The sequence below is a fragment of the Kribbella sp. NPDC000426 genome (genome assembly GCF_040300265.1).
Lineage (GTDB): Bacteria > Actinomycetota > Actinomycetes > Propionibacteriales > Kribbellaceae > Kribbella.
In genome coordinates this window covers 609,479-664,524 of the sequence record NZ_JBEPDK010000004.1, presented here as the reverse complement: position 1 = coordinate 664,524, position 55,046 = coordinate 609,479, and the positions used below count along the sequence as shown (strand labels likewise).

At 69.2% G+C, this 55,046-nt stretch carries 57 protein-coding genes and 1 pseudogene (2 of these 58 running past the window's edge); 26 read left to right on the top strand and 32 right to left on the bottom strand.

The window, feature by feature from the left end; translation table 11 throughout:
• Together ABT313_RS22445 and ABT313_RS22440 are read right to left on the bottom strand one after the other, a co-directional pair.
• On the bottom strand, positions 1-1,558 hold the 5' portion of the coding sequence (locus tag ABT313_RS22445) for a purine-cytosine permease family protein (protein WP_350856944.1). The gene continues 80 nt to the left of window position 1, outside the view; the window shows 1,558 of its 1,638 coding nt (coding positions 1-1,558); the start codon lies at positions 1,556-1,558; the stop codon falls past the left edge of the window.
• 101 nt (positions 1,559-1,659) lie between these two features.
• A complete protein-coding gene (locus tag ABT313_RS22440) occupies positions 1,660-2,055 on the bottom strand; it encodes a MarR family winged helix-turn-helix transcriptional regulator (protein ID WP_350856941.1) in 396 nt (131 codons plus the stop codon).
• A 105-nt stretch (positions 2,056-2,160) separates the two neighbouring features.
• Here ABT313_RS22440 and ABT313_RS22435 point away from each other — a divergent pair, with 105 nt between their 5' ends.
• From ABT313_RS22435 to ABT313_RS22425, 3 genes are all read left to right on the top strand, one after another.
• Complete coding sequence (locus tag ABT313_RS22435; protein ID WP_350856938.1) at positions 2,161-3,207, top strand: substrate-binding domain-containing protein; 1,047 nt, start codon at positions 2,161-2,163, stop codon at positions 3,205-3,207.
• 64 nt (positions 3,208-3,271) lie between these two features.
• The gene (lhgD, locus tag ABT313_RS22430; protein ID WP_350856935.1) at positions 3,272-4,468 is read left to right on the top strand and encodes an L-2-hydroxyglutarate dehydrogenase; all 1,197 of its coding nucleotides are present in this window, start codon (positions 3,272-3,274) and stop codon (positions 4,466-4,468) included.
• Between the two features lie 56 nt (positions 4,469-4,524).
• Positions 4,525-5,346 carry an amino acid-binding protein gene (locus ABT313_RS22425; protein ID WP_350856932.1) on the top strand — a complete coding sequence of 274 codons (822 nt, stop codon included), beginning with the start codon at positions 4,525-4,527 and terminating at the stop codon, positions 5,344-5,346.
• A 12-nt stretch (positions 5,347-5,358) separates the two neighbouring features.
• Here the strand turns inward: ABT313_RS22425 and ABT313_RS22420 are convergent, their stop codons facing one another.
• The 3 genes from ABT313_RS22420 to ABT313_RS22410 are packed head-to-tail and all read right to left on the bottom strand — an operon-like array spanning position 5,359 to position 9,236.
• Entirely contained in the window at positions 5,359-6,546 is a 1,188-nt protein-coding gene (locus ABT313_RS22420; protein ID WP_350856929.1) for an acetate kinase, read from the bottom strand.
• Positions 6,543-8,618 (bottom strand): phosphate acetyltransferase, encoded by a 2,076-nt coding sequence (gene pta / locus ABT313_RS22415; protein WP_350856926.1) that lies wholly within the window; start codon positions 8,616-8,618, stop codon positions 6,543-6,545. Before pta ends, ABT313_RS22420 begins: the two co-directional genes overlap by 4 nt.
• A 12-nt stretch (positions 8,619-8,630) precedes the next feature.
• The gene (locus ABT313_RS22410; protein ID WP_350856923.1) at positions 8,631-9,236 is read right to left on the bottom strand and encodes a TetR/AcrR family transcriptional regulator; all 606 of its coding nucleotides are present in this window, start codon (positions 9,234-9,236) and stop codon (positions 8,631-8,633) included.
• 90 nt (positions 9,237-9,326) lie between these two features.
• Here ABT313_RS22410 and ABT313_RS22405 point away from each other — a divergent pair, with 90 nt between their 5' ends.
• Complete coding sequence (locus ABT313_RS22405; protein WP_350856920.1) at positions 9,327-10,076, top strand: SDR family NAD(P)-dependent oxidoreductase; 750 nt, start codon at positions 9,327-9,329, stop codon at positions 10,074-10,076.
• Between the two features lie 70 nt (positions 10,077-10,146).
• Here the strand turns inward: ABT313_RS22405 and ABT313_RS22400 are convergent, their stop codons facing one another.
• The 3 genes from ABT313_RS22400 to ABT313_RS22390 all read right to left on the bottom strand — a co-directional run bounded on the left by ABT313_RS22400 (position 10,147) and on the right by ABT313_RS22390 (position 12,001).
• Positions 10,147-10,536 carry a VOC family protein gene (locus tag ABT313_RS22400; protein ID WP_350856918.1) on the bottom strand — a complete coding sequence of 130 codons (390 nt, stop codon included), beginning with the start codon at positions 10,534-10,536 and terminating at the stop codon, positions 10,147-10,149.
• 65 nt (positions 10,537-10,601) lie between these two features.
• Complete coding sequence (locus tag ABT313_RS22395; protein ID WP_350856915.1) at positions 10,602-11,336, bottom strand: helix-turn-helix transcriptional regulator; 735 nt, start codon at positions 11,334-11,336, stop codon at positions 10,602-10,604.
• Between the two features lie 38 nt (positions 11,337-11,374).
• Positions 11,375-12,001, bottom strand: coding sequence for a VOC family protein (locus tag ABT313_RS22390; protein ID WP_350856912.1), 627 nt, complete (start codon positions 11,999-12,001; stop codon positions 11,375-11,377).
• A 127-nt stretch (positions 12,002-12,128) separates the two neighbouring features.
• Between ABT313_RS22390 and ABT313_RS22385 the strand changes: the two genes are divergently transcribed.
• Positions 12,129-13,841, top strand: a complete 1,713-nt coding sequence (locus ABT313_RS22385) for a cation:proton antiporter (RefSeq protein ID WP_350856909.1) — start codon at positions 12,129-12,131, stop codon at positions 13,839-13,841.
• Here ABT313_RS22385 and ABT313_RS22380 read toward each other — a convergent pair.
• Both ABT313_RS22380 and ABT313_RS22375 read right to left on the bottom strand, forming a co-directional pair.
• The gene (locus ABT313_RS22380; RefSeq protein WP_350856906.1) at positions 13,838-14,578 is read right to left on the bottom strand and encodes a dienelactone hydrolase family protein; all 741 of its coding nucleotides are present in this window, start codon (positions 14,576-14,578) and stop codon (positions 13,838-13,840) included. The genes ABT313_RS22385 and ABT313_RS22380 overlap by 4 nt on opposite strands.
• Before the next feature lie 180 nt (positions 14,579-14,758).
• Entirely contained in the window at positions 14,759-16,150 is a 1,392-nt protein-coding gene (locus ABT313_RS22375) for a sulfatase family protein (RefSeq protein ID WP_350856904.1), read from the bottom strand.
• Between the two features lie 65 nt (positions 16,151-16,215).
• Between ABT313_RS22375 and ABT313_RS22370 the strand changes: the two genes are divergently transcribed.
• The 3 genes from ABT313_RS22370 to ABT313_RS22360 are packed head-to-tail and all read left to right on the top strand — an operon-like array spanning position 16,216 to position 20,395.
• Positions 16,216-17,370 (top strand): ROK family transcriptional regulator, encoded by a 1,155-nt coding sequence (locus ABT313_RS22370; protein ID WP_350856901.1) that lies wholly within the window; start codon positions 16,216-16,218, stop codon positions 17,368-17,370.
• Positions 17,346-18,815 (top strand): sulfatase family protein, encoded by a 1,470-nt coding sequence (locus ABT313_RS22365; protein ID WP_350856898.1) that lies wholly within the window; start codon positions 17,346-17,348, stop codon positions 18,813-18,815. Before ABT313_RS22370 ends, ABT313_RS22365 begins: the two co-directional genes overlap by 25 nt.
• A complete protein-coding gene (locus ABT313_RS22360; RefSeq protein ID WP_350856895.1) occupies positions 18,812-20,395 on the top strand; it encodes an alpha-L-arabinofuranosidase family protein in 1,584 nt (527 codons plus the stop codon). Before ABT313_RS22365 ends, ABT313_RS22360 begins: the two co-directional genes overlap by 4 nt.
• On the opposite strand, the gene ABT313_RS22355 is transcribed toward ABT313_RS22360, so the two are convergent.
• From ABT313_RS22355 to ABT313_RS22330, 6 genes are all read right to left on the bottom strand, one after another.
• Positions 20,385-20,954, bottom strand: coding sequence for a GNAT family N-acetyltransferase (locus ABT313_RS22355; protein WP_350856892.1), 570 nt, complete (start codon positions 20,952-20,954; stop codon positions 20,385-20,387). The genes ABT313_RS22360 and ABT313_RS22355 overlap by 11 nt on opposite strands.
• Positions 20,951-22,549 carry a RecQ family ATP-dependent DNA helicase gene (locus ABT313_RS22350; protein WP_350856889.1) on the bottom strand — a complete coding sequence of 533 codons (1,599 nt, stop codon included), beginning with the start codon at positions 22,547-22,549 and terminating at the stop codon, positions 20,951-20,953. The genes ABT313_RS22355 and ABT313_RS22350 overlap by 4 nt, the downstream gene beginning before the upstream one ends.
• 7 nt (positions 22,550-22,556) lie before the next feature.
• Positions 22,557-23,219, bottom strand: coding sequence for a DNA-3-methyladenine glycosylase family protein (locus ABT313_RS22345; RefSeq protein ID WP_350856886.1), 663 nt, complete (start codon positions 23,217-23,219; stop codon positions 22,557-22,559).
• Positions 23,209-24,318: a DUF6042 family protein gene (locus tag ABT313_RS22340; protein WP_350856884.1), complete on the bottom strand. Its 1,110-nt coding sequence runs from the start codon at positions 24,316-24,318 to the stop codon at positions 23,209-23,211. Before ABT313_RS22340 ends, ABT313_RS22345 begins: the two co-directional genes overlap by 11 nt.
• 174 nt (positions 24,319-24,492) lie before the next feature.
• On the bottom strand, positions 24,493-25,068 hold the full coding sequence (locus tag ABT313_RS22335; RefSeq protein ID WP_350856881.1) for a dihydrofolate reductase family protein: 576 nt from the start codon (positions 25,066-25,068) through the stop codon (positions 24,493-24,495).
• 80 nt (positions 25,069-25,148) lie between these two features.
• Positions 25,149-25,868, bottom strand: coding sequence for a class I SAM-dependent methyltransferase (locus ABT313_RS22330; RefSeq protein WP_350856878.1), 720 nt, complete (start codon positions 25,866-25,868; stop codon positions 25,149-25,151).
• Positions 25,869-25,918: 50 nt separating this feature from the next.
• On the opposite strand from ABT313_RS22330, the gene ABT313_RS22325 reads away from it, so the two are divergent.
• Positions 25,919-26,458 (top strand): HD domain-containing protein, encoded by a 540-nt coding sequence (locus ABT313_RS22325; RefSeq protein WP_350856875.1) that lies wholly within the window; start codon positions 25,919-25,921, stop codon positions 26,456-26,458.
• Here ABT313_RS22325 and ABT313_RS22320 read toward each other — a convergent pair.
• The gene (locus tag ABT313_RS22320) at positions 26,455-27,102 is read right to left on the bottom strand and encodes a VOC family protein (RefSeq protein ID WP_350856872.1); all 648 of its coding nucleotides are present in this window, start codon (positions 27,100-27,102) and stop codon (positions 26,455-26,457) included. The genes ABT313_RS22325 and ABT313_RS22320 overlap by 4 nt on opposite strands.
• Before the next feature lie 176 nt (positions 27,103-27,278).
• On the opposite strand from ABT313_RS22320, the gene ABT313_RS22315 reads away from it, so the two are divergent.
• Together ABT313_RS22315 and ABT313_RS22310 are read left to right on the top strand one after the other, a co-directional pair.
• A complete protein-coding gene (locus ABT313_RS22315; RefSeq protein WP_350856869.1) occupies positions 27,279-28,667 on the top strand; it encodes an alkaline phosphatase in 1,389 nt (462 codons plus the stop codon).
• 83 nt (positions 28,668-28,750) lie between these two features.
• Positions 28,751-29,686 carry a helix-turn-helix domain-containing protein gene (locus ABT313_RS22310; protein ID WP_350856866.1) on the top strand — a complete coding sequence of 312 codons (936 nt, stop codon included), beginning with the start codon at positions 28,751-28,753 and terminating at the stop codon, positions 29,684-29,686.
• Here the strand turns inward: ABT313_RS22310 and ABT313_RS22305 are convergent.
• On the bottom strand, positions 29,683-30,372 hold the full coding sequence (locus ABT313_RS22305) for a GAF and ANTAR domain-containing protein (RefSeq protein WP_350856863.1): 690 nt from the start codon (positions 30,370-30,372) through the stop codon (positions 29,683-29,685). The two genes, ABT313_RS22310 and ABT313_RS22305, sit on opposite strands and share 4 nt — an antisense overlap.
• A 170-nt stretch (positions 30,373-30,542) precedes the next feature.
• Here ABT313_RS22305 and ABT313_RS22300 point away from each other — a divergent pair, with 170 nt between their 5' ends.
• Both ABT313_RS22300 and ABT313_RS22295 read left to right on the top strand, forming a co-directional pair.
• A complete protein-coding gene (locus ABT313_RS22300) occupies positions 30,543-31,199 on the top strand; it encodes a transglycosylase SLT domain-containing protein (RefSeq protein ID WP_350856860.1) in 657 nt (218 codons plus the stop codon).
• Positions 31,200-31,210: 11 nt separating this feature from the next.
• Positions 31,211-31,825, top strand: coding sequence for a DUF1684 domain-containing protein (locus ABT313_RS22295; RefSeq protein WP_350856858.1), 615 nt, complete (start codon positions 31,211-31,213; stop codon positions 31,823-31,825).
• Between the two features lie 364 nt (positions 31,826-32,189).
• Here the strand turns inward: ABT313_RS22295 and ABT313_RS22290 are convergent, their stop codons facing one another.
• Entirely contained in the window at positions 32,190-34,340 is a 2,151-nt protein-coding gene (locus tag ABT313_RS22290; protein WP_350856855.1) for a DEAD/DEAH box helicase, read from the bottom strand.
• A 238-nt stretch (positions 34,341-34,578) separates the two neighbouring features.
• A complete protein-coding gene (locus ABT313_RS22285; protein WP_350856852.1) occupies positions 34,579-35,070 on the bottom strand; it encodes a DUF6328 family protein in 492 nt (163 codons plus the stop codon).
• Between the two features lie 105 nt (positions 35,071-35,175).
• On the opposite strand from ABT313_RS22285, the gene ABT313_RS22280 reads away from it, so the two are divergent.
• The 3 genes and pseudogenes from ABT313_RS22280 (at position 35,176) to ABT313_RS22270 (ending at position 36,923) form a co-directional block, all read left to right on the top strand.
• Positions 35,176-35,610, top strand: a complete 435-nt coding sequence (locus ABT313_RS22280) for an SRPBCC family protein (protein ID WP_350856849.1) — start codon at positions 35,176-35,178, stop codon at positions 35,608-35,610.
• A gap of 57 nt (positions 35,611-35,667) precedes the next feature.
• Positions 35,668-36,690: pseudogene (locus ABT313_RS22275) on the top strand (Ppx/GppA family phosphatase).
• Between the two features lie 35 nt (positions 36,691-36,725).
• Positions 36,726-36,923 (top strand): ANTAR domain-containing protein, encoded by a 198-nt coding sequence (locus ABT313_RS22270; protein ID WP_350856846.1) that lies wholly within the window; start codon positions 36,726-36,728, stop codon positions 36,921-36,923.
• Positions 36,924-36,932: 9 nt separating this feature from the next.
• Here ABT313_RS22270 and ABT313_RS22265 read toward each other — a convergent pair whose 3' ends face one another.
• A complete protein-coding gene (locus tag ABT313_RS22265; RefSeq protein ID WP_502884009.1) occupies positions 36,933-37,628 on the bottom strand; it encodes a GAF and ANTAR domain-containing protein in 696 nt (231 codons plus the stop codon).
• Between the two features lie 49 nt (positions 37,629-37,677).
• Between ABT313_RS22265 and ABT313_RS22260 the strand changes: the two genes are divergently transcribed.
• A complete protein-coding gene (locus ABT313_RS22260; protein WP_350856841.1) occupies positions 37,678-38,109 on the top strand; it encodes a hypothetical protein in 432 nt (143 codons plus the stop codon).
• 260 nt (positions 38,110-38,369) lie between these two features.
• Here the strand turns inward: ABT313_RS22260 and ABT313_RS22255 are convergent, their stop codons facing one another.
• The 4 genes from ABT313_RS22255 to ABT313_RS22240 form a co-directional block, all read right to left on the bottom strand.
• A complete protein-coding gene (locus ABT313_RS22255; protein ID WP_350856839.1) occupies positions 38,370-38,564 on the bottom strand; it encodes a hypothetical protein in 195 nt (64 codons plus the stop codon).
• 70 nt (positions 38,565-38,634) lie between these two features.
• On the bottom strand, positions 38,635-39,510 hold the full coding sequence (locus tag ABT313_RS22250) for an NAD(P)-dependent oxidoreductase (protein WP_350856835.1): 876 nt from the start codon (positions 39,508-39,510) through the stop codon (positions 38,635-38,637).
• Between the two features lie 10 nt (positions 39,511-39,520).
• The gene (locus tag ABT313_RS22245; RefSeq protein ID WP_350856832.1) at positions 39,521-39,898 is read right to left on the bottom strand and encodes a VOC family protein; all 378 of its coding nucleotides are present in this window, start codon (positions 39,896-39,898) and stop codon (positions 39,521-39,523) included.
• The gene (locus ABT313_RS22240) at positions 39,895-40,056 is read right to left on the bottom strand and encodes an ANTAR domain-containing protein (protein WP_350857822.1); all 162 of its coding nucleotides are present in this window, start codon (positions 40,054-40,056) and stop codon (positions 39,895-39,897) included. The genes ABT313_RS22245 and ABT313_RS22240 overlap by 4 nt, the downstream gene beginning before the upstream one ends.
• Between ABT313_RS22240 and ABT313_RS22235 the strand changes: the two genes are divergently transcribed.
• From ABT313_RS22235 to ABT313_RS22225, 3 genes are all read left to right on the top strand, one after another.
• A complete protein-coding gene (locus ABT313_RS22235; RefSeq protein ID WP_350857849.1) occupies positions 40,003-40,275 on the top strand; it encodes a hypothetical protein in 273 nt (90 codons plus the stop codon). The two genes, ABT313_RS22240 and ABT313_RS22235, sit on opposite strands and share 54 nt — an antisense overlap.
• A 196-nt stretch (positions 40,276-40,471) precedes the next feature.
• Complete coding sequence (locus ABT313_RS22230) at positions 40,472-40,795, top strand: plasmid stabilization protein (protein WP_350856829.1); 324 nt, start codon at positions 40,472-40,474, stop codon at positions 40,793-40,795.
• 15 nt (positions 40,796-40,810) lie between these two features.
• Positions 40,811-43,189 carry a phosphoketolase family protein gene (locus ABT313_RS22225; protein WP_350856826.1) on the top strand — a complete coding sequence of 793 codons (2,379 nt, stop codon included), beginning with the start codon at positions 40,811-40,813 and terminating at the stop codon, positions 43,187-43,189.
• Here the strand turns inward: ABT313_RS22225 and ABT313_RS22220 are convergent.
• Genes ABT313_RS22220 through ABT313_RS22210 form a run of 3 tightly spaced genes read right to left on the bottom strand, consistent with a single transcriptional unit; the run spans position 43,186 to position 45,207 of the window.
• Positions 43,186-43,800 (bottom strand): UdgX family uracil-DNA binding protein, encoded by a 615-nt coding sequence (locus tag ABT313_RS22220; protein ID WP_350856824.1) that lies wholly within the window; start codon positions 43,798-43,800, stop codon positions 43,186-43,188. The two genes, ABT313_RS22225 and ABT313_RS22220, sit on opposite strands and share 4 nt — an antisense overlap.
• Positions 43,801-43,828: 28 nt before the next feature.
• Positions 43,829-44,299 carry a vitamin K epoxide reductase family protein gene (locus tag ABT313_RS22215; protein ID WP_350856821.1) on the bottom strand — a complete coding sequence of 157 codons (471 nt, stop codon included), beginning with the start codon at positions 44,297-44,299 and terminating at the stop codon, positions 43,829-43,831.
• 2 nt (positions 44,300-44,301) lie between these two features.
• Entirely contained in the window at positions 44,302-45,207 is a 906-nt protein-coding gene (locus ABT313_RS22210; protein ID WP_350856818.1) for a DUF929 family protein, read from the bottom strand.
• 237 nt (positions 45,208-45,444) lie between these two features.
• Between ABT313_RS22210 and ABT313_RS22205 the strand changes: the two genes are divergently transcribed.
• Positions 45,445-46,071 carry an SAM-dependent methyltransferase gene (locus tag ABT313_RS22205; protein ID WP_350856815.1) on the top strand — a complete coding sequence of 209 codons (627 nt, stop codon included), beginning with the start codon at positions 45,445-45,447 and terminating at the stop codon, positions 46,069-46,071.
• Here the strand turns inward: ABT313_RS22205 and ABT313_RS22200 are convergent.
• On the bottom strand, positions 46,046-47,170 hold the full coding sequence (locus ABT313_RS22200) for an MFS transporter (protein WP_350857819.1): 1,125 nt from the start codon (positions 47,168-47,170) through the stop codon (positions 46,046-46,048). The genes ABT313_RS22205 and ABT313_RS22200 overlap by 26 nt on opposite strands.
• Before the next feature lie 112 nt (positions 47,171-47,282).
• Between ABT313_RS22200 and ABT313_RS22195 the strand changes: the two genes are divergently transcribed.
• Both ABT313_RS22195 and ABT313_RS22190 read left to right on the top strand, forming a co-directional pair.
• A complete protein-coding gene (locus tag ABT313_RS22195; protein WP_350856812.1) occupies positions 47,283-48,149 on the top strand; it encodes an AurF N-oxygenase family protein in 867 nt (288 codons plus the stop codon).
• A gap of 10 nt (positions 48,150-48,159) precedes the next feature.
• Entirely contained in the window at positions 48,160-49,461 is a 1,302-nt protein-coding gene (locus ABT313_RS22190; protein WP_350856809.1) for an FAD-dependent oxidoreductase, read from the top strand.
• Here the strand turns inward: ABT313_RS22190 and sigJ are convergent.
• Positions 49,424-50,317 carry an RNA polymerase sigma factor SigJ gene (sigJ, locus tag ABT313_RS22185; RefSeq protein ID WP_350856806.1) on the bottom strand — a complete coding sequence of 298 codons (894 nt, stop codon included), beginning with the start codon at positions 50,315-50,317 and terminating at the stop codon, positions 49,424-49,426. The genes ABT313_RS22190 and sigJ overlap by 38 nt on opposite strands.
• 113 nt (positions 50,318-50,430) lie before the next feature.
• Between sigJ and ABT313_RS22180 the strand changes: the two genes are divergently transcribed.
• Complete coding sequence (locus ABT313_RS22180) at positions 50,431-50,871, top strand: YybH family protein (protein ID WP_350856803.1); 441 nt, start codon at positions 50,431-50,433, stop codon at positions 50,869-50,871.
• Here ABT313_RS22180 and ABT313_RS22175 read toward each other — a convergent pair.
• Both ABT313_RS22175 and ABT313_RS22170 read right to left on the bottom strand, forming a co-directional pair.
• Complete coding sequence (locus tag ABT313_RS22175; RefSeq protein WP_350856800.1) at positions 50,861-51,625, bottom strand: serine/threonine-protein kinase; 765 nt, start codon at positions 51,623-51,625, stop codon at positions 50,861-50,863. The genes ABT313_RS22180 and ABT313_RS22175 overlap by 11 nt on opposite strands.
• A 162-nt stretch (positions 51,626-51,787) precedes the next feature.
• The gene (locus tag ABT313_RS22170) at positions 51,788-53,557 is read right to left on the bottom strand and encodes an ABC transporter ATP-binding protein (RefSeq protein WP_350856798.1); all 1,770 of its coding nucleotides are present in this window, start codon (positions 53,555-53,557) and stop codon (positions 51,788-51,790) included.
• Positions 53,558-53,662: 105 nt separating this feature from the next.
• Here ABT313_RS22170 and ABT313_RS22165 point away from each other — a divergent pair, with 105 nt between their 5' ends.
• Together ABT313_RS22165 and ABT313_RS22160 are read left to right on the top strand one after the other, a co-directional pair.
• Positions 53,663-54,982 (top strand): sensor histidine kinase, encoded by a 1,320-nt coding sequence (locus ABT313_RS22165; RefSeq protein ID WP_350856795.1) that lies wholly within the window; start codon positions 53,663-53,665, stop codon positions 54,980-54,982.
• Positions 54,979-55,046, top strand: partial view of a response regulator gene (locus ABT313_RS22160; protein ID WP_350856791.1) — the beginning only. It continues 565 nt past the right edge of the window; only the first 68 of its 633 coding nucleotides appear in the window; its start codon is at positions 54,979-54,981; the stop codon falls past the right edge of the window. The genes ABT313_RS22165 and ABT313_RS22160 overlap by 4 nt, the downstream gene beginning before the upstream one ends.

Here is a 55,046-nt window from a genome sequence, read left to right as displayed (position 1 = left end):
CGCAGGCGGTCATGTCGGGGCGTTCGTAGTCCTGGCGGCAGACGTGGCAGGTGAGTACTTCGCCGGACGGGTTGCCGTGTTCGTCGTACATCGGGAGGTCGAGGCCGTCGTCGGGGCGGCGCAGGTAGTACTTGCCGCGGGTGATGACGGCGAGGACGGGCGGCAGGACCAGGGCCAGGCCGATCGCGACCAGCGGTGAGTACGGCTTGATCGTGTCGCCGAGGCCGCCGAAGAAGACCAGGATCGAGACGCCCGCGGCGGCGGCCATCGAGACGAAGCCGACCGGGTTGACGGCGTACAGCATGCCGCGCCGGAACTCGGGGGCCTTGGGTGACAACCCGAGCAGGTACTTGTTGAAGACGATGTCGGAGGCAACGACCACGATCCACGCCATCCCGCAGTTCGCGTAGAAGCCGAGGATGGTGTTGAGGAAGTCGAACATGTTCGCCTCCATCAGCACCAGCGCGATCACCAGGTTGAACCCGAGGAACACCAGCCGACCGGGGTAGTGCCGGGTCAGCCGCGTGTACGAGTTCGTCCAGGCGAGCGACCCGGAGTACGCGTTCGTCACGTTGATCTTCACCTGGCTGATGACCACGAGTACGACGGCCAGCGTCATCGCCAGCCATCCCGGCAGGAAGCCGCGGTAGATCTCCAGGAACTGGTGCACCGGCTGGTTCGCGATCGCCGTACCGCCGTCGACCTGGGCGATGATGTAGACCGCGAGGAACAACCCGATGACCTGCTTCAGCGCACCGAAGATCACCCAGCCCGGGCCGGCCAGCAGTACGGCGGTCCACCAGCGGCGCGAGTTCTCGGGCGTCTTCGGCGGCATGAACCGCAGGTAGTCGATCTGCTCGGCGATCTGCGCGATCAGTGACAGGCACACGCCGGCCGCCAGCAGCATCGACCCGAAGTCCGCATCCGGACCATACGAGAAGAACGTCGACACCGAGGACGGGTGCGACACGACCAGGTAGACGAACGGCAGCACCATCAGGATCAGCCACAGCGGCGTCGTCCACACCTGCAGCGTCGACAGCACCTTCATCCCGTAGATCACCAGCGGGAAGATCACCAGCGTCGACACGGCGTACCCGAGCCACAGTGGCACGTGCAGCCCGAGCTGCAGGCCCTGCGCCATGATCGAGCCTTCGAGCGCGAAGAAGATGAACGTGAACGACGCGAAGATCACGTTCGTCACGACCGAGCCGTAGTACCCGAAGCCGCTGCCGCGGGTGATCAGGTCGAGGTCGATGTTGTACCGCGCGGCGTAGTACGCCAGCGGCAGGCCGGTCGCGAAGATGACCACCGCGAAGATCGCGATACCCCACAGCGCGTTGGTCGTCCCGTACGAGATGCCGATGTTCGCGCCGATCGCGAAGTCGGCCAGGTATGCGATCCCGCCGAGGGCCGAGACGGCGACCACGCCGGTGGACCACTTGCGGTAGCTGCGCGGCGCGAACCGGAGCGTGTAGTCCTCAAGGGTCTCGCGGGTCGCGGTGTTCTGGACGGTAGGGACAGGGCTGCGGTGATCGAGCGAGGGTTCAACAGTCATGGCGGAACTCCTGCGGCACCTTCGGGCGAGCGGTGCTCCGGCGTACCGGCGACGTTGCCGGCGGGGATGCACCCGAATGGAAGGAACCTAGGAACGCCGTGTTACCTGCGTGTTGCCGATCCGCTACGTTCGTGTATTTCCATCTGGAAGTAATCCGCGAGATCGGCCTCGAGCGCCCGCTGGGCGGCGGCGAGGCGGTCGGCGACGGTCGCGCCGACGGGGGAGAGGGCGGTGACGATCCGCCGCTTGTCGTCGGTGTGCACGCGGCGCAGCACGAGTCCGCGCTCGACCAGCTTGTCCACGTGCCGGGTCAGCGAGGCGGCGGGCAGTACGGCGTACTCCGCGAGCTGCGACATCGGCTGGCCGGGCTCATCGTGCAGCGCGGCCATGATCCGCCACTGCTCGATCGTCAGCCCGAACTCGTCGAGCAGCGGCTGCAGACCGAGCTCGATCTCCCGCTCGACCCGCTTCAGCAGCAGGAGCAGGCTTGACGCCATCCGCACCCCTCCTCGATCCAGGTGCTGGGAAATATAGCTGTTCGCTCGAAGTTCCGCCTCCGATTCGATAACACTTGACCGGAGTACGGCGAGAAGGAGGTCCCGGTGCGGCGTTCCGACGTACTGCCGATCGCCTTCGTGGTGCCGCTCCAAGGGCCGACCGGGATCTACGGGCCGTCCTGCCTCGCCTGCGGTCAGCTGGCCGTCGAGCAACTGAACGCGCACAACGGCATCGCTGGGCGTCGGGTCGAGCTGGTTCAGGTCGACGCCGGTCGTCCACCTGAGGTGGTCGCCGAGGAGGTCGGGCGGCTGGTCGATTCCGGGCGGGTCGAGGCGGTGGCCGGCTGGCACATCTCCGCCGTACGCGTGGCGCTGACGCGACGGATCGGCGGGCGGGTCGTGTACGCGTTCGCCGCGATGCACGAGGGCGGCGACGACACGCCCGGCGTGTTCATGCTCGGCGAGCGCCCGGTCAACCAGCTGCTCCCGGCGGCGCAATGGCTCCGTGAGCACCACGGCGCTCGCCGATGGGTTGTCGTCGGCAACGACTACGTCTATCCGCGGGTGACCGGATCCGTTGCCCAAGAGGCCCTGGACATCGTCGAGTCGGCTTATGTTGCCCTCGGCACCTCCGACTTCTCCGACGTGATCAGCGGGCTCAAGGCAACCAAGGCCGATGGCGTGATCATGTTGCTGATGGGACAGGACGCCGTCCACTTCAATCGTCAGTTCGCTCGTGCCGGGCTGAGTGACGAGCTGCTCCGCCTCAGCACCGCGATCGAGGAGAACACCCTGCTCGGCGCTGGGGCTGGCGCGAACCGCGGCGTCTACGCGGCCGCGGCGTACTTCGACGGCCTGTCGACGGTCGAGAGCAACGAGTTCGCCCAGCAGTACTACGCCCGCTTCGGCACTTTCGCCCCCGCCCTGAACGCGGTCGGCGAATCCTGCTACGAGGCGATCCGCTTCCTCGCCCGCCTCGGCGAGGTCACCGGATCCATCGAAACCTCCGCAGCCCTCCCCACCGGCCACTTCTACGACAGCCCCCGCGGCCTCCTCCGCCTCACCGGCAACCTCGTCGACCAAGACGTGTACCTCGCAGCCGCCGACGGCCTGCAGTTCCGCATCGAGGAACAGATCGCCCACACCGGCTGACGCTCAAATCTATGGTTGGAAGTGGTCAGGTGTATTTCTGGCAGGCGGAAAGGCTCTCTTGGACGTGACGAGAACAGCGGTGGTGGTTGGTGGCGGCATTGTCGGGCTGGCGGTGGCGCGTGCTCTGCAGCAGCGTGACCCCGGTACGCCGGTTGTCGTGCTGGAGAAGGAGCCGTCCGTCGCCGCGCATCAGACCGGGAACAACTCGGGTGTCGTCCACTCCGGGCTGTACTACCGGCCCGGCTCGCTCAAGGCGCGGTTCGCCGTGGCCGGCGGGGCGGCGTTGAAGGAGTACTGCGAGGAGAAGGGCATCCCGCTCGACGTACCCGGGAAGCTTGTCGTGGCGACGACCGAGGCCGAGCTGCCGCAGCTCGATCGCCTGTTCGGGATCGGCCAGGAGAACGGCGTACCGGTCCGGCGACTCACCCTCGACGAGGTCGCCGAGCGGGAGCCGCACCTGCGCGTCAAGGGCGCACTGGCCGTCGACTCCACCGGCCGCGTGGACTTCAAGCTGGTCGCCGCGGCCCTGGCCGAGGACATCAAGGCCGCCGGCGGTGAGATCCGCACCGGGATCTCCGTGACCTCGGTCGAGAACGCCGGTTCCGTCGCCCGGGTGCGGACGACCGACGAGGTGATCGAGGCCGATCGGGTCGCCGTCTGCGCCGGTCTGCACAGCGACCGCCTCGCGCGCGCCTCCGGCCTCGAGCCGGGCGTGCGCATCCTGCCGTTCCGCGGCGAGTTCAGCGAGATCGTTCCCCAGCGCGACTTCCTGGTGAAGGGCCTGGTCTACCCGGTGCCCGACCCCGACCTGCCGTTCCTCGGCGTCCACCTGACCCGCGGCATCGACGGCGGCGTCCACGTCGGCCCGAACGCCGTACCCGCGCTGTCCCGCGAGGGCTACAAGTGGTCGAAGATCGCCCCGAAGGACGTCTGGGAAGCCGCGGCGTACCGCGGGACCTGGCGCCTCGCGCGCCGGTACGCACGGACCGGCGCGAAGGAGATCGTGCGCTCGCTGACCGGCCGCGCCCTCGTCCGCGAGGCCCGCCGCATGCTCCCCGAACTCGAGGTGAAGGACGTACGTCGCTCCGGCGCCGGCGTCCGCGCCCAGGCCGTGACCCGCGACGGCAAACTCGTCGACGACTTCCTGTTCCTGCGCGACGGCCGCGCCCTGCACGTCCTCAACGCCCCCTCGCCCGCCGCCACGGCCTGCCTCGTCATCGGCAACCGCATCGCCGAGGAACTGACCGCCGACCGAGCCTGAGCAAACGTCATACCGGGGCAACAGCGAGGCAATGTCGAGCGGTCACGCTGGGTGTCATGGACTCATTGCGTACGACGCTCACGGGCGGGACAGCCTGTGACGTGTGTGGCCGGCTGCCTCATCCCCGGCGGCTGCGATTGACGTTCGCGAAGCTCGTGGCGGTTGCGCCGGTCGAGCTCGCGCTGCATGCGGTGGTGCTTGCCGCGCATCCGCCGTACCTGGTGTCGGTTGCCGTGCTCGCGACGGTGACGACGGCGCTGGTGATCTGGGTGGTCGAGCCGTCCGCGATGCGGCTGCTCCGGCCTTGGCTGCATGCTCCGAAGGCTCGGCCTCGGCAGGAGGCCGGCACATTGTGGCGGATCCGGGTGACGCTTGACGATCGGGCCGGCTCCTTGGAGAACCTCACCCACCGTCTCGCCGAGCTGGACGCGAACATCCTCGGCCTGCACGTTCACCCGGTCGACGACGGCGTACGCGACGAGCTGGTCGTGTCGACGCCGGATGGGGTCACCGCGCCGGATCTGGAAGCGGCCGTCGAGGCGGGTGGCGGCCGCAGTACGCATGTGTGGCCGACGACCGCGCTAGCACTGGTCGACGGACAGACCCAGGCGCTGAGTCTCTCGGCACGCGTCGTCGCGGACCCGGCCGAACTGCCGCACGCGGTCGCCGAGTTGCTCGGCGCTCAGCTGGTCACGGACCGCGCAACCTTGTCGGGACAACTCGCGGGCGACATCCTCAAGGTGCCGTCGCCGTGGACCGGCCTGTTCGCCTTCCACCGCCCCGGCGAACCATTCACCCCGGCCGAGTCCGCCCGCGCCCACCGCCTGGCCGAACTCGCCGAAGCAGCCCTAACGCTGGCACCAGCCTGCGGCCACTGATGTTGCAGGCAACTAGCCGCGGTGCAGGACTGCGATTGCCTCGCGGGCGATCTGCCATTCCTCGTTGGTGGGGATGACCAGGACGGCGACGGGGCTGTCGTCGGTGGAGGCGAAGGTTTCGGCCTTGGCGTTGCGGTTGGCGTCGAGGTGGATGCCGAAGGCGCCGAGGCCGTCGAGGGCGGCGGCGCGGACCTCGGCGGAGTGCTGGCCGACGCCGGCGGTGAAGACGATCGCGTCGACGGTGCCCAGGACGGCGTAGTACGCGCCGATGTACTTCTTGATCCGCTGGCAGTAGATGTCGAACGCCAGTTGAGCCCGCTCGTCGCCGGCCGCCCGTCGTCGGGAGATCTCGCGGAAGTCGTTCGCACCGGCGAGCCCCTTGAGCCCGGACTCCGAGTTGAGGGTGCGGTCGGTCTCCTCGGCGGATCGTCCCGCTACCCGGGCGAGGAGTCCGTGGATCGCCGGATCGACGTCGCCCGACCGGGTGCCCATCACGAGACCCTCCAGCGGAGTGAGTCCCATGGACGTGTCCACCGACTGCCCGCCGCGGATCGCCGCGGCCGAGCAACCGTTGCCCAGGTGCAGCACGATCACGTTGACCTCGTCCGGCGAGCGACCGAGCAGCCGCGCGGCCTCGGCCGAGACGAACGAGTGCGACGTGCCGTGGAACCCGTACCGCCGGATCCCGTAGTCGGCCTGCCACTCGTAAGGCACCGCGTAGGTGAAGGCGTACGGCGGCAGCGTCTGGTGGAACGCGGTGTCGAACACGGCGACATGTGGCAGATCCGGCAGCAGCCGCCGCGCGACCTCGATGCCCTCGAGGTTGGCCGGATTGTGCAGCGGCGCGAGCGGCACCAGGTCCGTCACCGCCGCGATCAGCTCGTCGTCGACCAACGCCGGCGCCGCGAACCGATCGCCGCCGTGCACCACCCGATGCCCGACCGCCACGATGTCCACGTCGGCCAGCGCCGGTCCCTGCGTCTCGAACGCCCGTACGGCGGCCTCGAGCGCGGCCTCGTGGTTCGCGATCGGCTTGTCGTCGTTGAACTCGCCGTCAGGCCCGTGGTGCACGTGGTGGCTGCGTTCCTCGCCGATCTGCTCGACGAGCCCGGTCGCGGCCGCCTCGCCCGACTCTGAGTCGACCAGGCTGTACTTGAGCGAGGACGATCCCGCGTTGATCACCAGCACGTGGTCGCTCACCGCACACCACCCTGCTGAGCCTGGATCGCGGTGATCGCGACCGTGTTGATGATGTCCCTCACCGTCGCCCCTCGGGACAGGTCGTTCACCGGTTTGCGGAGACCCTGCAGGACCGGGCCGACCGCGACCGCGTTGGCCGAGCGCTGCACCGCCTTGTAGGTGTTGTTGCCGGTGTTGAGGTCCGGGAAGATGAAGACCGTCGCGCGGCCGGCGACGGGGGAGTCCGGAAGCTTGGTGCGGGCCACGGCACTGTCGATCGCGGCGTCGTACTGGATCGGTCCCTCGACCGGCAGTTGCGGTATCCGTTCGCGCACGATGTTCGTTGCCTTCGACACCTTTTCGACGTCGGTCCCGGTGCCGGAGCTGCCGGTCGAGTACGACAGCATCGCCACCCGGGCCTCGACCCCGAACGCCACCGCGGTCTCGGCGGACGAGATCGCGATGTCCGCGAGCTGCTCGGCGTTCGGATCCGGGTTGACCGCGCAGTCGCCGTACACGAGGACGCGGTCCTGCAGGCACATGAAGAACACCGACGAGACGACCGACGTGTCCGGCACGGTCTTCACTACCTCGAGCGCCGGCCGGATCGTGTGCGCGGTGGTGTGGACGGCGCCCGAGACCATCCCGTCCGCGAGACCCAGCTGGACCATCATCGTGCCGAAGTACGACACGTCCCGGACCAGCTCGCGCGCCCGGTCGAGGTCGACGCCACGGTGCTGCCGCAGCCGGTGGTACTCCGCCGCGAACCGCTCGGTCAGCTCACTGTGCTCGGGATGTACGACGGTCGCCGCGGACACGTCCACGCCGAGCGACGCGGCCTTCGCGCTGATCGTGGTCGGATCGCCGAGCAGCGTGAGGTCGGCGACGCCGCGTCGCAGCAGTACGTCGGCGGCGCGCAGGATCCGCTCCTCCTCACCCTCCGGCAGCACGATGTGCCGACGGTCGGAGACCGCGCGATCGACCAATTGGTGCTCGAACATCAGCGGCGTCACCGCACTGCTCCGCGCGAGCGCGAGCTGGTCGAGCAGTGCCTGGCCGTCGACGTACTGGTCGAAGAGGGCGAGCGCGGTGTCGATCTTGCGGGGCGCGTCCTTGGTCAAGCGGCCGCGGACCGCGGCGAGCTGGGTCGAGACGGCCTGCGTACCGAGGTCGGTCTCGATGATCGGCAGCGTGACGCCGAGCCCCTCGATCAGCCGTTGCACCTGCGGCGGCAGCTCGAACCCGCCGTTGAGGATGACGGTGGAGATCTGCGGGAAGTTACGGGAGGCGTGGGCCATCAGGACGCCGAGGACGACCTCCGGCCGGTCGCCGGCGGTGACGACGGCGGCGCCTTCGAACAACCGGTCGAGCACGTTCGGCATGGTCATGCCGGCGATCATCAGACCGGTGACCTCGCGGTTCAGCAACTGCGGGTCACCGCTCACCAGCCGGCCGCCGATCGGGGCCATCAGGTCCGCGACCAGCGGCTGACCGAGCAGCGGCTCCTCCGGGATCGCGAACGCCGGCGCGCCGACGCCATCCAGCGCGGCGACGAGCGGTCCGCCCTCGCTGGCGCGGTTGACGATCACCGCGAACAGCGAGCCGTGATTCGCGGCGAGCTCGGCCGCGGCCAGGTCGGCGATCGTGCGTACGTCGTGCGGCGTCCGGGTGAAGCCGTTCAGCACCAGCAGCACCGGGGCGCCGAGGTTGGCGGCGATCTTGGCGTTGAACGAGAACTCGGTCGGGGTGCCGACGTCGGTGTAGTCGCTGCCGACGACAACGACTGCGTCAGCGTGCTCGGCGACCGCGTGGTACCGCTGCACGATCGTGTCCAGGGCGGCGTCCGGGTCGTTGTGTACTTCGTCGTACGTGACCCCGACGCCGTCGTCGTACGAGTGCGTGACCGCGTCCTGTGAGATCAGCAGGTCGAGCACGTAGTCGCGACCGCCGTGGGTCGCGGTGTCCGCGCGGACGATCGGCCGGAACACCGCCACCCGCCCGACCCGACGCGACAGCTGATGGAGCACTCCGAGAGCCACCGTCGACTTCCCGGTCGTGCCCTCGACCGATGCGACGTACACACTGCTGCCCATGGCTGAACCCTACTAACGGGTCAAGGCGTGCAGGTGGTCGATCATCGTATCGACGGCGATCCGCAGCGGCGCGGGATCGCGGCGGACCTGGCTGAGCAGCAGGCCGCCCTGCACGGCGGCCAGCATCGCGACGGCGAGCCCGGCCGGATCCGCGTCCGCGGCGAGTTCGCCACGCTCCTGCATCTGGACGAGACCGTCGCGGATCAGCCCCTCCCACTGCTCGAAGGCGCCGGCCAACTGGATCCGGGCGACCGGGTCGCTCTCGGACAGGTCGCTGGCCAGCGAACCGAGCGGGCAGCCGCCGGAGCACTGCACGTCGGTCAGGATGCCGACCATCAGATCGCGCCAGTTCGTCAGCGAGTCGATGGTGTCGAGGCTGCCCAGGCCGGTGTGCTGGATCTGGAGCACCTGCGCGGTCTGCTGGTCGATGACCGCCGACACGAGCGCGTCCTTGCCGGGGAAGTAGTGGTAGAGCTGCGACGGGCTGACGCCGGCGGCGGCCTGGATGTCCTCGATCGTGGTCCGGGCGACGCCCTGCTCGATCATCAGCCGGGCCGCGGCCCCGACGATCCGGTCCCGGGTCGCCTGGCCCTTTCGCGTCAGCCGTTGTGTCGTCACGCCTCCACCGTAGCGATTTTGGAGTTGATACTCCAATTTGTCCGGCGAACTATTGGAGCAATCACTCCAACAAACAGATGGGGAACGGATATGACGCAGGACTTCGCCGGCCGGACCGCGCTCGTGACCGGCGGCAACAGCGGGATCGGCAGGGCTGTGGCCGATCAGCTCGCCCGGCGTGGCGCGCACGTCGTGATCAGCGGGCGGGACGTCGCGCGCGGTACGAAGGCGGTCGAGGAGATCCGGGCCGACGGCGGTACGGCGGACTTCGTCCAGGCCGATCTGGCCCGGCTCGAGGACGTGCGGTCGCTGGCGAAGCAGGCGATCGAGCTCGGCGGCGGGCACGTCGACGTACTGGTCAACAACGCCGGGATCTTCCCGTTCGGGCCGACGGCCGAGGTGGCCGACAGCGACTTCGACGCGGTGTACGCCGTGAACGTGCGCGCGCCGTTCTACCTGGTCGCCGAGCTCGCCCCGCTGATGGCGGCGCGGGGATCCGGCGCGATCGTGAACGTCACCACGATGGTCGCGTACTTCGGCATGGCCGGGATGGCGGCGTACGGCTCGAGCAAGGCGGCCGTGGAGCTGCTGACCCGAGCCTGGGCGGCCGAGTTCGGCGCGGCCGGTGTCCGGGTGAACGCCGTCAGCCCTGGGCCGACCCGCACGGAGGGCACCGCGGTGATGGGTGAGAACCTCGACGGCCTGGCCGGGACGACCCCGCTGCAGCGCGTCGGCCGCCCGGAAGAGGTTGCCGCCGGCATCGTCTTCCTCGCTTCCGACGAGGCATCGCTGATCCACGGCGCCACCCTCCCCGTCGACGGCGGCCGCCTAGCTGTGTAACTCCCCCCGCGACGAGCAGGTTGGGGAGGATCTTGGCCCGATTCGGGGGCAAGATCCTCCCCAACCTCGGCTACGCCGCCGGCGGGGTGAAGATGCCGAACTGGTTGCCGGACGGGTCGCGGAGGTAGGCGAAGGCGGGGGTGCCGGGGGCGGGATCGGTGTTCTTGCTGATCAGCGTGCCGCCGAGCTCTTCCGCCTGCGCGCAGGTGGCCTCGAGGTCGGTGACGAGGATGTAGAACACGGCGTGGTTGGGCAGTTGGCCGCCGGTGCCGAAGATGCCGCCCATCGGCTGCTGCCCGCCGGCAGCGGTGATGTTGCGGTAGTCCAGGCCGCCCGAGGTCAGGCTGCCGGACGACTCGAACGTCCAGTCGAACAGGCTGCCGTAGAACTTCTGCGCACCGTCCGGGTCGTCGCTCGCGACCTCGAACCAGGCCAGCGTGCCGGCCGCGGGATTCGTCATGGGATCTGTCTCCTTAGTAGAACTTGCTTCGGTAGACCCCACGGTTTCAGCGGTTCGCGACAGCCCTATGTCGGAGTTGGAAAAAGATCTTCGGGACGCAGTGCGACGGCCGGCAGTTTGGTCTCGAAGCCGTCGACGTGCAGGTCACCGGTCGCCTGCGGCCGGTGCGGCGGTGTCGGCGTGCGCTCGGCCTTCGTGATGCGATCCATCCGGAAGACCCGCTCCTCCTGGCGCAGGTGGCACCAGGCGGTGAGGTACGAGCCGTTCGGGCCGACGACCCAGTGCTGTGGCTCGACCTCGCGGACGGTCTCCGCACCGTCGCCGTCGGTGTAGAAGATCCGCAGCACCTGGTTGTCGCGGACGGCACGCCAGATCTGCTCGGCGACGTCGCCGTCCGGATCAGGTGTCGGCCGGACCAGCAGCCGGACCTTCGCGGCCGCGGCGCGCGCCTCCTCGAGGGCCTGCTTCGGCATCGCGGCGACGATCTTCTGCAGCGCGGTCCGGGAGTCCCGGGCGAAGAGAACGCTGTCGCTTCCGCTGAGGGCGACGGCGACGGCCATCGCCTCACGGGCCGTGAAGTTGAGCGGCGGGAGGCTCATCGCCCGATCCACGCTGTACCCGCCCGTGCGACCCTGCTTCGTTGCCAGCGGCACCCCGGCCTGACCGAGCGCACTCAGGTCGCGCTCGATCGTCCGGACACTGACCTCGAAGCGGGCCGCCAGCTGCCGCGCCGTACGTCCTCGCGGTCCAGCTGCCCGTAGTTCCTCGGCGAGGGCGTACAGCCGATCGATCCGGTTCATACGGGCAGGCTAAGGACCGCCATGGACACTTCTCGTGGTTACTGCGGAAGCTCGGTGCCGGTGCCCTCGGCGAACATGTAGGCGGCGTACCAGGCCGGCCAGTTCGCGTCCGCCTCACCGGTGCGCGCCTCGTGCTCGCCGTGCGCGGCGGCCGCGCGCTTCAGGGCCTCCTCGAGGTCCTGGACCGTCATGTACGTCGTCTCCTCGACCCGCCCGGGCAGCCGAGTCGTGACCTCCTGCAGCAGCCAGGTGTTGCCGTCGGGGTCGCTGAACGTCGCGAACGAGCTGTAGCTCGCGCCCTCGTCTGCCCGCCCGTCGACCCGTCCGTCGCCGTCGGTGACCTCGAACTGCGCCCCGGGCGCAGCGGGGTGGAAGACGTCGCTGACCTTGGCACCGTGCGCGAGCAGCTCGGACCGGGCCGCGTCGACGTCGCTGACGACCAGGTAGAGGCCTTGCGCCGTACCGGGGGCGGCGGAGGTGATGTTCGTGCCGAACTGGACCGACGCCGGCGAGCCCGGCGGCGTGAACTGGACGACGCGGAACCCGTTGTCGAACGCGAAGTCGGCGTCGAGCCGCCAGCCGAGCCCGGTGTAGAACTCCTTCGACCGGTCGGTGTCCGCAACCGGGATGACGACGGCCTCGAGCTTCAGGTCGGTGCTGCTCATGTCTTCCTCCAGAGATGTTCTTCGATCTGCTGACGCCTAATCTGCCGTCCCGGGACCACCGTGACACCAGTGAGAATCCCTGGTCATTACCCTGGCACGCCCGTGACTGCCTCTAGAGTGCCTTCGTGTGGACCATCAGTTCGTACTGATCGCCGGTGCGGGACTCGCGATCATGATCGCGGCCTCGGTGTTCGCCCGGCGGACAGGGGTGGCGGCGCCGCTGCTGCTGGTCGCGCTGGGGATCGGCGCGAGCTACCTGCCGAGTACGCCGGCGATCCACATCGAGCCCGAGATCATCCTCGCGGGCGTGCTTCCGCCGCTGCTGTACGCGTCGGCGGTCCAGCTGCCGGTGCTCGACGTACGGCGGAACGTCGCGCTGATCTCGTGGTTGTCGGTCGTGATGGTGATCGTCTCCGCGCTGGCGATCGGGGCGCTGGTGCACGCGTTGTTCCCGAGCATCTCGTTCGCGCTGGCGACCGCGCTCGGCGCCGTGGTGAGCCCGACCGACGCGGTCGCGGCGACCGCGATCGGCCACCGGGTCGGGCTGCCGCCACGGCTGATGACCGTGCTCGAAGGCGAGAGTCTCGTCAACGACGCGTCGGCGCTCGTGGTTCTGCGTACGGCGGTCGCCGCGCTCGCCGTGACGACGCACTTCAACCTCGGTCGCACGGTCCTCGACTTCGCCTGGGCGGTCGTCGGCGCGGTCCTGATCGGGCTGGTCGTCGGCGTACTCACGGCACTGCTGCGCCAGCGGCTGGACGATCCGGTGCTGAACACCACGATCTCGTTCGCCGTACCGTTCCTCGCGTACTTCCCGGCCGAGGAGGTGAACGCTTCCGGTGTCCTCGCTGTGGTGGTGGCCGGCCTGCTGACGGGCGCAGTGGGGAGCCGGCGGTTCAGCGCCCGCGACCGGCAGACGCAGGCGACCACCTGGACGACGATCAGCTTCATTCTGGAGAGCGGCGTCTTCCTCGCGATGGGCTACCAACTGCCGGAGCTCGTCAACGACGCCCGCGCCGAGACGACAGTCGGTGAGATCACTGGGCTGGTGCTGCTGGTGGTCACTCTGCTGGTGGTGCTGCGATTCCTCGGGCTGACGTGGCCGGCCTTGCAGTTCCGCTTCGGCTCGAGCGCGCGCACCGAGCAGACCCGGGCCAAGCTGAGCCAGTTCGAGGAACACCTCGACGCGATGGAGCCGTCGGGGGAGCGGGAGGAGAACCGCCTCGCGTGGGCCCGCAAGCGGCTGGCCCGCGGCCAAGCGGATGCGGATTTCGAGGAGCGGGAGCCGATCACGGCCCGCGGCATGCTGGTACTCGCCTGGGCCGGGATGCGCGGCGTCGTCACGGTCGCCGCCGCCCAGACCATTCCGGCAGGTACGCCGCACCGCGCGACCGTCGTCCTCGCCGCCTTCATCGTCGCGCTGATCACGCTGGTGGGCTTCGGGCTCTCGCTGCCCGCGGTGATCGCGCGGATGCATTTCCGCCCGGAGAGCGCCGAGGAGAAGCGCGACTCCGTGACGGCCCTGATGCGGCAGATCGGCACGGCCGCCATCGACGCGCTCGGCCCGCTGGAGGAGCAGACCGTCGACGGCGAACCGCTCGATCCCGAGGCGGTCAGTGCGCTGAAGGAACGGATCCTGCCCCGGCTGGTGTCCGGGAGCCGGCAGCTCCGGGACACCAAGCCGGACACACGCGAGCAGATGGCCGTCCTGCAGCGGCGGTATCTGGACGCGATGCGGGAGGCCCTCGATGCGGAGCGGAGTATCGGCGTCTACAGTTCGGACACCTACCGCTTCGTCGAGGGCTTCCTCGACACGTTCGAGCAGCGCTTCACCGCCTAACGCAGGTGACGGGTGAAGAACCGCACCATACTGTCGGCCTCGAAACGCGGGACCTCCTTGTGAGCGCCCGCGTTGGCGTGCAGGCTCTTCTCCGCTGAGGCGAACGCGTCGAACAGCGCCAGCCCGGATTCGCGCGGGATGTGCTGGTCGTCCCACTGGAGCGCGAACTCGACCGGCACCTTGATCCGGCGAGCGTGCTCGGCCAGCGTCTCGTCGTACCAGAAGATGCCGAACACTGCCGCCGCGATCCGCGGATCGACGGCCGTCAGCGGTATGCCGATGGCCGTGCCCATGTTGAGGCCGAAGTACCCGAACAGGCCGGCGATCCCGGGGAGCTGCTCGAGCGCGTCGAGGGTTGCCTGCCACTCGGGTACGGCGCGGTCGGCCAGGTGGAGGTTGTACGGGACCACGATCGGGCCGACCGGTTCGCCGACCTCCATCGCGTGCTGCATCGCGACGGTCTCGCGCTCGTCCCGCGCCGTCGGCGGCCGGTGGCCGTGACCGGGCGCGTCGATCGACACGGCGTGGAATCCGGCTGCGGTCAGCAGCCGGGCCCGGCCGACCATCGGGGCGGCCTTGCTGTCGCGCCCGCCGCCGTGGCCGAGCAGGACGCACTGGGCCTCGTCGCCGGTCGTGGGTGACCAGAGCATGCCGTGAACGTCGCCGAGGATGAACTCGCGCTCGAGGACGCCGTTCGTGGTCGCGGTGCTGATGAACTGCAAAGAGGAAGTAGTCATGATCGTGCCTTTCCAGGAATGCCTGCGTTTCGGCGCTCCTGGCGACACCTACTTCGGTCGCCGCTCCGTGACGGTGAGAGGGAGCACCCGTCTCGATACCTCGCGCATGGTGCTCACCTCCTCGTGTGAAGTCACGTTCGCCGGGAACGGTACAGGTCCGGCGGCGCACTTGCCATCGAATTACCAGTCGGCGACGCGTTCCTGGCTGCGGTCCTCCGTGGCGACCAGGACGTCGAGCAGGAACTCCTGCAGATCGGTGCGGATATCGCGGTGCAGGGGGTCGTCCCAGAGGTTGTGCTGCTCGTCTGGGTCGGCGGTCAGGTCGTACAGCTCGCCGGTGCGCTCGCGGGAGGTCGCGTGCTGCACCACGAGCTTCCACTGGTCCCGGCGAAGCATCGTGAGGTGGACCGGCGGATCGTACGGGTGGCCGCTGTTGCGGTACTCGCTCAACGCCCAGCCGCGACCGGTCGCCCGATTAGTAGCCAACGGCATCAGATCTTGCCCCTGGCCGCGCGGTTGCAGTCCCGCGGCGGTCAGGATGGTCGGCGCGAGATCGATCCATTGGACCAGCTCGGAGCAGCGCGTCCTCGGTGCGATCGCGGCCGGCCAGCGGAGGATGAGCGGGACACGGACGGCCTGCTCGTACATCATCGGGCCCTTGAGCATCAGGCTGTGGTCGCCGAGCATCTCGCCGTGGTCGCTGGTGAAGATGACGAGAGTGTCGTCGCGGAGTCCCTCCGCGTCGAGCGCGTCGACGATGCGGCCGACCTCGTCGTCCACGAGCGTGACCATCGCGTAGTACGCGGCCTTGACCTCTTGGAGTTCTTCGGGTGAGTACGACGTGTAGCCGCGCGCGTGTCCGGCGTACGACGCCTTCGACGCCTCGGTCTGGATCGGGGGCTTGCCGGCGAGGTCGTCGGGGATGGGGCGGGTGAGCTGCTTCTCGCGGTAGCGGCGTACGTAGTCGTCGGGGGCGCCGAAGCCGTGGTGAGGGTCGAAGAAGTTCGCGACGAACAGGAAGGGCTTGTCGCGATCGCGGGAGCGGGTGAGGAAGTCGATCGTCTGGGTGCCGATCCACCGGCTGTAATGGAGGTCGGTCGGTAGCGTGTCGTAGTCGACGTCCGCTCCCGCCAGGTCCGGTCGCAGGGTGTGGAGCCAACGGTGATACTCGTTCTCGGACGAGCCCGGGTACGGGTCGTGTGCCCAGCGGAAGACCCTGAAGCCGTCGTCGAGGCGCTTCTCGGACCGGCCGCCGAAGCAGGCGTTCAGGTGGAACTTGCCGACCAGGCCGCAGTCGTATCCGGCGTCGGCCAGGTCCTTGCTGAACAGGCGCTCGTGGTCGGGCAGGCCGACGCCGTTCGCCCACAGGCCGTGGGCATGGACGTACCGGCTGGTCATCAGGCTCGCCCGGGAGGGGGCGCAGACGGGACTCTGCACGTAGCAGTTCTCGAACAGCACGCCGTCGGCGGCGAGGCGGTCGAGGTTGGGCGTCTCGATCTCGTCGTTGCCGTAGGCACCCAGTGCCGAGAACCGTTGCTGGTCGGTGCAGATGAGCAGGACGTTGGGCGGCATGAGGTTGAGTCTATTAAATTCGGACTGTTGACAAAAATACGCCACACCGGCCAGAGTCGGATCCCGTGGGAACTCCGTCGTCCGGTCCGCTGCGCCTCCTCCGGGAGTCGCACGAGGAGCGCGTCCTCACCGCGTTACGCACCCGAGGCCCGCTGACCCGCGCCCAACTGGCCGACCAGACCAACCTGTCTCGCGCGACCCTGTCCTCGATCGTGCAAACCCTGCTCGCGCAGGAGGCGCTCATCGAGCGCGCGGTGGAAGGCGCGAGCCCCGAGGCGGGGTCGGGGGCGAGCGCCGCCGGGGCTGCGGCTGCCGGAGTTCGGGGGCGGGGGCGCCCAGTATCGGTGCTGAGCCTGAACCCGGGTGGCGGGCTGGCGGTGGGGATGGATCTCGGGCATCGGCGGATCCAGGTGACGATCGCGAACGTCGGGCACGAGATCGTCGCCTCGGACGCGATCGCCTGTGCGGAGCGCACGTCCTGGGCACGTCGGGTGCAGCTCGCGATCACCCTGGTCGAGGATCTGACTACCCGCCGCGAGATCTCGCTGACGTCGCTTGCCGGACTTGGTGTAGGCATCGTCGGTCCAGTCCCATCCGACCGGGGCGCCGTCGTCCACCAGGCTCTCGGCGAGCGTTTCGGCGTACCGGTGTTCGTCGACAACAACACCCGGCTGGCTGCGCTCGCCGAGGCGACGTGGGGTGCGGGGGCCGGCGTGGGGAGCGTGCTCTATCTGCGGCTCTCGTACGGCGTCGGTGGTGGGCTTGTGTTCGGTGGCCGCCTGTTCGCCGGGGCGACGGGAGCGGCGGGCGAGCTGGGGCACATCAGCGTCGACCGCGACGGACCGCGGTGCCCGTGTGGCGGCCGCGGGTGTCTCGAGCTCCACCTGTCGAACCTGCTGGACGAGTACGGCGGCTTCGACAACCTCGTCCCCGATGCGATCACCGACGTCGCAACCCGGACCGGCGAGGTCCTGGCCGCGGCCTGCAACACGGTCAACCCGGAGGTGGTCGTGGTCGGCGGCGAGCTGACCGACGCCGGCGAGCACCTGTTCCATCCACTCCGCCGAGCGCTCCGCGAGTACACCCACACGCAGGTCCACCGCACCCTGCGGGTCACGCAAGCAGAGCTCGGGTACGACGCGGCCGCGCGCGGCGGGATCGCTCTCGTGCTCACCAACCCACCAGAGGAGGCCGAGTGGCGAAGAACATCCTGTTCCTGATGACCGACCAGCATCGCGTCGACACATTAGGGTGCTACGGCAACCAAATCTGCGAGACCCCGAACCTCGACGCTCTCGCCGCCTCCGGCACCCGCTTCACGAACGGGTTCACTCCGACTGCCATCTGTACGCCGGCCCGCGCCACCCTGCAGACCGGCGTACTCCCGTACCGGCACACTCTGCTCGCGAACTACGAACGCAACGTCGGCTACCGCGAAGAACTCGACGACACGTTCCCCGTCTTCTCCCACTACCTGACCGACTACCAGCTGGGCCACGTCGGCAAGTGGCACGTCGGCAAGGACAAAGGCCCGCGTGACTTCGGCTACGAAGGCGAGCACTACCCGGGCTGGGGCAACGCCGTCGATCACCCCGACTATCTCAGGTACCTCGCCGAGCACGGCTACCCGCAGTTCGGCATCCGCAACCCGGTCCGCGGCACCTTCGCCAACGGCGAGCCAGGCAACCTTCTCGCCGGCATCCTCGAGCAGCCCGTCGAGGCGACGTTCGAGTACTTCCTCGCCGAGCGCACCATCGAGCAACTCCGCCGCTTCGCCGCCGACGGCCGCCCCTTCTACCTGACCTGCAACTGGTTCGGCCCGCACCTGCCGTACCTCCTGCCTGAGGACTACTACTTCCGGTACGACGCCGCGCAGGTCGAGCTGCCCGCGTCCGTCGCCGAGACGTTCGCCGGCAAGCCGCGCGTCCAGCAGCACTACTCGTCGCACTGGACGTACGACAGCATCGGCCCGGACCGCTGGCGTGAACTCGTCGCGGCGTACTGGGGTTATGTCACGCTGATCGACGAGCAGATCGGCCGCATCCTCGCGGTCGTCGACGAACTCGGCCTCACCGACGACACCGCCGTCCTGTTCACCGCCGACCACGGCGAGTTCACCGGCGCACATCGCCTGCACGACAAGGGCCCGGCGATGTACGACGACATCTATCGGGTCCCGCTGATCGCCAAGGTCCCCGGTCTACCGGCCAGGGTCGAGGACTCCTTCGCGACTCTGACCGACCTGACTCCGACGTTCCTCGAGCTGGCCGATGTCGAACCGCCTGAGCATTACCAAGGGCGCTCGCTGCTGCCGTTGATGAAGGGGGAGCGGCCGGACGACTGGCCGACCGAGGTGATCGCGGAGTTCCACGGCCACCACTTCCCGTACCCGCAGCGGATGATCCGCACCGACCGCTACAAGCTCGTCGTCAACCCGGCCGACGTCAACGAGCTGTACGACCTCTCGACCGATCCGGACGAGCTCCACAACCGCTACCAACATGCCGAACTCGCCGGCGTACGCCGCGAGCTGACCACCCGCCTGTACGACGTACTCCGGGATCGCGGCGACAACTTCTACCACTGGATGACGTCGATGTTCGAGGTCGGCGGCAAGAGCTACGACACCGCCCTCAGCGCACTCGACCAGGAGGCAACCCGGTGACCTCGAACGCCGAGATCAACGTCCGCCGCGACCGGCGGCACGCCATCGACCCGATGATCTACGGCCATTTCCTGGAGTCCGCCTTCTTCGGCAACATCCAGGGCGGCGTCTTCGACGAGGGCTCGCCGCTGGCGTACGGCGGGGACGACGCCCGCAACGGTCTCCGGACGGACGGGATCAAGCTCTGCCAGGAGCTCGGGCTCCCGGTCGTGCGCTGGCCCGGCGGCAACTTCACGTCGGCGTACCACTGGGAGGACGGGATCGGCCCGCGCGCGGCGCGCCCGCGGCGGCTCGAACTGGCGTGGGGTTCGGAGGAGGACAACCACTTCGGCACCGACGAGTTCCTTGCCTGGTGCAACGAGGTCGGCACCGAGCCGTACCTGGCGCACAGCTGCCGCGATGTCGACGAGGCCGTGCGCTGGGTCGAGTACACGAACTACGGCGGCGACACGGAGTACACCCGCAAGCGCGGCCACGAGCCCTACGGCGTGAAGTACTGGCGACTGGGCAACGAAGTGTACGGCGACTGGCAGATGGGACACCGAACCGCCGAGGCGTACGCCGCCGACGCCGCCGAACACGCCCGTTTCATGCGAGCCGTCGACCCGGGCCTGAAGTTCGTGGCCGTCGGCAACCCGGATCGACACTGGACCAAGACGGTGCTGGATGCCGTCGGCAACCAGATCGACTACCTGTCGTTCCACCTCTACGGCGCGACCACCCAGCTGGTCGACGGCGCGTCGGAGTACGACGAGATCGTTGCCCAGTCGCTGTATTTCGAGCAGCAGATCGTCGAGTACTCCGACCTGGTCGCGGGACTCGCGCGGCGTCCGATCGGGCTTGCACTGGACGAGTGGAACATCCGCCACGTCGAACCCGCGAGCTGGCCCGTCCCGCGGCCTTCGGACGACGGCGGCACCGTGGAGCGTGACGTCGACGGCCTGCCGACGTACCCGGCGCAGCGCGTGAACCGCTGGAGCCCGCGCACCCTCGCCGACGCGCTGTTCTACGCCGGCGTTTTCCACGCGCTGCATCGCGCCGCCGGTCGTGAGGTCCCCGTCACGATGGCCAACACCGTCAACCTGCTCAACGCCAACGGCGTCATCGTCGCGCGTCCCGACGGTGCCGTGCGGGCCGCGACGTACCACGTGTGGGATCTGTACCAGAACCACCTTGGTCCGGTGGCGCTCGCCGCCGACGTACGTTCCTCCGGTCGCCTCGCCGCAGTCCGACAGGGTGATGAGCGCGATCACCGCGGCGACTTCCGGACCCGCCCGGCGACCGTCCCCGACCTCGACGTGTCCGCGACCACCGACGGCCGCGGACTCCAGCTCGCGGTGATCAACCGGCACCGGGACACGCCGATCCGCGCCGACCTGACCCTCGACGGCCGCCGGGACGCCCTACCACCGCGTGCCACGGTGAAGCAGCTCGGCGCCGACGACGTACTAGCTGCCAACACCCTGAGCAACCCGGAGGCTGTCGTACTCCGCGACCTCGGCGTCCTCGACCTGCCCGAGCCGACCTACGAGTTCCCACCCCACAGCATCACGCTGCTGTCGTTCGAACTCAGCGGATGACGAGCCGCATCAGGATGCGTGGGTGGCCGGCGAGGGTTGAGGTGGTGTCCGCGGACTTGGTGAAGCCCGCCTGTTCGAAGTTCTTGCGGATGCCTGCGTAGGCCATCGTCAGGTCGACCTTGCTGTTGCCGTTGTCCAGGGGATAGGCCTCGACGACCGGGGCTCCGTTCGCCCGGGCGAAGTCGACGGCGCCGGCGATCAGGGCGTGGGAGATGCCCTGACCGCGATGCCCCGGACGGACGCGGATGCACCACAGCGACCACACCGGGAGGTCGTCGACGTGCGGGATCTTCCGATTGCGGGCGAAGGACGTCGCCGCGCGCGGTGCGATCGCGGCCCAACCGACCGGCGTGTTCCCGTCGTACGCGAGGACTCCGGGCGCGGGCTTCGCCTTGCAGAGCGCGGCGACGTACTCGGCGCGTTCCTGGCCCTTGAGTGTGTTGTTGAGCTTGGACGGGATGCGGTAGCTGAGACAGAAGCAGACGGTGGAGGTCGGCGACTTGGGGCCGATGACCGCGCGGACGTCCTCGAAGACGTCGGCCGGACGTACGTCGATCATTCGGCCTCCAGCAGCTGGTTGTGGATCATGAACGCAGTCCGGAGCTCCTTGTAACCGACCCGGTCGAACAACACGGTCATCGTCGTACCGTCGTAGTGCTCGACCAGACCGGGGCCGAACGTGCGGTGCTTGACGCGGCTGCCGATCGGGAACGGCTCCTCCTCGGGCGGCGCCGCCGTACGGCCGGCCAGGTCGTTGTCGCAGTTCCCGCACGGCCCTGCGTAGTGCTCGCCGAAGTAGCTCAGCAGCCACTCGCGCCGGCAGCCGCCGTACTCCGCGTAGGTCGACATCATCTCGACCCGGGACCGGGCGACCTCGCGCCGATCGTGCTCGACCGCCGACGCGGCCGCGACGGCCTTGTCGACGTCGGCCCGGCTGGCCAGGTGGAACTGGTGGCCGATGGCAACAACCCGGGCGTCGGTCAACCGACCGAGGGCACGCTCGACGCGGGCGGCGCTGAGATGCGTCGCCGCGGTCAGCTCCGCGATGTTCGCGGGCCGGTGCTCGTCGATCGCGGTCGCGACGGCGACCAGGTCCTCGTCGGTGACGCCACCGGAGGCGAAGAAGCGGTTCAGGCCGAGGTCGGCGTGCCGGAAGAACAGCTCGATGTCGGCCGGTTCGCCGTCGCGGCCCGCGCGGCCGATCTCCTGGTAGTACGCGTCGATCGAGGCCGGCGCCTCGGCATGGCTGACCCACCGGATGTCGGGCTTGTCGATCCCCATCCCGAACGCGATCGTCGCCACGACCACGCGGCAGTCGCCGGCGAGGAACGTGTCCTGGACCTCGCGGCGTTGCTTGGCCGACAGTCCGGCGTGATACGCCTGCGCGGACACGCCCGCGGTGTTGAGGTCGGACGTCAGGTCCTCGGCGTGGCGATGCGTGGCGACGTACACGATGCCCGGGCCGCTGGACGACCTGACGTGGCTGAGCAGGCGGCGGTTCTTGGTGTCGTCGTCGGCGAAGGCGAACACGGCGAGGTTGAGGTTCGGCCGGTCGAAGCCGCCGACGACGACGACAGGGTCGTCCAGCTCGAGGCGATGCGCGATCTGCTTGCGTACGGGCGGGGCAGCCGTCGCGGTCAGCGCGAGCACCGGCGGCCGTCCCATCGCCTTGATCGCGGCCGCCAGCCGGAGGTAGTCGGGCCGGAAGTCCTCGCCCCACTCGCTCACCAGATGCGCCTCGTGCACCGCGAGCAGCCGAGGCCGGGACTTCGCGAGCAGCTCGAGTACGTCGGCATGCGTCAACTGCTCCGGCGACATCAGCACGAATCCCGGCCGCCCGTCCATGAGCAGCTCACGAGCGGCCCGCCCGCCGGCGCGATCGGTCGCATTCAGCTCGGCGACCTCGACGCCGGCCGGATGCTTCGCCAACGCCCGCAACTGATCGCGCTGCAACGCCACCAGTGGACTGACCACCACAGTCACCCCGCCGAGCGCCAGACCCGCGAGCTGATAGATCGCGGTCTTGCCGGTCCCGGTCGCGAGCACGGCCAGCGTGTCCCGCCCGTCCAGCACCGCGCGGACGGCCTCCTCCTGGCCCGGCCGCAACGACTCGTACCCAAGCCACTCGCGAGCGAGCGCGACGATGTCCCTCACGGTCACATCATGCCTGGTTGCGTCTCTGCTGCTGGACCGCCCGCCAGCGCCACAGGTACATGCCGGCCAGTGTGCGCTGCGGCCGCCACGCCTCGCCGAGCTTCTCGACCTCGGCCGGCTTGGGCAGCTCCGGCAGTTCGTACGCCGCCTCGACGGTCCGCCGGATCTCGAGATCCCCGACCGCGAGCACGTCCGGCCGGAGCAGGTGGAAGATCAGGAAGATCTCCGCCGTCCACCGCCCGATCCCTTTGATCGCGGTGAGCTGGGCTACCACCTCGTCGTCGGGCAGCTCCGGCAGCCGCTCCAGCTCGAGCTCACCCGAGATCACGTGTTCCGCGAGCGACCGCAACGAGGCGGTCTTCGCATGCGACAGTCCCACCGCGGTCCGCAGTGCTTCGGATTCGTCGGCCAGCAGCTCTTCCGGTGTCGGGGTGCGTCCGCCGTACCGCCCGACGATCCGCCGGAAGATCGCCTGAGCGGCGACGTTCGAGATGTTCTGCCCGACGATCGCCCGTACCAGCACGCCGTAGTGCTCGGCCGGCAGATCAGGCACGCCGCTCTCCCGGCTCTCCGACAACGGCACGCCAACGGCCTCGACGACGTCATCAATCACCGCGGCAAGCACCGGATCGGCCTGCCGCAGGTAGTCCTCAGGGGTTTCAGCGGGCATGGCGCCGGGTCCGGACTGTCAGGGACACCTGGTCGCCGGTCCAGTCGATCTGCAGCAGGCCTCGTGATTCGGCGTACTCGAGGGTCGCTCGTACTTCGTCCTCCGACGCGAAGGTCCGTTCGGCCAGGGAGGCGACGGTCTGCTCGGTGCCGCCCCAGAGAGCGACCGACACGATGTCGGCGGCGTAGCCGGTGTACTGCTTGACCGCCCGGGACGCCTTCAGAAAGGTGACAGCCTGCGCCGGGAGCTGAACGACGTCCTCAGCCGAGGGCGGGTGCTCGACTGCTCGGTAGCGCATGCCGTCGAAGCTGATCATGCGGAGTGCGAGGTAGAGCGGCAGGAGTTCGCGGCGCGTGGTCGGCTCGGGTACGCCGACCTGGCCCGCGATCTCAGCGACGCTGGGCCAGTCCGGCCGGGTCCTCGTCCCGTGGCGGAGCGGCTGGTCGAGCCAGTTCGCGCCGCGGTGATGGTCGGCGCCCCAGGCGTCGATCTCGTCGGCGCTCAGACCGTCGGGCTTCCCGGACCACTCGATCACGTTCGCGACCTCGATCTCCTGGTACCCGAGCACGGAACCCCAGCCCGGATCGGCCGCCCACACCGGCGGCCGGGTCCGGCGAATCCATCGCGGCGGCTCCACCGCACCAGCGACCGGCCAGAAATCCAGGTGCCAGACGTCAGTGGGCTGAAGGTCCTCCTCGTCGTCCGGCAGGGGAGTCGGCGGCAAGGGCCGGTGTGCCAGCCTGACGCGGTACAGGCCCGGATCGCCGATCTTCAGGTGCTCCTCGCCGGGGCCGTCCATCAGGTCGCTCAAGGCGACGACACCGGTCGGACTCCGGTACGGCATCTCGACGACGTCTGCCCACGCGTCCGGGCCCTCGTCACTCGGCTGGTCGTCGTGCGCCTGCAGTTGTACGACGCACGGGCCGTCCCCGGCCCCGACGTACAGCCATCCGTTCCCCGACCGCCCGAGCGAGCCGACCGGATGCGCCTCGTTCTCGGACGTCTCCTCGTGGTCCATCCAGTCCCGTACATCCCGCACCACGAGGATGCCCGACTCAGGCATGTAATGCTCGTCCCCACGCCTCCCCAGAACACCCATCCCCGAACCGTAGTACAGCCGTCAGTTCAGAGGATTATTCCGACCGCAGCCCCTGCCTCTGCGCGGGCCGGCTTTCCGGAACATAGCTGCCGGTGAGCGCAAACTTCTTTCCGGAAAGCGGAGATCTCAGCTGGCCGATCCCACGCAGGCCCTCTCAGTTGTTCTCAGTTGTTCTCAGTTGTTCACTGTGTAGACGAGTTTCTGGATGCCGTTGGGGTAGGACGCGCTGTCGGTCAGGGTGAGGGCGAGCTTGTCGCGGTCGGAGTCGCTGAAGAGGCGCTTGCCGGCGCCGAGGAGGACCGGGAAGACGAGCAGGTTGTAGCGGTCGATCAGGCCGGCGTCGGAGAGGTTGCGGTTCAGCGTGGCGCTGCCGTTGACGATGATCGGGCCGCCCTCGGTCTCCTTCAGTGCGGCGACGTCGTCGAGTGAGCGCAGGATCGTGGTCTCGCCCCAGTTCGTCACCAGGTCGCTGTCCTGCAGCGTGGTCGACACGACGTACTTCGGCATCGCGTTGTAGCCGGCGAACTCGACCGTCATACCCGGCCAGACCGGCGCGAACGACTGGTAGCTGACCCGGCCGAGCAGCAACGCGGTCGCCTCGTCCTGCTCGGTGCCCTTGAGCTCGTAGGCGGTCTCGTCGAACGGGATGTCCTTGAACGTCCAGCCCGAGTTCCGGTAGCCCGACTCGCCGCCCGGAGCCTCGACGACACCATCGAGAGAGACGAACGCAGTGGTGATGAGGGTACGCATCTGATGCTCCTTGTTCGGTTGGTTATGCCTGTGCGTCGAGCAGGTCCGGGTGGATGCGACAGGTCATTATGTGACGCGCGTCACTTCGCGGCGATGATCCATGCGGCCGAGTCGAACAGGACGCCGTCGCCGGTGTCGTGCGCGGCCAGCACCGCGCGCAGAGCCGCCTCCGCACGCTCGGCCGCCGTCGCGTCGAGCTCTGCGAGAAGCGCCTGCGGCTCCCGGAGCCGGAGGACGTTCGCGTACGCCGCCTCGACGTCCGCGCCGTAGTAGAGCGGTTCATGGACCGCGGTCAAGGTCGCATCCGCGAATCCGGTCGACATCAGGAGGTCGCGGGTCACGTCCTCCGAACCGAGCGTGAACGCCGACTCGTCGCGGTACGTCCCGCCGATGGCTTCCGGGATCACCCGGGCCCACTCGTTCTCGGACCGCGACTGCCAGACCAGCGCCGCCAGCCGGCCGCCCGGCCGCAGCGCACGCCGCAGATTGGTGAACGCGCCGACAAGATCGTCGAAGAACATCACGCCGAACCGGCTGATGATCAGGTCGAACGACTCGAAGTCGTACGTCGCCGCGTCCGCCAGCAGGTAGGTCACATTCGGCAACGGCTGACGGCGAGCCTGTTCCAGCATGCGCTCCGAAACGTCGACACCGAGGACCTCTGCTGCATCGGCCGCGGCATCCCGCGTGGTCTGCCCGCCACCGCAACCGACGTCGAGCACCCGATCCCCGGCGCGTACGCCGCACGCCGCACGGAACAGCGGGCGATAGAACCGCATCTCCGCGTCGTAGTCGAACATTGCCCAAGGCTAAGGGCGGCCGTTCACCTGGGCTGCCTACGCTCCACGGCATGTCGATCAGAACCGTCGATGACCTGATGATCCTGCTCGCCGACTGCGAGGACGCGTGGGACATGCCCGACCGCAGCGGCGATCCGGTCGACATCCTCGACCACGACCGCCAATGTGCCGAGCTGCTGCGCCGCGACTTCCCGGACGACGAGGAGCTGCAGGTCGCCGGACTCGTGCACGACATCGGGCACCTGCTACGTCCGGGCGACGACGCAGGTCACGGCCGGAACGGCGCTGACGCAGTACGGCGTCTGCTGGGGGAGCGGGTCGCGCGGCTCGTGGAGCTCCACGTGGTCGCCAAGCGCTACTTGGTGGCGACGGACCCGGTTCACGCGGAGCGGCTGTCCGCGTCGAGTCGCCGTACGTTGGTCGCCCAGGGCGGCGCGATGTCGGACGAGGAGGCCCGCGCGTTCCGAGACGATCCCGAGTTCGCCGCTGCGTTGGCGTTGCGGCGGGCCGACGATGCCGGGAAGGTCGTCGGGCTCGAGGTCGCGCCGCTCGAGTCCTGGCGAGTGGTCGTCGAGCGGGTCGCGCGCTAGGCAGCGGGCAGGAACACCACGCGGTTGCCGTCCGGGTCCTGCGCGTCGGCGCCGGGCTCTGCGGCGGCGAGGCCGAGGTGGTCGATGGACGACGCGGCGTCAGGCACGAGCCTGACCGCGTCGGCGCCGATCCGGAACGTGTCGTCGGCGACGCGTTCCATGCCGAGATGGGCGCCGTAGAACTCGATCGCCGCGTCGAGGTCGGGCGCGGCCAGGGCGACGTACGACAGACCCTGCACCGGGCCCGCGGTGATCGGCGGGACGCGGAACTCCTCCGAGCGCTGCAGCAGCTCGACGCGGACGCCGTTCGGATCGGACAGGAAGGCGAGCCGGCCCTGCCCGCTGCCGGCGACCCGCGGCGACGAGATCTCGCCGTACCCGAGCGCCATCAGCCGGGCGTAGTCGCCGTCGAGATCATCGGTCATGAAGCCGACGTGATTCAGCCCGTACGTCGCCTCCGGGTCCGGCTCCTCCCGGTGCAGCAGCTCGACCAGACCGGTGGCGACCTGGATATGCACCCGATGAACGCGTGCCGTGGACATGAACAACCGGTCGACCACGGCCGCGCCAAGACCGTCGTAGAACGACAGGCTCGCGTCGAGATCCTGCACCGGGCCGCCGACGTGGTTCAGCTCGTAGATCACCCGACCACTCTAGCAAGCGCTTTCCGGTCGTGTCGCCACTCAGTGTCTTCTCAGTTTCACGCCACGTGGCGTCACCTGACGGCCACGTCCTGGTCACCTCACGTCCGGCGGCGGCCCCTAGGTTCCAGCTGTCTGACCTACGAGAAAGGCCCGGAATGATCAGGAAAAAGGCGTTTGTGGCTGCCTTCGCAGCGGCCTCGGTGATTGCCGCCGCGGGGATGGCCTCGGCCGCCGCCAGCGGGGCGTTCGACACTGCCCGCGGCGACGGCTCGGCCGCCGAGTTGGCGTCGCACCAGCCCCAGCGCGGGCCGAAGAACGTGATCTTCTTCCTCGGTGACGGAATGGGTACCCAGGAGATCACCGCGGCGCGCTACTACCAGGGCGTCCAGAACAAGCTCAACGTCGACCGGGCCCGCTACACCGGCTTCGACACGACCTGGTCGGTGAAGCCGGCCGCCAAGCCGCCGTACAAGCCGGACTACGACCCCGACTCGGCCTCCACCGGCTCGAGCTGGGCGACGGGCAAGAAGACCATCGACGAGCGGATCTCGCAGGGTCCGAGCAGCGCCGACAACGTCCCCGGCACGAACTACCAGACCGTCCTCGAGCTCGCGCAGAAGCGCGGCCTGAAGGTCGGCAACGTCTCCACCGCGGAGATCACCGACGCCACGCCGGCCGTGCTCGCCTCGCACATGTCGCTGCGCGGCTGCCAGGGCCCGGCCGACATGGCCGCCTGCCCGAAGGAGACCAAGGCGGCCGGCGGTCTCGGCTCGATCGCGGAGCAGGAGGTCGACCACAAGATCGACGTACTGCTCGGCGGCGGTCGCGCCCGCTTCGAGCAGACGGTCACCGGCGGTCCGTACGCCGGGAAGACGGTCGTCGACCAGGCCAAGGCCAAGGGTATCGAGTACGTCACCGATGCTGCCGGGCTGAAGGCCGCCAAGGGCAACAAGCCGGTGCTGGGCCTGTTCAACAGCAGCAACATGTCGCTGGAGTGGAGCGGCCCGACCGCTTCCCTCGGCAAGGGCAACGCGGCGCAGTCCTGCAAGGAGAACCAGCGGCCGTCGAACGAGCCGAGCCTGTCGGACATGACGTCGAAGGCGATCAGCCTGCTGGAGAACAAGAAGGGCTTCTTCCTGCAGGTCGAGGGCGCCTCGATCGACAAGCAGGACCACGCCACCAACGCCTGCGGCCAGATCGGTGAGACGGTCAACTTCGACAAGGCGATCGGCGTCGCGCTGAACTACCAGAAGACGCACCCGGACACGCTGGTCGTCGTCACCGCCGACCACGCGCACACCAGCCAGATCGTCGGCGAGGACGCCTCCGGCTCGGGTCTGCCGACCGGCTGGTCGACCAACCTGACCACCAAGGACGGCCAGACGCTGACCCTGACCTACGGCACCGCCGGCTTCGGCGGCGACGGCAAGGCCCCGGTGGCCGTACCGCCGAGCCAGCAGCACACCGGCGCGGTCGTCCCGGTCTGGGCCAACGGCCCGGGCGCCGAGGCGGTTCTCGGCACCAACGACCACACCCACCTGTTCGACGTCCTCCAGGGCAAGTAACACCTGTTTGAAACAAACGCGTGGCCTCCGGACGGAGGCCACGCGTTTGTGTGAAGGACCGGGTCGGAGGGCACCATGAGCCGATGGAATCGATGCACTTCGAGAGCCGGGACCTTGCCAGGACGGAGGAGTTCCTCAACAAGGCCTACACCAAGATGCAGATCGGCGGCCGGACGACGGAGGTCCGGACGCGGATCTCCCGGACGGCTGCCGACTCGATCAGCGTCGACCGGCTCGAGATGGGCTTCGAGCTGAGCTACGACGCCAACCCGCTCGAGAAGATCTGCCTGTGCGAGGTGTCGTCCGGCACCATTACCGACCACGCCACCGACGGCTGGACGGACGAGTTCCGGCCCGGGGACCTGGTCTCGCTGGCGCCGCCGGACCGCCCGTACGCCGGCCGGATCCGGCGGGCGACGTACACGATCACGATGTTCGACCCGGCGCTGCTGACCCGGGTCGCGGGCGCGGGCCGCAAGGATGATTCGCCGGTCCGGCTGCTGTCCCACCGGCCGTACTCGCGTCCGGCGGCGCGCCAGCTCTCCAGGACGATCGCCTACCTGAGTGAGCAACTGTCCAACCCCGCCGTCCAGGCGTCGCCGTTGGTGCGGGCGTCCGTCGCGCAGTTGCTCGCCTCGAGCGTTCTTGCCGCCTTCCCGAACACTGCGGCGGCCGAGCGGGCCGGCGCCGACCCGCGGCCCAGCACGGTCCGGCGGGCGCTGGCGTTCATGGAGTCGAACCTCGACCAGGCCATCACGATCGCCGACATCGCGGCCGCGGCCGGTGTCACCGTCCGGGCTGTGCAGACGGCGTTCCAGCGGCACGTCGGCGCGACGCCGCTCGCCGAGCTCCGCCGGCTCCGGCTGGCCGAGGTCCGTTCGGAGCTGCTGGCCGCGGATCCCGCGGAGCGCACGGTCGCCGAAGTCGCGGTTCGCTGGGGCTTCCATCATCACGGCCGGATGGCGGCGGCGTACCTCGAGCAGTACGGCGAACTGCCGAGCACCACACTCTCCCGCTAGGGCAGCTTGCGGGTGTCGATCAGCTGCTGGGCGACATCACGCAGCTTGGTGTTGGTGTCCTGCGAATAGCGCTTCAGTACGGCGAACGCGCGGTCGCCGTCGATGTCGAAGCGTTCCATCAGGATGCCCATCGCCTGACCGACGAGCTTGCGGGCGTCGATCGCCTGCGCCATCGTCTCCTCGTGCCGCGCGGACGCCAGCGCGACCGACGCGTGCCGGGCGAGGATGTGCGCGACCGCCTGGTCATCGGCCGCGAACGCGTCCGGCTCCGGGCTGTACAGCCCCAGCACCCCGACCGTCCTGCTGGTGGCCAGCGGTACGTCGAGGACGCTGCGGACCCCGAGTGTCGCGACCTTCGCGGCCCACTCCGGCCAGCGATCGTCCGCGAGCGTGTCCCGGATCAGGACCTGCCGCCGCTCCCGCATCGCGGTCACCAGCGGACCGGTCTGGTGGCCGAGCTGGAGGTCGTAGACCTCGGCGACGACCGGGTCGGTGACCGCCGCGATCTCCGGTCGCGACCCGCGGGCGGTCAGCGCGACACCGGCGTACGTGCAGCTGAGCGCCTGCAGGGCGAACTGGACGACGGCGTCGACGGTCTCCTCGACTCCGGTGGCGTCGTGCAACTCGACCGCAAGATGGGCGAACGCCGAGGCGGCGCTCCCCTCGGCCGGGTCGATCAGCGTCATCTCCCTTGTCCTCTGCTGAAACGGCAGAGGGTGGCCCCCCTCCGGACCACCCGGCTGCCGTGGACACATCATGCGGCTGTTCTGCCCGCCTCGATGCCGATCTGCACGAGTTGATGCGAAAGTTGCGTTCCTTGGACAGCCCGGCTTCGCCGTACGGCTAAGTTGGAGGCGTGCAGGTGGCGAAACGCTGGTCATGGGTGGCGGTCGGGGTCCTGCTGGCGGGGGTCTGGGCGGCGTGCTCGGACAACGACCCGAAGCCCGCTGCCGCGCCGAAGACCCAGCCGACGGCCACGAAACCTCAGCCGACGCCGACCGCGACTGCGACCAAGCCGTGGTACGACGACTACGACCCGGCCCGCTTCGCTACCGAGGTACGCCGCTACGCCAAGCAGGCCGGGATCAACCCACAGTTGCTGATGGCAATCTTGTACAACGAGGACTACAAGCCGCACGACCCGAAGTTCGAGCGGCAGTGGGCCGAGGTCGACTCGGACCCGGCGTTCGGGATCGCCAACATGCACAAGCCGGCGTTCGACGAGACCAAACGCGGCCGCGACTTCGCCAAGCGGAAGTGGGAGGAGCTGCCGGACAACCCCGCGCTCGCGATCGAGGCCGCCGCCTGGCATCTGCACGACCTGGCCAAGCGCCTGCCGAGCAAGCGCGCGGACCTCTACACCAAGGACGAATTGCTTGCCCTCGGCTACAACGCCGGTGGCGGCAACATGCGGATCTTCGCCCGCGGCCGCAAGGCCGGCCCGCAGGCCCAGTCCTACCTGGACCGTCTGCACGGCAACTGGGCCAAGTCCGCCGAAGCACTCAAGAGCTGACAGGAGACATCGTGGAATTCGCAAGCCCCGCATTGGCTGTCGCCGATTGGCGCCGGCGCGTGTTTGCGCTCTACCAGTCCGTCCGCGCCGAAAGCGATCCGGCCGCGGGACACGCTGTGTGGCAGGCCGGGCGGGACGACCTGCTCATGAACCACCCCGCGTCACCGGTGCCGGAGGACCAGCGCGCGGCGTACGGCGGAGCGCGGGTGGGGGAGTACCGCCCGGAGTTGCGGTTCGACGCGGTGATCGACACGGATGTGAAACCGGATCGATGGGAGTTCGAGTCGGCCACCGACGGCGTCATCCCGTTCTCGCTGATCGGCGTACTGCACCTGCCGGCGGTCGGGGACCTGGACGTGTGGTGGCTCGAGTCGTACGGCGGCGGCATCTTCGTTCCGCTGAAGGACGCGCTCGCCGGCAGGTCGACGTACGGCGGGGGCCGCTACCTGATCGACACCGTCAAAGGTGCCGACCTGGGCGGGGACCTGAGCGCCGGGCGGCTCGTCGTCGACCTGAACTTCGCCTACAACCCGTCCTGCGCCTACAGCCCCGAATGGACCTGCCCCCTCGCCCCGGCAACCAACAAGCTCGACGTCGAGCTCCCGGTAGGCGAACTGTCCGGCTAAGACCAAAGAAACAAGAGAAATACAAAAGCCAGGAAAGAAAGGAAAGAAGAAGGATATGGAATAGTTGCTGGCTCAGGCGACCGACCGAGGGCTTGTCAGGAACTCTGCAGAAAAGAACAGCTCTGGGGTGGTGGCTCGCTTCGGTGACCGGCGGACACACTGGTCGGCCCGGGTTCGCACAGACGAACCGCGCCCGCTTGCCGAGTCGTGGAGAATGGTTCGGAAAATCTGCCGTGATCCACGACTCGGCGTTCGGGGTCGGAACCGTTTGCCACGACTCGGTGGGGGTTGAGGACGACGCACACGAACCTCCAGCCGACCGCCGAAGGCAGCCACCACCCTTGATCTCTTCTTTCCTTGGGTCCTAGGCAGCGGCCTCGAGGGCCTGGGTGAGGAGGGCGGCGAGGGCCTCGAGCTGGAAGTCGGCGGAGGCGCCTACCTCCTCGTCGGAGCCGTCCAGCGCCTTGGCGGCCAGGCCGGCCTTGGCGTCGATCAGGTCGGCGATGCGGGTGTCGATCGTCTGCGCGGCGATGATCCGCCAGGCGGTGACCGGCTCGTCCTGGCCGATCCGGTGCACCCGGTCGATGGCCTGCGTCTGCTCGGCGTTGGTCCAGGACAGCTCGGCGAGGACGACGTTCGAGGCGACCTGAAGGTTCAGGCCGACGCCCGCGGTCAGCAGGGAGCAGACCGCGATCGACACCTCGGGGTCCTTCACGAACGCGTCGATGTTCTTCTGCCGGGTCCGTGCCGTCTGGTCGCCGCGGATCGACGAGAACTGGATGCCGCGCTCGGCGAACAGCTCCTCGGCGGCGTCCATCACCTCGATGTGCCGGGCGAAGAACACCACCTTGCCGACGTTCTGCGCCAGCTGGGCCGCGTAGTCCGCGGCCAGGCCGGCCTTGGCCTGACCGATCCGGCGGAACAGGCTGAACACGTTCTCGCCGGTCTTCTTGGTCGCCATCTCGGCCCGCTCCCAGCCGGCCACCTGGCGGACCAGGTCGTGGTCGATACCGTCCACGACGATGCCGGAACGGCGGGTCTCGAGTGCGGTGTTGTACCGCGCGACGAGGCGGTCGGCGAGCTCCCGCTCGGCGGCCCGGATCGAGCGGCCGACGGCGCCGTCCAGCTCGACCGGCAGGTCGGCGATCCGGCGGGCCGGGATGTCCGCGGCCACGTCCACCTTGCGGCGGCGGACGATGCCCATGTCGATCACGCTCGCCCGCGCGGCGGCGGAGAAGCCCGGGTCGGCCGGGGTCAGGTCGGTGTCGTCGAGCTTCTCCATCAGCTCGGCGCGCGGAGCCTTCTCGTCGACCCAGCCGAGGTACTCCCAGATCGCGGTGAAGTCCTCGATCGAGTTGATCAGCGGCGTACCGGTCAGGGCCATCAGCAGCGGGCGGACCGTGCGGGTGCGGATCCGGTTCGAGAGCTCGAGCACGTTGCGTGACCGCTGCGACTTCTTGTTCTTGATGAAGTGCGCCTCGTCGACCACCATGCCGCGGAAGCCGAGGTCGCCGAGCCAGCCGACGTGCCGGTCGAGAACCTCGTAGTTCACCACGACGATGTCCGCGAAGCCGTCGATCGTGTCACCGTCGCCGTGGATGACGGTCGGCGTACGGCGCGGGGTCCACAGGTTCGCCTCGCGCGCCCAGTTCGTCTTCACGACGTTCGGGACGACGGCGAGCAGCGGGTAGGCCTCGGCTGCCTGGGCGGCCAGCAGGGCCTGGGCGGTCTTGCCGAGACCCGGCTCGTCGGCCAGCAGGAAGGTCCGGTGCCCGGCTGCGGCGGCGGCGATCACCCCGGCCTGGTGCGGCATCAGCTCGAGACCGCGCAGGCGCAGTGCGTCGATGCCGCCGGACAGCTGGAGCGAGGTCGGGTCGGGCAGCTTCATGCTGGCCGAGGCGCCGGCGTGCTCGAACGATCTCAGCAGCGGGCCGATCAGCTCCCAGCCGGCCAGCCGGCTGGCACGCACGGGGCGCGCGGGCGCGTTGGAGAAGTCCGGGGCCAGGAACGGGTTGGCGAGCTGGCGGGACACCACTGCCTGCGGCACCACCCGGCGGGTCTGGGTATCCGGGGGAGTGACCGGCTGGACCGGCTCCGGCTCCTCCGGGAGCTCCATTCCGGCGTCCTCGAGCATCTGCCGCTTGAGGGCGGCCGCAGCCTCCGAGATCACCGCGTCCTCGGCCAGCAGACCCAGGAGCGTCGGGTCCAGCGCGGCGGTCTTCGCCAGGATCGTCGCGATGCCGTCGAGCCGCCGGAGCTGCTCGGTGCGGTACGCCTCGGTGGCGGACTCCGCGCCGTTCACCCGGGACCGCTCCTCGCGGACCAGCAGGGCGACGACCTGGAACTTCGTCCGGGTCGACGGCTTGCTCGCGCCGCGGGTGACCGCGCCCTCGACCTCGCGCACCGCCTGCGCGAGGACCTGGATCAGACCGTCTGACTCACCGTCGCGGACACGACGCCGTCGACGGGGAGCGGAACGGGTAGCGCCGGGCTGGCGCTGACCTCGTCGGGCCAACTTTCCTCCTGTGTCATGCCACGGCCGGGCCGTGGCGGAACGCCAGACCGCGCCAGGACCCGAACCGCCGGCGAGACGCCACGCAGTGACATGCAGTGGGCCGCCCAGAAGGTCCCCCAGGAACACGGCTCAGAATTCACCGCTCCTGAATGCGCGATCGAGAGTCCACTCTACCCTCTGTCAGCACCAACGACCGCTATTGGGCCCCACCCGATCCGTAATCGAGCCCGCGTTTGCCTCAGGCCCGAATGTCGGAGCGGGATCTGATGTACGCCGGGAGCGCGAGCCAGAAGGTGGCGAACCAGAGGAGGACGGCGGCGACGACGGCGATGGCGGCCGGGCGGGGGAGGACGACGTCCAGCGCGATCAGGACGCCGCCGCAGATGGCGGCGACCAGGAACACCATGCCGCCGCGGGCGAGGCGGTCGGTGATCGTGACGAGGCTGTCGCGCATGCCCTTGCGGTAGAGGAACCGGTGGAAGGCGACCGGTGCGAGGAGGAGCGCGACGGCCAGGGCCGCGGCGATCAGGGTTGCGGCGTACACCGCGTGGGTGAAGCCGTCCGTGGTGTGGAACTGGTTCTGGAACGCGATTCCGAGCAGGAACGCGAACAGGATCTGCGTACCGGTCTGGACGAGGCGTAGCTCCTGCAGCAGCTCGTTCCAGTGCCGGTCGAGCCGCTCTCCGGTGCCCTCACCGTCACGGTTGTAGGTCAGCTCGTCGCGGTTCATGGTGCCCAGCCTTCCGTCGTACCCGTCCTCGCAGTACCCGGGAGGAGCGCGGGCGACACGCTTCGGACGGCGTGGCGGAGGGCTGGATCGGGTACCGGACGGTATGTGAGCAAGAACGAGTGCCTGATCGAGGCGAGCGTCGAGGACGTGTTCGCCGTACTGACCGACGGATGGTCGTACGCCGCCTGGGTGGTCGGGGCGTCCAGGATCCGTGATGTCGAGCCACCGTGGCCGGAGCCAGGCGGCCGGATCCACCACTCGGTGGGGGCGTGGCCGTTCCTGCTGGACGACATGACCACGGTGCTCGAGTACGAGCCGGACCGCCGTCTCCTCCTACAGCTCCGCATCTGGCCTGCCGGCCACGGCGAGGTCGAGTTCGTCGCAACCGAGACTCCGACCGGTTGCCTGCTGACGATGACCGAGCGAGCAACCAGCGGCCCGATCTCCTTGCTTCCGAGCCACGTCGCCGACCTGATGCTCCACCCACGAAACGCCGAAGCCCTCCACCGCCTGAAACTCCTGGCAGAGAAGCGCTCCTGACGTCAGGAACGAAATGCTCCCCCTTAGCCGGGGTTTTGGGACGGGCACAGCAACAGGGTGAGAATCGGCGTTTTGGATGTTGGATCGAACTCGGCGCAGCTGCAGGTTGTTGAAGCGTCGCCTGGGGCGCCGCCGCTTCCGACACACGCTGTGAAGCAGGCAACGCTGCTGGGTGAGGCCATCGAGCCGGACGGCTCGATCTCGCCGGAGGGCGCCGATCGGGTGATCGCCGCCGTACGTGAGGCAGTGGCCGCGGCTCGGACCCTGCAGGTCGACCGATTGTTCGCGTTCGCGACCTCCGCCGTACGGGATGCCACCAACCGTGACGAGATCGCCTACCGGCTGCGCGAGGAAGCAGGCATCCAGCCGAAGTTCCTGACGGGGGAGGACGAGGCGCGGCTGACCTACCTGGCGGTACGGCGCTGGTACGGCTGGTCGGCGGGACGGCTGCTGGTGCTCGACATCGGTGGCGGGTCGATGGAGATCGCCCTCGGCCGCGACGCCCAGCCCGATCTGGCGGTGTCGCTCCCACTCGGCGCCGGACGGCTCACGAGAGCCTTTCTTCCGGACGATCCGCCGACCAAGCGGCAGCTGCGCGAGTTGCGGCAGCATGCGAGGTCGACCTTGCGTGAGGTGTCCGACCGGCTCCGGTGGGAGGGCGATCCGAAGCGCGTCATCGCGAGTTCGAAGACGTTCAAGTAGCTGGCCCGGTTGGCGGGTGCTCCGCCGCAGCGCACCGGCCCGTTCGTACGTCGTCATCTGCGCCGGTCGGAGGTCGCGGGGTGGATTCCGCGGCTGGCCGCCGTACCGACGTCCGAGCGTGCCCGGTTCCGTGGGATCTCCGAGGCCCGCGCCCGGCAGATCCTCGCCGGCGCCATCGTCGCGCACGCGGTCATGACGACGCTCGACATCAGGTCGCTGGACGTCTCGCCGTGGGCCTTGCGCGAGGGCATCATCCTGCATCACCTGGAGACCGTGATGCACCAGGAGCAACCGCTCAGTCTGGACTCCCTCCAACCGATAGAGGTCCTCGAGACCCCGCCGGCCAATGTGACCGCGATACCCCTCAAGTCCCCGTGACGTGCAATTCACCGACGAATGGGTACTGGCCCGCCATGGATGACATGGGTCCGCCGCGCCCAGGGGTCAACGTCGGCCGGGACTCGATCGATCTTGCCCAAGGCATCCTGATGGAGCGCTACCACCTCGGCTCCCGCGCAGCCTCCGCGATGCTGCGCGCGCACGCGGATGCCCGCCGCCTGCCGGTGAGCGAAATCGCCCATTGGCTGGTCGCTACCCGGCTCCTGCTCTGACCGCTGCTGTCAGTGGGGTAGCTTCCGGGTCTCGATGAGCTGTGCGGCGACGTCGCGGAGCTTGGTGTTCGTGGTCTGAGAGTAGCGGCGCAGGACCTCGAAGGCGCGGTCGTCGTCGAGACCGTAGCGCTCCATCAGGATGCCCATCGCCTGGCCGACCAGTTTGCGGGCGTCGACGGCCTGCGCGAGGTTGTCCTCGTGCCGGGCGCTGGCGACGGCTACCGAAGCGTGCCGCGCGAGGATGTGCGCGATCGCTTCTTCGTCGGGACCGAACGCATCCGGGTCAGCGCTGTACAGCCCCAGCACGCCGACTGTGCCGCCGGCGGTGCTCAGCGGCATGTCCAGGACGCTCCGCACGCCGAGCTCGCGGACCTTGGCGGCCCACACCGGCCACCGGTCGTCCAGGACCGTGTCGCGGACCCGGGTGATCGAATGCTCGCGCATCGAGACGGTCAGCGGCCCGCTCCCGCCGTCGACCTGCAGGGCGTAGATCTCGGCCACCAACGGGTCGGTGGTCGCCGGAATCTCCAGCCGCTCGCCGCCGACGATCAGTGCGACGCCGGCATGGGAACAGTTGAGCGCCTGTACGGCGAACTCGACGACGGCCTGGACGGTCTCTTCCACACCGCCGGAGTCGTGCAGATCGAGCGCGAGCTGCGCGAACCGCTCCGCCCCGTTGCCACCTGCCAGATCGATCATGCCCATAGCGTCAAGGTAGCTTGACGTGACCCCATCGTCAAGTTATCTTGACGCCATGGTGAGCGACACGACGAAGCCGTCGGAGTCGGCGGATGGCAGAAGCCTGGAAGAGTTGCTCGACGTACTGCGAGTCAGTGATCAGCGGGAGTTCTATGAGCGCGGGATCGAGCGGCAGCAGGAAGCGGGCCATCCGGTGGCGGTTCTGGTGAAGGCGCTGGGGGAGTTGCCGGGCGTCTCCGGCTTGGAGGCGTTGCGGGCGAGCCGGCGCGTGGTCGAGCTGCTCACCGGGGCCCGGTGGCACATGATGCGTCAAGCCCGCGAGGAAGGCTCCAGCTGGAGCCAGGTCGGTGCGGCCCTGGGCATGAGCAAGCAGGCGGCGTACGACTTCTATCGTCGCAAGCTCGACCAGCAGGACGCGTCGCCCGACCCGGGCATCTCCAGCTCGCCACGCTCACGAGCCGCCCAGGGCGAGAACCCCAGCGACTAAGCACTCGACCAGACGGCGCCGCCTCCGTGCGCCTGCGTTGGCACCGCCTCCGCGCGCCGTGCTGGCGCCGCCTGCGCGCGGTGCGCCGGCGCTGGAGATCGTCCGGTCTTGGATGTCGTGGGCTTCGCGCCGGGCCCAACCCCGGGTGCCAGGACGAGACCCGGCTTTCGAGCTTGGCTGCACTCGGCCTGGCCTTGTGCTGCCCAGCGCGAAGCGCTTCGTACGCCGACCGCCGCGCCACCGGCCGGCTTGTCCGCCGCTCAGGCCGAGGCGGGGGTGCGCCGCCCTTTCCCCGGCGTACGGCGAGGTTGCGGCTGCGGGGTCTGCTCGTCGATGTCCACCGGCCGAGGTTCAGGACAGACGACAGCCTGGCGAACCGGGCCCCCGCCGAGGCGCCGGTACTTCCACCTCTGCTCCTCGTAGTCGTAGTACGTGTCGACACCGCCGACGGTCATGCTCGCCCTCCCACCCCGTTGCGCGCTCAGGTGAGCACGAGTGCCTACCGGTTCCCAACCATCGCCGTACTCAAACCTCATCCAGCGGGTCGCTCCAGAGGTGCTCGAGGTGGGTGATCGCCAACAGCTCCCCGTCGATCGGACCGAAGCGGCTCAAGGCGTCACGGTGCACGGAGCCCACCAGGGCGGCGAGGCCGGCCGGCACGTGGTGCAGGCGGGCGAATTCTTCGATGGAATCGAGTTCCTCGACGATGCGATCCAGACCGAACGTCGCCAGCTGATCGCCCGCGAGCATCCGCGGTAGGACGTCCTCGAGGAAGGCTGACGCAGCAGGCCCCTCAAGCAGGATCTGCCGGAGCCGTGAGGGATCGAGGCCTCCGCTCCGACCAAGCATGAGAACCTCGCCCACGGCGACGACCTGACTGAACCACAGCAGGTTGACCAGCAGCTTGGTCAAGTAGCCGCTGCCGTGCGGGCCGGTGTAGTGCACCTTCCCGGCAAAGGCTCGCACGATCGGCTCGAGCCGTTCGAAGGTCGCGACTTCTCCCGCGGCGTACACAGTCAGCTCACCGCTCGCGGCCGCATCGGGCCCGCCGCCTACGGGAGTCTCCAGGTAATCGATGCGATCGTCGGCCGCGGCCACCGCGAGCTCTGCCCCAAGAGCAGGGGAGGCGCTGGTCAGATCGAGCCAGCTGGAGCCACGCCTGAGACGGCTGAGCAGCCCGTGGTCCCCGAGCATCTCCGCACGAAGCTCCGGACTCCCGGGCAGAACGGTCACAAGCAAGTCAGTCTCTGCCCGCGGTTCACCCCACGCCGCACCAAACGCTCGGACCTGAGACTCAACCTCGGGTCGTACGTCGTGAACACGGATGGCATGCCCGTGGGCAACGAGCTGCCGAGCCACCGCCAGCCCAATCCGCCCGGCCCCGACCAGTGCGATCTCCATGACCGCATTGTCAGTGACCAGGCAGGAACAAGCAGAGCAGGTGGCCGTGGGGGTCGCGCATGACCCGGACGCCGTCGGGCTGCGGTTGGTGTGACTCGACGGTTGCGCCCAGTTGGACGGCGCGCTCGACCTCTCGGTCGAGGTCGTCGACCTGGATGTCCAGGTGGGCCTGCATCTGCTGAACGCCCGGTGCTTGCGGCCAGACCGGAGGAACGTGGTCGGGCTCGAGCTGGAAACTCAGACCTGGCCGCTCTTGCTCCGGCGCACGCAACCGCACCCAGCCCGGCTCGCGGGTCACCTCGACCCAGCCCAGCAGCTCCCGATAGAAGTCGGCCAGCGCCGGCGGATCCGGCGTACCGAGAACTGTGGCAGCGAGGCTTGTGGTCATGTGTTGGGCCTCTCTGGGGTGGGTGGTGGTTGCGACTGGGGGAGGTTGCCGGTTTCGATGACGTGGAGGGCTACTGCGCGGAGGCGTTGGTTGTTGGTTTGGGAATGGCGTTGGAGCGCGGCGAAGGCGCGGACGGCGTCGAGGCCGTAGCGTTCCATCAGGCGGCCGGCGGCCTGGCCGACTTCCTTGCGGGAGTCGATGGCTTGGTGCAGGGACGCCTCCACCTGGGCCGAGGCGATCGCGATCGACGCGTGCAGGGCGAGCAGGCGCGCTGCGTCGCGATCTGCAGCTGGTCCGCGACGGTGATCAACTGGTCGGTCGCAGCCACGGTCCGCGCCTGTTTGCGATGCAGCAACAGCACCGAGGCATGGTCGTAGTGCAGCGCTTCAACCGCAAACTCCAACACCCCTTCCTCCGTGGCCGGCACGCCGCTCTGGTTGTGCAAAATTCCCGAAGTCACCGGCTTGGTCGTTCATCGTCTCCTCCTCGAGTTCCGGTTGCCGGGCGGGCGGCGGTCAAAACCCGGTGAATGGCTCCGGGTACTGGCGGGATCGGGTGAAAGGAGCAACGACCATGCCTGCTGGATCCAGTCCGAAGCGAGAGCGGCAGTACGAGCACATCAAGGCCGGTCTGAAGAAGCGCGGCCGCAGTGAGGATACCGCCGAGGAGATCGCGGCGCGGACGGTGAACAAGGAGCGCGCCCGGTCCGGTGAGGCGAAGGAGGCGAGTCGTACGTCGACGCACGACATCTCGTCCAGCCGGCGCGGTGGGCTTCGGTCGCACAGCGGCTCCCAGGGTCGCACCAAGGAGCAGCTCTACAATGAGGCGAAGCAGAAGAACGTCAAGGGTCGCTCGAAGATGACAAAGGCCGAGCTCGCGAAGGCGGTCGGCCGGTAGCTGGGGGAATCACCCGTGCAGCAGACCGACACCAAGCCACTCACCGACGACGAACTGCAAGGCATCGACGCCTACTGGCGGGCGGCGAACTACCTGTCCGTCGGGCAGATCTATCTCCTCGCCAACCCGCTGTTGCGGGAGCCGCTCCGGCCGGAGCACATCAAGCCCCGGCTGCTCGGCCACTGGGGTACGACGCCCGGGCTCAACCTGATCTACGCGCACTTCAACCGCGTCATCAGGCAGCGGGATCGCGAGGTCCTGTTCGTCACCGGACCAGGCCACGGCGGTCCGGCGCTCGTCGCGAACACCTGGCTCGAGGGCAGCTGGACAGCGGAGTACCCGAACACCACGCAGGACGAGGTCGGCATGGGCCGGCTGTTCAAGCAGTTCTCGTTCCCCGGCGGCGTCCCGAGCCACGTCGCCGCCGACGTCCCGGGCTCGATCAACGAGGGCGGCGAGCTCGGCTACTCGCTCAGCCACGCGTACGGCGCTGCCGCGGACAACCCCGAGCTCGTCGTGGCCTGCGTCGTCGGTGACGGTGAGGCCGAGACCGGTCCGCTCGCGGCGTCCTGGCACTCGAACAAGTTCCTCGACCCGGTGCGCGACGGCGCCGTCCTGCCGATCCTGCACCTGAACGGGTACAAGATCGCGAACCCGGCGGTGCTCGCGCGGATCGGCGACGACGAACTGACCGCGCTGATGCAGGGATACGGGTACGAGCCGTACCTGGTCGAAGGCTCCGAGCCGGCCGAGGTGCACCAGGCGCTGGCCGCGACGCTGGACAGGTGCATGGACCGGATCGACGAGATCCAGCGCGAAGCACGCTCCGTGCCTGCGGGATCCGACCAGCCTCCGCGCCCGGCGTGGCCGATGATCGTGTTCCGTACGCCGAAGGGCTGGACGGGTCCGCAGATCGTCGACGGCGAGCCGGTCGAGAACACCTGGCGGGCGCATCAGGTCCCGCTGTCCGGCGTACGCACCAATGACGACCATCTCCGCCAGCTGGAATCGTGGATGCGCAGCTACCGGCCGGAGGAGCTGTTCGACGACCACGGCCGACCGGTCGCGGCACTCGTCGAGCTCGCGCCCGGTCCGGAGCTGAGGATGGGCTCGAACCCGCACGCCAACGGTGGCGTGCTGAGCCGCGATCTCGAGCTCCCGGCGGTGGACGAGTACGCCGTACCGGTGAAGATCCCGGGTGCGGAGGACGGCGAGCCGACCAAGGTGTTCGGCGCGTTCCTGCGGGATGCCTTCCGCCTCAACAGCAACAACCTGCGGCTGTTCGGCCCCGACGAGACCGAGTCGAACCGGTTGAGCGCGGTGTACGAGGCGACCGGCAAGCAGTGGCAGGCCGACCTGCTCGACACCGACAACCACCTCGCGCGCGAGGGCCGGGTGCTGGAGATCCTCAGCGAGCACACCTGCCAGGGCTGGCTGGAGGGTTACCTGCTGACCGGCCGGCACGGGCTGTTCTCGTCGTACGAAGCGTTCGTCCACATCGTCGACTCGATGGTGAACCAGCACGCGAAGTGGCTGAAGACGATCAACCGGCTGGAGTGGCGCCGGCCGATCCCGTCGCTGAACTACCTGCTCACCTCGCATGTCTGGCGGCAGGACCACAACGGCTTCTCGCATCAGGACCCGGGCTTCATCGACCATGTGGTGAACAAGAAGGCCGAGGTCGTCCGCGTCTATCTGCCGCCGGACACCAACACGCTGCTGTCGACGATGGACCACTGCCTGCGGACCCGCAACTACATAAATGTTGTTGTCGCAGGCAAGCAACCGCAGCCCAACTGGCTCGACTGGGACGAGGCCGCGCTGCACTGTGCGCGCGGCGCCGGCGTGTGGGAGTTCGCCAGCAACGACGAGGGCGAGCCGGATGTCGTGATGGCCTGCGCCGGCGACGTACCGACGATGGAGACGCTCGCCGCGGTCGACCTGCTCCGCGAACACCTGCCCGAGCTGCGGATCCGGGTTGTGAACATCGTCGACCTGATGCGGTTGCAGTCCGAGGGCGAGCATCCGCACGGGCTGCCGGACGCCGAGTTCGACGCGCTGTTCACGACGGACAAGCCGGTGATCTTCGCGTACCACGGCTATCCCTGGCTGATCCACCGGCTCACGTACCGCCGGCGCGGGCACGACAACCTGCACGTCCGCGGCTACCTCGAGGAGGGTACGACGACCACGCCGTTCGACATGGTCGTCCGCAACAACCTCGACCGCTACCACCTCGCGATGGACGTCATCGACCGGGTGCCGTCGCTCGGCAGCCGGGCGGTGTCGACGCGGCAGTACTTCGCCGATCAGCGCGCCCGCCACCACGCGTACGTCACGACATACGGCGAGGACCTGCCGGAGGTGAGGGACTGGCGCTGGACCCCGCGCTAGTCGAGCAGCGCCAGCGCGGCGCGGAGGTCGTCGACGAACAGACCGAGATCGCGCGTGAAGTCCTGCGAGCGAACCACGGCGGAGGGGTGGACGGTCGCGACGGCGGTGCCGCCGTCGGGGAGCTCGACCTTCTCGCCGCGGTGCTGCGTCACCTTGAAACTCGGGCCCAGCAACGACCGTGCGGCGACAGCTCCCATCACCACGACCAGCTCGGGCTTCACGATCTCGAGCTCACGTGCGAGCCACGGGTGGCAGGCGGTGATCTGGCCGGCGGACGGCGTCTTGTGGATCCGCCGCTTGCCCTCGCGTTCGAACCGGAAGTGCTTGACCGCGTTGGTCAGGTAGATGTCCGACCGGTCGATGCCCGCCTCTTCCAGTGCCCGGTCGAGCAAGCGCCCGGCCGGACCGACGAAGACGTGTCCTTCCTTGTCCTCGTGATCGCCGGGCGTCTCGCCGACGAACATCATCCGGGACCGGACCGGCCCTTCACCCGCGACGGCCCGCTCGGCGTCCTCCCACAGCTCACACCCACGGCAGTCCCCGAGCGTGGCGCGGACCTTCCGCATCCCGCCGTCACGCGGCACCCACTTCTCAGCCCCGGCAGCTTGCATAGCCCACCTGTACCCGGGACCCACTAATTCATGACGCCGGCGGGATGAGGGCCGCCCGGATGATGACGAGCGCGAAGAGGATCAGCGTGAGGCCGTGGACCACCGTGCACCACAAGCAGATCGCGTTGATCTGGAACAGCTCGGCCCAGATCAGGTAGCAGACGAACACCACCCCGACGAGTACGGCGGCCAGCCGCAGCCGGGCCGGCCACGGCGACGACGTACGCCACAGCGGCGGCACCGACAACGCCGTCATGCCGACGAAGAAGCCGAGGCCGAGCAGCGCGACCGGGATGCCGAACACCTTCGAGTACTGACTGCTGGTGACCTTCGCGCAGTTCACCACGCCGGTGTCCGGGCACGCGAGCGTCGTACCCGCCGTGAAGTGTTCGTAGGTCAGGTAGCCGGCGACCGCCAGGCCGGCGATCGACACCACCAACGTGGCCCATGGGATCCAGCCCAGTGACGTCTGGGCGGACCGCTGTGCTGTGTCGCTCACGGTCAGCTGCCGCTGCCGAGCTTCGACGCCGCGGCGGTGACGGCGGAGCTGTTGCACACGTTGGCCGGCTGGTTGTTGGTGATCTTGCAGATCGCCGCCGTGTACACGTTGGCCGACGCGATGACGGCCTTGGAGATGTCGTTGTTCGGGTCCTTCAGCGCGTCCGCGACCTGCGACTGGGTCTTGCCGGCCAGCAACTGCGGGCTGTACGTCGCCCCGGATGAGACGAATTTCCCGCCGATGTCGATGAACGGGATCGAGCCCTCGCTGGAGACGTACGGCGGCTTGTTGTAGGTCTCGAACGTCTTCTCGTCATCGGCGGCCGGGGTGTCGAGCGGCTTGTAGCCGTTGCCCTCCTGCTCGTTCGTCGTCGTCTCGACGCCGGTGAACGCCAGGTACTGACTCGTGAACGTCGCGCCGTGGAACGACAGCGTCGGCGTGTTCGGGAACTCGTCGGCGGACGCGGAGTGCGTCGTACCGAGGTTGCTGAAGGTGCCGAACCGGGACAGCGCGACCGTCACCGGCCAGCGCTCCGCGGCGCAGAACGGGCAGAACTCGGCGCCGATGTAGAGCACCTTCGGCTTGCCGTTCGCGGTCAGCGCCGGCGCGGTGATCGCGGACGGCGTCGCCTTCACACCCTCGGTGCCGACGGTAGAGAACGTCGACTCCGGGATCGAGGAGAGTGCGGTGATGAGGGCGGCGTCGGCGGCGCCGGACGGACCGGTCGCCGTCTTCTTGCCGCCGCCGACCAGCCGGATCGCCACCAGCCCGCCGACGATCACGATGACCAGGACGACCGCACCTACCGCGAGCAGAAGGCGCCGCCGGCGCTCCGCCGCCTGCTGGGCGGCGAGCTGCGCTGCGATCCGCTCCCGGGCCGCAGCCTTCTGTTCGACACGCCTTGCCATGACTCTCCTCTGATCGTGCACGGGCTCCGGAAAGACAACTATCCATAGATCCCGGAAGTTCCTGTCCTTCTGTCACCGCGAGATTACAGATTGCCAGAGCTACGGCAGATACGAGGTCAGGGGTCCCGGGCGTCAGGCCGGCATCGGAGCGAGCGGCAACGTGCTGGTCCGGCCGTACCAGTAAAGCCCCATCGCCAAGCAGACCGGCTGTCGGCGGTGCCGTCTAGGGTTCCCGCCATGGATTGGAAGACGTGGCACGAGCGGTACGACGACCCCGAGTCCGAGCTGTCCCGCCGCCTGGAGGCGGTGAAGGAGCAGGTCCGCGCCGCCCTCGACCGCGCACCCGCCGGTCCGCTGCCGGTGGTGAGCCTGTGCGCCGGTCAAGGCAGGGATCTGCTCGAGGTGCTGACGGACCATCCGCGACGGGCGGACGTGCAGGCGAGACTCGTCGAGCTGGATCCCGTCCTGGCCGCGTCTGCTCGGGAGCGCGCCGCGGACTTCGGCCAGGTGGAGGTCGTCACCGGCGACGCATCGCTGACCGATCAGTATGTCGGCCTCGTGCCGGCGGAGCTCGTGCTGCTGTGCGGGATCTTCGGCAACATCACCGCCGACGACATCAGGCGGACCGTCGACGCGAGTCCACAGCTGTGCCGTACCGGCGGAACGGTGATCTGGACCCGCCATCGCGATGACCCGGATCTGGTCCCGTCGATCTGCGACTGGTTCGAGGCGCGGGGCTTCGAACGCGTGTGGCTGTCCGATCGCGACGCCGGCTTCGGCGTGGGCGTGCACCGCCATACCGGCGTGCCCGAGCCCTTGATCACCGGGCAGAGCCTGTTCAGCTTCGTTTCGGGCGGAGTATGACGAGACCGACGAGAAGCAGTGCGGCGAGCGTGAGGTAGCCGGCGTCCAGTACGGTGATGGTCGCGACCGCGGCGACCAGGAGCGGGCCGCCCGCGTCACCGAGCTCGCGACCGAGCTCGGCCGTGCCCATGGTCTGCCCGAGCCGCTCGGGCGGGGTGCTCGCGGCCAGCGCGGCGAACCCGAGCGGCGTGATCACACCTGTGCCCGCACCGATCAATGCGGCCGCGATCAGCAGGAACGCCACGCCGGACAGCGCGGCACAGCCGAAGCCGAGCGCTGCCAGACCGAGGCCGACCGTGATCCCGGTCCGTGTCGTGAGCCGCCCGGCGTCGAGCGCGCGGCCGGTCCGGGGCTGCACGATCGCAGCCGTTGCTGCCAGCAACGAAACGGCTGCTCCGGTGGCAATCGTCCCGAGCCCGTCAGAGGCACCCGTGACCGGCAGGAACCCGACGCCGACCGACAATGCCGCCGTCGCAGCAGCCAGCGCCGTGGTCGGACGGAGAAACGCCGGATCCGTGATCCGCCGGGCGAGATCGACGACCGTCTGCCGCGTCCGCGGCAACGGGGGTACGACGGGCACGGCGACCAGCGCCCACACCGCCACGGCCGCCGCGAGCACCGTCATCACGCCGAACAGGAGCCGGAACCCGCCCAGCCACACCAATCCGCCTCCGAGCAGCGGTCCGGCGGTGTACCCGATGCTCTTGTAGAACCCGTAGCTCCCGAAGGCCCGGCCGTGCTTGCTCGCCGGGTTCAAGCGTGCGACCAGCGTCGAGGCCGCCGGCGAGAACGCCGAGGCGGCCGCCCCTTGGCCCAGCCGCGCCACCCACAGCCAGCCGGGGCTGTCGACCAGCACATAGGTGCCTGAGGCAACAGCGAACCCGGCCAGACCGAGCAGCAGCACCGGCCGCGCTCCGATCCGGTCGGCGATCGTCCCGAACACCGGCTTCAGCAGCACCTCGGCACCGTCGTACAACGCCAGCAGGACACCGAGCGTGAGCAGCGAGGTGACGGCATCGGCCGACGACCCGCCGAGATTCGCCGCCACGGCGTGGGCACCGAAGGCGGTCGTAAACCCGGCCGCGTAGAGCGGCCACATCCGCGTCACAAAGCCAGAGCGTATCCGCAGGGACGGCTTGCCGGATGGTGGGACAGCGGTTATGTTACATAGACGATGTCATATCGGTCAGATCGCATCGGAGGTGTGCGGGATGGATGAGACCGCTCAGCGGCTGCTCGGGTCGGCGACCCGGTTGTCCCGGGACCCGGAGACGGAGATCGACTGGGACGCGCCGATCGGCGACGGCTACGGGATGTCGCCGGAGTGGAGCACGCTCTACGGCACGCCGTACTGGGACGAGCTGACCGAGGCCCAGCAGCGGGAGCTGACCCGGCACGAGTCCGCCTCGGTGGCGACCACCGGGATCTGGTTCGAGCTGATCCTGCAGCAGCTGGTCCTGCGGGACGTCTACGACATGCCGGCCTGGAGCGCCGAGTTCCAGTGGGCGCTGACCGAGATCGCCGACGAGTGCAGGCACTCGATCATGTTCGCCCGGGCGACCGAGCGGATCGTGGAGCCGGCGTACCGGCCGAGGTGGCTGGCGCGTGAGCTCGGGCGGATGTTCAAGACGGTCGCGACGGGCGAGTCGGCGTACGCCGCGATCCTGGTGGCCGAAGAGGTCCTGGACGTGATGCAGCGGGACTGGATGCGGGACCGGCGGGTCGAGCCGTTGGTGCGGACGGTCAACCACATCCATGTGGTGGAGGAATCGCGGCACATGGTGTTCGCCCGCGAGGAGACCCGGGAGCGGCTGGCCGGGCCCGGGCGCGGACGGCGCTGGGTGAGTGCGCTGGTGATCGCGATCGCGGCCGACATGATCGTGTCGAGCATGGTCGGTCCGGCGGTCTATGCGAACGTCGGGCTGGACGTGGACCGGGCGGTCCGCGAGGCGCGGCGGAACGAGCATCACCGGTCGTTGCTGCGGACGAGCTGTGCGAACCTGATGGACTTCCTCGGGTCGCTCGGGCTGCTGACGCCGGCCGCGTCCCGGGTGTATCGGCGGACCGGGCTGCTGTGAGCGCGCCGGTATGAGTTATGCGATCTCTGGGGAGTGCTGCTCCGACGCGAGTTGCGTTGCGGTGTGCCCGATGAACAGCATTCATCCGTCACCGGGCGAGCCTGGTTTCGGGACCGGGGCGAGTCTGTTCATCGATCCGCGGACGTGCATCGACTGCGGGGCGTGTGCCGACATCTGTCCGGTCGATGCGGCTCAACCGGCCGAGCAGGCGGCGCCCGAGGATGTCGAGCGGAACGCGGCGTACTTCGCCGGGGCGGACCCGCTGGACGCGATGGACCTGGACAGCTGGGAGGCGCCGTCGTACCAAGTGTGGGGTGGGGGACCGCGGCGGGTGCTGGTGGTCGGCGCCGGACCTGCCGGGATGTACGCAACCCGTGAACTGTTGCTGCGGACGTCGGCCGAGGTGACGCTCGTCGACCGGCTCGGCGATGTCGGCGGCCTGGTCCGGTACGGCGTCGCGCCGGATCATCCAGGCACCAAGCAGATCATCAGCAGCTTCGAGCGAATCACGCAGCACCGACGAGTGCGGTGGATGCCGGGCAAAGACGCGAGCGATCTCTGGGCCGAACGCGACCGAAATGGATGGCGGAAGACGGGTGCGGCGGGGTCGCTGCCGGAGAGGTTCGACGCGGTGGTGCACGCCGTCGGGGCCGGTGGGAGCCGGCGGCTGGGGATCGGCGGCGAGGACGCCGCCTGCACCGCCGAGGATTTCGTTGCCTGGTACAACGGTCGGCCGGGATCCGCGCTCCCGGTGGAGCTTGCCGGGCCACGCGCAGTGATTGTCGGCAACGGCAATGTCGCGCTCGACGTGGCACGGATCTTGCTGAGCGATGAGGACCGCCTTCGAGGGATGGCGGTGGCGCCGGAGGTCCGGCAGACGCTGGCGGCGAGCGGGATCACGGAAGTCGTACTGCTCGGCCGCCGCGGGCCGGACGAGGCCGCCTACACGCAGCCGGCATTGCAGGAGCTGCTGGCCGCGGCAGGTGATCGCGTCGAGCTGCGGTACCACGCCCGGCCCACCGCCTGGACCGCGGACGGGCTCGCGCTGGACGACGGTACGACGATTGCCGCGGGCAACCTGTTCACCGCGATCGGGTTCGAGGGCACGCCGGTGGACGGCCTGCCGTTCGACCCGGACCGCGGCATCGTGCCGAACGTCCGCGGCGCCGTCGTCGGCCGGCCCGGGCACTACGTGGCGGGCTGGATCAAACGCGGCGCTCGCGGCGGGATCGGCGTGAACAAGGCCTGTGCGCAGGAGACCGTGATGACGCTGGTCAGTTCGTCCAGGGTCCCAGCTTCTCCGGGTTCCTGACCGCCCAGATGTTCGAGATACGGTCGCCGTCCACGTCGAAGGCGATCACGGTCTCGATCACGCCCTCGAACTGGATCACCAGACCGGGCTGCCCGTTGACCAGCCGCTCGACCAGCTCCCGACCGAGCGTGAACACCGGCAGCCTGGCGAAGTACGTCGCGACGTCGGTGCCGCCGTGGACCGGCTCGAGCGCGGCCGTCACGATGCCGCCGCCATCGGCGACCGCGGTGACCTCGGGGTCGAGCAGACTGACGAGCTTGGCGATGTCGGTCGCCTCCCACGCCTGCTTGAACTGCCGGATGAGCTCGGCACGGTGCGCGGAGGGCGCGGTCGGCAGCTGTGCGTCGCGGATCCGCCGCCGGGCCGAGGACGCGAGCTGGCGGCAGGCGGCCGGAGTACGACCGACGATCTCGGCCACCTCCGGGAACGGGTACCGGAAGACGTCGTGCAGGATGAACGCCACTCGCTCGGCCGGCGTCATCGCGTCCAGGACGACGAGGAACGCCATGTTGACGGACTCATCCAGCGTCACCCGGTCGGCCGGATCCGCGGTGCCCGCGGGCTGACCGGTGTGCCACTCCGTGCTCTCCGGAAGCGGCTCGGGGATCCACTCGCCGACGTACCGCTCGCGCCGGGCCCGTGCGGAGCGGAGCAGGTCGAGGCAGATCCGGCTGGCGACCTTGGTCAGCCACGCGGCCGGGTTGTCGATCGCCTGTTGCTCGGCCGGCGTCATCGCGTACCACCGGGCGTAGGTCTCCTGGACCACGTCCTCCGCGTCGGCCAGCGATCCGAGCAGCCGGTAGGCGAGGTTGATCAGCTGCCGCCGCTCGCTCATGATCGCGCTCAGGTCGCTCATGTCGGTCCTCTCCTCGTCCATACCCCGTACGACGGGACAGCCCGGCGAACTGTGAGGTCCGACAGTCCCTGCCAGTCTCTGACAGTCCGGGCCGCTGTCTCGTCGTAGCGATCATGACCACAGACAACGCAGTAGCCGAAGTAGATATCCGTGAGCGTATCGACAGCCTGCTCAACGCGGTCCGCACCGGGGACCTGGACACGTTGCGGACGATCTTCGCCCCGAACGTCGTCTCGTTCGACATCGAGGCGCCGCTCCGGCACCTCGGCGCGGAGAAGAAGATGTCGAACTGGGAGCAGATGTTCACCGTCTTCCAGCTGCCGCTCGAGTACGAGACCCGCGACCTGACCGTGCTCGTCGACGGCAGCCTCGCGGTCGTCTACAGCCTCAACCACATGAACGCCGCCATGACCACGGGCGGCAAGATCGACTATTGGCTGCGCTGGACCTCGGCCTGGCAGAGGATCGACGGCCAGTGGAAGATCGTCCACGACCAGGTGTCGGTCCCGACATACTTCCCGGAGGGCCGGGCGGCGATGGACCTCATGCCCTGAGCCAGGACGGCCACGGCCTGAGTTCGCCGGCTGCTTCGGCCAGCGCGGCGAGCGCACGCCGGGCCGTCGGGTGCGGGGCGAGGAGGAAGCGGAGGCTGTCGGGCAGCTCTCCGCAGGCCTCGGCGAGCGTCCGGCCGAGACTGTAGAGGTCCATCTCGGCGGACACCGGCTCGCAGGCTTCTTGCGCCGGCGAGGCGTAGCCTTCGGTCCCGACCGGATGTCCGGCCGGCTGCTCGCTCCCGATCCGGCGTGCGCTGCCGTAGTCGATCAGCACCGGCCTGCCATCCCGCAGTACGACGTTGTCCGGTTTGACGTCGAGGTGCGCCAGGTCGCGACGGTGCAGATCCATGAGCGCGGGGAGTAGTTGCGCTCCGAGGTTGGCCGTCTCGGGGAGGGGGAGGAGACCGTTGTCCTCGAGTTCGTCGGCGAGCGTGGGGCCGTCGGCGTACTCGACGAGGATGTGGGGGATCGCGGCGTCGGTGCCGTCGGCGAGTAGCCGCGGGAGAGCCGGGTGCAGGTTGCCGGCGAGGGCGGCCGTCTCGCGGCGGAGGGACTTGACCGCGCGAGGGTGGTGGATCTGGTGAGGGCGAGCGGCCTTGAGTACGGCGGGAGCCCAGAGCTGGACCGACCACACCAGCCAGGTCTCGCAGCGATGGCCGACGCCGAGGCGCTCGATCGCGAACGTGCCGCCGGGCAGCTCGCAGCCTTCGGCCCAGTCCCACAGGGCCAGTCCGTCCTGGGTGTCGACAAACATGGCGGGTCTCCGATAGAAGAGGTGAAGCCTGCCGCCGGGATGCGCCCCGGCGGCAGGCTGGTGGTCAGCCGCGCGAGCGGCTGCGGGAACGGCTGCGGCTGCGCGAACGGGACCGGCTCCGGGAGCGTCCGTGGTGCATGACGGGCTTGATACGCATGATGTTCACCTCCTTCCGGCGAGTTCGGGGTCGAGCGTGACGACCCGGTCGGCGATCGCCGCCAGGTCGCGATCGTGGGTGACCATCAGCACCGTGCGGCGCGAGGTCCCGGTGGTGATGGCCCGGATGGCCTGGATCACGGTGCCGGCCGAGACCGGGTCGAGCGAGGCGGTCGGTTCGTCGAGCAGGACCATCGGCGCCGGCGAGACCGCGGCCCGGGCAAGCGCGACCCGACGACGCTGACCGCCGGAGAGCCGTCCGCCGCCTTCGCCGAGCGGAGTGTCGTAGCCCAACGGCAGCCGGTCGGCGAACTCGTCCACCAGCGCGGTCCGGCCGGCTGCGATCACGCCTGCCCGCGTCGCGTTCTGGTTGCCAAAGGCAATGTTCTCGGCGACCGTTGCGTCCAGCAACCAGGGGTCCTGCGGGACGAACGCGAACCGGTCCCGCAGGCTGCGCTGGTCGCAGTCGCGCAGGTCCACGCCGTCGATCAGGATCCGGCCGGCGTCGACGTCGTACAGGCGCAGGAGCAGGTGCAACGTGGTGCTCTTGCCGATCCCGCTCGGGCCGAGCAGACAGACCGTCTCGCCGGCGGTGATCTCGAGGTCGAAGCAGCCCAGGACCGGGCGGCCGGGTTCGTAGCCGAACGACACTCGCTCGAAGCGGACTCCGGAACGCAGCCGGGGCGCGGGGCGGGCGTCGTACCGGTCCTCGACGGCCTCGTCGCAGTCGAGTACGTCGCGGACGCGGACCGCGCTGGCTCCGGCCTTGGCGAGTACCACGGACAGGCGGGTCAGGCCGCGGACCGGGGAGTAGAGGTCGCGGAGGTACGCCAGTACGACGAGGAGCTCGCCGACCGACAGCGCACCGGTGAGGACATGGCGTCCGCCGGCAATCAGGACCAGGGCGGTTCCGATCGCGAGCACGATGTCCGCGATCGGGGTCCAGCGGGCGTCCACATCGATGGCACGGAGCTCGACGTCGAGGACGGCGCGGTTCCGGGTGCCGAAGATCGCGGCGGCGCGGTCGATCCGGCCGAACGCCTGAACGGCGCGGACGTTGCGGAGCAGGTCGGTCGTTGCCCCGGCCAACCGCCCGGACTCGGTGCGGGCCGCGTGTTGCGCCGCGCGGATCCTCCGGCGCTGGCGGACCGCGAGTACGGCGAGCACCGGGGCGACGGCGAGGCCGATGAGGGCCAGCTCGGTGTCGAAGGCAACGAGCAGTGCCAGTACGCCGGCCAGCATCACCGCGTCGGGCAGGAACGAGGTGGTCATCGCGACGACCGCGTCGAGCAGGCGGCCGACGTCGGTGGTGAGGCGGGAAACCAGCTCGCCGCTCCGCATCCGGTCGTGCCAACGCAGCGAGCGCGTCATCGTGCGCTGGAACATGGTCGCCCGCAGCGCGGCGCCGATGCGCTCGGCCGCGCCTTCGACCGTGCGCAGACTCGCCATGTCGAGCAGACCGACGATCGCCGACAGCAACACACTTGCGGCCGCAGCGAGCACGAGCACCACGAGCGGGTTCGCCCCGAGGCTCTCGGCGAACCCGGAGGCGGCGCTCGAGGCGGAGCCGGAACTGGATCCTGAACCGGAGCCTGGCGTGGCGGTGGGCTGCGTGGACGAGGGGCTGAGAGCGTGGTCTACGGCTAAGGCGAGGGGCCAGGGGCGGAGCAGGACCGCGCCGACTCGCAGTACGACCAGGCCGGCCGCGGCGGCGAGAGCAGGCAGCTCTGGCCGTGCGGCAGGCCCGGCGACTGCGAGCGACAGCGGAAGTTTCATGCCGACAACGCTCGCCGCGAGCTGGTCGGCTCCGGTAGTGCACCTTGGTACTAGGACCGTTGTCGGGCTGCCGTCCGGCGGTGGACGCACCCTACGATCCCTGACATGGGGAGACTCCGACGCGCGGACCGCGAACCGATCTCAACGGTCGGTCTCCTGGTGCGCTTCACGGCAGCCGGGTTGATCGTGCTGCTCTCGCTGGCTGCGCTGATCGCGTTCGTCGCGCGACAGGCGGGTGTGGAGCAGGCGACCGAGTCCGCGCGACAGGTGACGTATGTGACCGCGCGCGGAGTCGTCGAGCCGCGCCTGGACCCGGCGGTGATGGCCGGAGAGCCTGCGGCGCTCACGGCGTTCGACCAGGCGATGCGGAGGTACGTGCTGCAGGGGTCGCTCGTCCGGGTGAAGGTATGGAACGCCGACGGGAAGATCGTGTACTCCGACGAGCCGCGGTTGATCGGTCAGCAGTTCCCGCTCGGGCCTGAGGAGCAGGAAGCCTTGCAGCGGCAGGGAAGCAGCGCGTCCGAGGTCAGCGACCTGAGCCGGCCGGAGAACAAGTTCGAGATCCCGTACAAGAAGCTGCTCGAGGTGTACGTCGGGGTGCGCGGCACGAACGGTGAACCGATGCTGTTCGAGGCGTACTTCGAGTACCGGGCCGTCACCGAAGCGGGGCAGGCGGCGTGGCGACGGTTCGCCCCGCCGTCGCTGGGAGCGTTGCTGGTGCTGGAGCTGGTGCAGATCCCGTTCGCGTGGTCGTTGGCCCGTCGGGTGCAGCGGCAGCAGCGCGACCGGGAGCGGTTGCTGCAGCACGCGGTGGACGCGTCGGACGCGGAGCGCCGGCGGATCGCGGGGGAGTTGCACGATGGCGTCGTACAGGAGCTGACGGGGTTGAACTATGCGTTGGACGCGATGCGGCTCGGGCATCCGACGGAGGGGCAGCGGGCGGAGTTGATCGCGGACAGTGCGGTGCGGTTGCGGGGGAGCATCGGGTCGCTGCGGTCGTTGCTGGTCGACATCTACCCGCCGAACCTTGCCGAGGAAGGACTGACGTCGGCGTTGGCCGAGTTGGCTGCCGGGCTGGAGCGCGCGGGGATCGACGTACGGCTGGAGACCGACGGCGCCGAGCAGTTGCCGCCGGCGGTTGCGGCGCTGTTGTTCCGTACGGCGCAGGAGGTCGTGCGGAACGTTGCCGCGCACAGCGGGGCCGCCGAAGTACTGATCAAGGCCGGGCGGAGCGATGGGCGGGGCGTGCTGATCGTGGACGACGACGGGCGCGGGTTCGACGAGTCGCGGCTCGGGGAACGCAGCAGTCACGGGCACCTCGGGCTACGCTCGATCGGCGACCTGCTCGCGGAGTCGGGTGGCACGCTGACGGTCCGGGCCGCGCCCGGTCAGGGGACACGGGTGGAAGCCGAGGTGCCGATGTGACGCGGGTGATCCGGGTGCTGATCGCCGACGACCACGCGATCGTCCGCACCGGCCTGTCGCAGTT

What these genes read in the sequence shown, in the direction of transcription:
- ABT313_RS22195 (WP_350856812.1), top strand. Translation starts at nt 47,283, where the DNA reads ATGGATGAGACCGCTCAGCGGCTGCTCGGGTCGGCGACCCGGTTGTCC.
- ABT313_RS22325 (WP_350856875.1), top strand. Translation starts at nt 25,919, where the DNA reads ATGTCGATCAGAACCGTCGATGACCTGATGATCCTGCTCGCCGACTGC.
- ABT313_RS22390 (WP_350856912.1), bottom strand. Translation starts at nt 12,001, where the DNA reads ATGAGCAGCACCGACCTGAAGCTCGAGGCCGTCGTCATCCCGGTTGCG.
- ABT313_RS22230 (WP_350856829.1), top strand. Translation starts at nt 40,472, where the DNA reads ATGCCTGCTGGATCCAGTCCGAAGCGAGAGCGGCAGTACGAGCACATC.
- ABT313_RS22270 (WP_350856846.1), top strand. Translation starts at nt 36,726, where the DNA reads ATGGATGACATGGGTCCGCCGCGCCCAGGGGTCAACGTCGGCCGGGAC.
- ABT313_RS22380 (WP_350856906.1), bottom strand. Translation starts at nt 14,578, where the DNA reads ATGACTACTTCCTCTTTGCAGTTCATCAGCACCGCGACCACGAACGGC.
- ABT313_RS22425 (WP_350856932.1), top strand. Translation starts at nt 4,525, where the DNA reads ATGGACTCATTGCGTACGACGCTCACGGGCGGGACAGCCTGTGACGTG.
- ABT313_RS22305 (WP_350856863.1), bottom strand. Translation starts at nt 30,372, where the DNA reads ATGACGCTGATCGACCCGGCCGAGGGGAGCGCCGCCTCGGCGTTCGCC.
- ABT313_RS22440 (WP_350856941.1), bottom strand. Translation starts at nt 2,055, where the DNA reads ATGGCGTCAAGCCTGCTCCTGCTGCTGAAGCGGGTCGAGCGGGAGATC.
- ABT313_RS22200 (WP_350857819.1), bottom strand. Translation starts at nt 47,170, where the DNA reads ATGTGGCCGCTCTACGCGGCCGGGTTTACGACCGCCTTCGGTGCCCAC.
- ABT313_RS22190 (WP_350856809.1), top strand. Translation starts at nt 48,160, where the DNA reads ATGAGTTATGCGATCTCTGGGGAGTGCTGCTCCGACGCGAGTTGCGTT.
- ABT313_RS22330 (WP_350856878.1), bottom strand. Translation starts at nt 25,868, where the DNA reads ATGTTCGACTACGACGCGGAGATGCGGTTCTATCGCCCGCTGTTCCGT.
- ABT313_RS22165 (WP_350856795.1), top strand. Translation starts at nt 53,663, where the DNA reads ATGGGGAGACTCCGACGCGCGGACCGCGAACCGATCTCAACGGTCGGT.
- ABT313_RS22265 (WP_502884009.1), bottom strand. Translation starts at nt 37,628, where the DNA reads ATGGGCATGATCGATCTGGCAGGTGGCAACGGGGCGGAGCGGTTCGCG.
- ABT313_RS22175 (WP_350856800.1), bottom strand. Translation starts at nt 51,625, where the DNA reads ATGTTTGTCGACACCCAGGACGGACTGGCCCTGTGGGACTGGGCCGAA.
- ABT313_RS22260 (WP_350856841.1), top strand. Translation starts at nt 37,678, where the DNA reads ATGGTGAGCGACACGACGAAGCCGTCGGAGTCGGCGGATGGCAGAAGC.
- ABT313_RS22395 (WP_350856915.1), bottom strand. Translation starts at nt 11,336, where the DNA reads ATGAACCGGATCGATCGGCTGTACGCCCTCGCCGAGGAACTACGGGCA.
- ABT313_RS22310 (WP_350856866.1), top strand. Translation starts at nt 28,751, where the DNA reads ATGGAATCGATGCACTTCGAGAGCCGGGACCTTGCCAGGACGGAGGAG.
- ABT313_RS22220 (WP_350856824.1), bottom strand. Translation starts at nt 43,800, where the DNA reads ATGCAAGCTGCCGGGGCTGAGAAGTGGGTGCCGCGTGACGGCGGGATG.
- ABT313_RS22340 (WP_350856884.1), bottom strand. Translation starts at nt 24,318, where the DNA reads ATGGGTGTTCTGGGGAGGCGTGGGGACGAGCATTACATGCCTGAGTCG.
- ABT313_RS22255 (WP_350856839.1), bottom strand. Translation starts at nt 38,564, where the DNA reads ATGACCGTCGGCGGTGTCGACACGTACTACGACTACGAGGAGCAGAGG.
- ABT313_RS22375 (WP_350856904.1), bottom strand. Translation starts at nt 16,150, where the DNA reads ATGCCGCCCAACGTCCTGCTCATCTGCACCGACCAGCAACGGTTCTCG.
- ABT313_RS22335 (WP_350856881.1), bottom strand. Translation starts at nt 25,068, where the DNA reads ATGCGTACCCTCATCACCACTGCGTTCGTCTCTCTCGATGGTGTCGTC.
- ABT313_RS22245 (WP_350856832.1), bottom strand. Translation starts at nt 39,898, where the DNA reads ATGACCACAAGCCTCGCTGCCACAGTTCTCGGTACGCCGGATCCGCCG.
- ABT313_RS22400 (WP_350856918.1), bottom strand. Translation starts at nt 10,536, where the DNA reads ATGACGAATCCCGCGGCCGGCACGCTGGCCTGGTTCGAGGTCGCGAGC.
- ABT313_RS22250 (WP_350856835.1), bottom strand. Translation starts at nt 39,510, where the DNA reads ATGGAGATCGCACTGGTCGGGGCCGGGCGGATTGGGCTGGCGGTGGCT.
- ABT313_RS22205 (WP_350856815.1), top strand. Translation starts at nt 45,445, where the DNA reads ATGGATTGGAAGACGTGGCACGAGCGGTACGACGACCCCGAGTCCGAG.
- ABT313_RS22355 (WP_350856892.1), bottom strand. Translation starts at nt 20,954, where the DNA reads ATGATCGACGTACGTCCGGCCGACGTCTTCGAGGACGTCCGCGCGGTC.
- ABT313_RS22180 (WP_350856803.1), top strand. Translation starts at nt 50,431, where the DNA reads ATGACCACAGACAACGCAGTAGCCGAAGTAGATATCCGTGAGCGTATC.
- pta (WP_350856926.1), bottom strand. Translation starts at nt 8,618, where the DNA reads ATGGGCAGCAGTGTGTACGTCGCATCGGTCGAGGGCACGACCGGGAAG.
- ABT313_RS22210 (WP_350856818.1), bottom strand. Translation starts at nt 45,207, where the DNA reads ATGGCAAGGCGTGTCGAACAGAAGGCTGCGGCCCGGGAGCGGATCGCA.
- ABT313_RS22240 (WP_350857822.1), bottom strand. Translation starts at nt 40,056, where the DNA reads ATGGAACGCTACGGCCTCGACGCCGTCCGCGCCTTCGCCGCGCTCCAA.
- sigJ (WP_350856806.1), bottom strand. Translation starts at nt 50,317, where the DNA reads ATGAGCGACCTGAGCGCGATCATGAGCGAGCGGCGGCAGCTGATCAAC.
- ABT313_RS22405 (WP_350856920.1), top strand. Translation starts at nt 9,327, where the DNA reads ATGACGCAGGACTTCGCCGGCCGGACCGCGCTCGTGACCGGCGGCAAC.
- ABT313_RS22235 (WP_350857849.1), top strand. Translation starts at nt 40,003, where the DNA reads ATGGCGTTGGAGCGCGGCGAAGGCGCGGACGGCGTCGAGGCCGTAGCG.
- ABT313_RS22285 (WP_350856852.1), bottom strand. Translation starts at nt 35,070, where the DNA reads ATGAACCGCGACGAGCTGACCTACAACCGTGACGGTGAGGGCACCGGA.
- ABT313_RS22345 (WP_350856886.1), bottom strand. Translation starts at nt 23,219, where the DNA reads ATGCCCGCTGAAACCCCTGAGGACTACCTGCGGCAGGCCGATCCGGTG.
- ABT313_RS22170 (WP_350856798.1), bottom strand. Translation starts at nt 53,557, where the DNA reads ATGAAACTTCCGCTGTCGCTCGCAGTCGCCGGGCCTGCCGCACGGCCA.